A 57,671-nucleotide genomic window follows, 5' to 3' on the forward strand; every position below is an offset into this window, starting at 1 on the left:
TCAATGGATTTGCTCCAGGTGTAAGCCGCCTGAATTTGGATTCCCTTTTCCTCAAAGCGCTTTTCAACCAGCACCTGGAGGGAGTGATAGTTGGAGTTCCCGACGGTCTGCCGTTCAAAGAGGCTGGCAAAAACCGGGACACCATCCGGGGGACACCCCTCGCCCGTGAGCGGATTGCAAAATGGTGACGAAAACGGCCGTAACCCAACCAACGTAATGGCCGGATTATTTGGTCCGGTCACGGTTCGCTGTGGGCCGTAGGGGAGATGCAGGGTCACGCCGGGTGGAATCGCCCCCGCCGGCACGACATAGGCATTGTCAGCGCCAAACGGACCGCAAGTTCCGGGCCCGAGAATGCGGTTCAAATCCAGGCAGGTCTGTGGGTTTCCAAAGTTGATGTCGCGGGTCAGCAGCAGCCGGTGCCCCTGGGTTCCAACGTAACCGACTTGCAGCAGCAAGTCCTTTTGCAGCTTGCGCTGGAGCGTAAGGTTGTACTGCACGGAATACTGCGGGCGAAGCTGCGCCGGAATCTGCCCGTAGAGCAAAATCGGACGAAAAACCGAGTAGTCCACCGGCGTCCCGCGCTGGGGATTGAGGATGCCATCCGAGGGATTGGGCACCACTGTTCCATCCTGGCGCAAAAACGGCGTGCTAAAAAATGTATTGGTGATATTCGAGCTAATGCCAAACGGAGGCTGTGGCACGAGTTGGGCCAGAATCAACCCCTCAATCGGGCCGTTGTAAAACATCCCCCATCCAGTTCGGAGGCTGGTATTGCCCGGCCCACCGGTGAGTTTGGACAGCCACCCCTGCTGCCACCCCGGACTCCACGCCAGGCCGATGCGTGGAGCAAATGCCTTGTAATACGTCGGAAACAGCCCATCCGGCACGCCTTCGTCACCGGGAATCCCCAAGCCCAGTGGGAAGACGGCGCGGCCCGGCCCCGTTGGGCCACAGTCCTGCGAGCCAAAGACGCCCACCAGCGGGTTATCGGCGGCCAACCGACAGGGAAACTGCGTACTGGCCAGTCCGGCGCGGAAAGACTGCACCCGCCGGAAGCGGTCGGTCGGTGGCGTGTTGAGTTCCCACCGCAGGCCGTAGTTGAGCGTGACGCTAGGCGTCACCTTCCAACTATCCTGGGCAAAGAGATAAAGCGCCTGGCTGTAGAAGTGCGAAGTTTGCGCGCCAGTTTGGTAGTACGAATCCACCAGGCCGAGCAGGTAGTTTGGGAGCAGGTTGGTGTAGCCGACACTATTCGGCCCACCGCCAAAGAAGCTGAACTGCCCGTTGAGCGCGCCAAAGTTGGTCATCAGGTACCGCTGCTGGCGCAGGTCCACGCCAAACTTGGCTGTGTGGTTGCCAAATATGCGCGTCAGGTTGTTGGTCAACTGATAGGTGTTGACGACTTGTGGAATTTCTCCCTGGTAGTTATTGCCAATCGAGAAACCACCTTCCAACCCAATCCAGGGTACCCCTTCGTGCGGCGCACCTACGCCAACAATGATGCCAAGCCTTGGGTTACTTGGATCAGAAAAGCAGAGTTCCGGCGGCAGGTCCCGACAGGAAGCGTTCACGACGGTGGAGCGCTCCGGGCTGTTGAAGCGAAACAGGTTCTGCCGGAAGTACACCGCCCGCAACTCATTGATGGTAGTTGTGCTGGTCCAGGTATGCGACAGGTTAATCTGGGCAATCCGCACATTGTTGAGATTGCCAAAGCCGGGCACGTTCGCGCCTGAATCGGCCACCCGCGCAAACGGTTCACGGGTAAAACTATCGGAATAGAACACAAAGGCGCTCAACTGCTGGCGGTCGGTTAGGCGATGATCAAGCCGCAGGGTGACTTGATCGCCACGTTGCCGCGCCAAAGGGTTGGCCTGAAAAAAGCTGTCGCCGAGGTTGGGCAGCGGAACAAACTGCCGCATCAAATCGGCAGCCGTGCGGTCAAAGCAGGGCACCGGGATACGGTTGCCAGGGAAGATGTCGGCATAGGCCGTACCGGCGGCAATCGGCGCGCCGCCAGCGGCAGCCACCGCAGCCGCGCAGCCCGGCCGCGCATTGAGGACAGTCGCAACGGTAGCATCGGCAATAGAGCCGCCAAACAGCGGCCCGGCGCTAAAGTCGCCAAGTCGCTCGGCAGCAGTTGGCACCGGCACGACATCCGAGGGAATACCTTGCCGGATGCGACGGCCCTCATAGGACGTGAAGAAATAGGTTCGCCCCCGCCAGATGGGACCGCCCAGCGTGCCTCCAAAGATGTGCTGATTGTAGTCCGGTTTCTGCAAGTTGAAGAAATTGCGGGCATTGAGGGCGCGATGGCGGAAAAACTCAAAGAGGTTGCCACGAAACTGGTCGGTTCCAGACTTTGTCACCACATTGACGACCGAGCCGGAGTTGCGCCCGTATTCGGCGTCAAACGTATTGGTCAGAACCCGAAATTCCTCGATGGCGTCGGGAGAGGGCTGGACGGCCGGCAAATTGACGTAGAGGTCATTGGCTTCGCCGCCGTTGACATTGAAGTTGTTGGAGCGCCCACGCCCCCCGTTGACCGATACGACACCCACCTGATCGCTACCTGTGAAGAGGTCAGAACCAAGCTGTGATTGGACCCCCGGCTGAAGCTGTAGAAATTGGTAAGTGTCGCGGGTATTCAACGGCAGGTTGACCACGGCGCGGCTGTTGACGGAGGCCCCAATCTGCGTACTGTCAGTTTCGACCATGGGCGTTCCACTCGCTTCGACTTTGACGACCTCAGTCGTCTCACCGACTTCCAACCGTACGGTGATCGCATTGACGCGCCCTAGGCTCACTTCCAAATTGGCTTGTTCGTGCCGCTTGAAACCATAGGCCTCAACCGTCAATCGGTATGTGCCAATCGGCAATGCCGGAAACTCAAACGTACCATCTTCGTCACTTGCGCCAACTCGGGTATTCTGGGTTCCCTCCAAGGTGAGCGTTACCTGTGCGCCCGCCAAAACGGCTCCATTCGGATCGGTCACAACACCGCGCAGGGTGCCGGTTGTTTGCCCTAAACTTTCAGCCGATAGATACAGAACACAGTTCATGATAAGGCTCAGATAAATCATGAGTCGCTTCATGATTTTTTCCTCCTCAAAGCTAAAATTCGCCGCCTTTACCATCTGGGTTATCGTCGGTCGCAAGCTCGGCCATTTGTTTTTTTGAGACAGGTCAAGCCACAGTGCCAGACGGCAAAACCGTCACTGACAGCCTCGAAATTCCCTTTGTTTGAAGGCTCAACCAAGCTTAGGTGGTTGAAAGCGCCACTACGTCAAGGTTCAGAACAATGCCTGATAGGCAGACGGGTGAGTCTCTGACGTAGCGTTGGTGTTCCCCTTTCACTTACGCCTAGGAACTTTGAAAGAAAAGCAGTTATAAAAGCTTAGTTAGGAGTGTGTCTATTATACGTTGGTATAAGTTTATTTTGATACCAACTCAGGCGTGGGGCGCGTCAGATTGTAGCCACGGCGGGGAGGTCGTGGCTCAGGGCTAGCGGTACGGCGTGCCTTCTTCGGGCAGTCGTGTCTGGGCACCGGAGGGATCACCACCAATGCCCAAACGCTCTGCCAATCGCACTAATTCCGGGAGCGAATCAACTTGCATTTTGCGCATAACCTGCCCGCGGTGAACCTTGACCGTAATTTCACTTGTTCCAAGCTCGGCGGCGATTTGCTTATTGAGCCGCCCGGCGACCACCAGCGCCATGACTTCCCGCTCACGCGCAGTCAGCGACGCATAGCGGGCCTGCCAGGCTGCCAACTCGGCGCGTTGGCGGTGGGCTTCCCGGTCACGCGCGAGCGCTTGCTCGATAGCGGCAAGCAGGTCTTCATCCCGAAACGGTTTCGTCAAAAATTCGATGGCTCCAGCCTTCATCGCCCGAACGGACATCTGAATATCACCGTGGCCGGTGATGAAAATAATCGGAAGGCTGATCCTGGCAGCCGTCAGTTGGGTTTGAAGGTCGAGGCCGCTCGTCCCCGGCAAACGCACGTCCAGTACCAGACAACCGGGACTGTCCCTCCGCCACTTCGCTAGAAAAGCGGCGGCCGAAGGAAACAGCTCAACAGCCAGCCCGGCCGAACGCAGCAGGTTTCCCAGCGATTGGCGGACGGATTCATCGTCATCCACGACGTACACAACGGCATCTGGAGCAGGCATCTCAGGCACGCGCCGCAAGGGTAAACTGAAAGGTCACGCCAGGGCCGTCGTTTGGAATGACCCACAGGCGTCCGCCGTGATCTTCAACAATCGAGCGACAAATCGCGAGGCCAAGCCCCAGCCCGTGGGGCTTGGTCGTGTAAAACGCCTCAAAGATGGCCATCCGGGTTGACGCCGTCGAGACCAACGCCCGTGTCAGACACTGCGACCACCACTTGGTCAGCTTCATCCGGCCGCGCGCGAATTCGAATCTCGCGCGGGCCATTGGCAGTCGGGGGGAGCGCTTCCAGGGCATTCATCACCAAATTGAGCACGACTTGTTGACACTGGACGCGGTCTCCCAGCACCGGTGGCATCGCCTCGGCAACCTCCATCTGGAGCGTCGCCCCCTTTGCGGCGACTTCCGGGCGCAACAAGAGGACGACTTCCTGCATGGCCGGTCGCAGGTCAAACCAGCACTTTTCGGCTGGGGTCTTACGCGCCAGTGCGCGAATTCGGGCGATGATGTCGGCCGCTTGATTCCCGTCGCGGATGACCGCTGCTACCGTCGTCCGCGCTTCGGCCAGATTCGGCGGTTCAGCCGCCAGCCAACGCAGGCAGGCGCTGCCGTTGTTGACAATAGCGGCCAGCGGCTGGTTGATCTCATGGGCAATGGAAGCCGTCAACTCACCCAGCGTCGTCAGCCGGGCAACATGCGCCAACGCCGACCGCAACCGTTCCGACGCCTCCTCGGCTTGGCGCCAATCTTCGATGTCGGTTCCCAGACCGTACCAAGTGACGACCCGCCCTTCCGCATCACAGCGCGGGACGACCTGCAACCATAAGCGGCGATAGACACCCGAGGCATGCCGGACGCGCACCTCGACATCGAGCGGTTCCTGGCTTTGACGCGCCTGATGCCAGGCCCTGGTGAAGTGTTCGGCGTCCGCCGGATGCACGGGCAGGAGGGTTTCCCAGTCCTGCCCACGGTTGAGCGGCTCACCAATGAACTCGGCCCACCGCTGATTGAGCAACTCCACCGAACCATTCGGCGACCCGCTCCAGACCAAGCCGGGGATGGTATCCATCACCAGCCGCAGCTCATCGCGCAACATCTGGATTTCCAGAAACGATTGACGATTGCGGTTGATCAGTCGGTTGATCGTGTAGGCCGTCGTCAGAAAAGCAACCGGCGCGACGAAATCCAACGGCTGGTTCATCGCCGGACGAAAAAGCGGCGCTGTAAAAAACGAATCCAGGCAGAGGTAGGACAGCAAAGCCACGTAGATGGATGGAGCCAGTCCGGCGTTGAGCGCCACCAGGACAATCCCGATGAGATACAGCAGCGCGACCGTCGTCGAGTGGATCTGCCAGTAGAAACCCGCCGCCGTTAGCAAGCCAACCCCCAGGCTCCCAATGACGTAGGGCGCAGCCAGGCGACCACAATCAACGACTTTTGGGCGAATGCTCCGTAAAAACCTCATCGTCACCCTACCTCGTAAACGCTTCGCTGAGGGCCAAAACTTGGTGAGGCTCGAAAGCCGACCACCATCTGACGATGCTGTGCCTGCCCCTCCTTACCAGCCGGCTCGCCAAGCCACTTGATAAGCGTTGTTAGCTTCCCAGGCGATTGACCGACGTGGTTTTCCTTGTTGGGATATTATCTTGACTACTGTGCGGGGGCAGTGGAAAACAGCCCCGAAGTTGCGCCGTCCTCCACCACGCCGACTACGGCCTAGGGGCCGGTCAAAACCCAAGGCTCATTGATGCTCGGATTGGTCGAGCATTCCCCATTGACGCGCTGCCGAACATCACTCGGCGTCAATAAAGACATCCATTTGCTGCCCGACATACACCGGAAAGGCCGGCGGCTTGAACCGGTAGATGACTTGCAGGACGCGCACATCCACACGCTCGGCATTGTCGCCGGTCAGGCTGCGCTTGGGCAGAATGTACGGATCAATCCGCACGAACTCTAAATCCACGGTCTTGGTGGCATCACCCTTGAGGCTCGCTGTTGCCCTGAGGTTTGGCTTGATGCGGGGCGCGTTGATTTCATCAACATCCACACGCAGTTGCAAATACTCCGTGTCACCGAGCAGGATCGGCGGCGTCGTCGGGGTCATTGGCAGGGTCTCGCCTACGCGCACGTTGACCTGAAGAACTTTGCCGGCCTGCGGCGCCGTCACGGTCAGGCGTGACAGGTTCACGGCCAACTCGGCCCGCTGGGCGCGCAACACGCCAACCTGCGCTTCGGCCTCCTGCAAGCGGGCTTCGGCGCTCCGCACCTGGGCTTCTGCCTGCGTGACTTGAGCTTGCGCCTGGGTCACTTGGGCTTGGGCTTGGGCGACTCGCGCCTGCGCAGCATCCCGCGCCGCGCGGCTGGAAATCAATACCCGCTCGGCAACGTCACCGGCGGCATATAACTTTTCATTGCGGGCGACGATTTGCTCGGCGTCGGCCAGTTGGGCTTCCAGCGCCATCACATTGGCACGGGCGCTTTTGAGATTCGCCTGCGCCGACCGAATCGCTTCCTGACCATTGGCAATATCGGCTTTTGCCGTGGACACCGCCGCCTCAGCCCGAACGATGTTGGCCTCGGCGCTGACCAGTCGTGCTCGCTGCTCCCGGTCGTCAATCTGGTACAGCCGGTCGCCAGCCCGGACAACATCGTTTTCCCGGACGAAAACAGCCGTCACGAGTCCGGGCAACGGCGGCGCGACGTTGATATTGCGCGTCGCGGCCTCGATGAGACCCGCACCGGCAATGCGGCGGTCAAACTGGCTCTCGGCCGGCGGCGATACAGGTGGGGCAGCCATCGGCTGCCGCGCCGTCACAATCACCCACCAGATGGCAAAACCCAAGCCCACAAGCGGCAAGACAATAGACAGCGTTTTCTTAATCACGCGAAACCTCACTTGACGTGGTCAGGGTTGTCATGGATGTCCACGATGCGCCCATCCAGCATTTCGGCGATCCGGTCGCCATAGGAAAAGATTCGATTGTCGTGGGTGACGACGACAATGGCGCGCTCGGCGCTCAGGGCTACCTTGCGAAACATCTCCATGACCATGTGTCCGGTCGCGCCATCGAGCGCCGCCGTTGGCTCATCGCACACCACCAGGCGCGGCTCGGCAACCAGCGCCCGCGCAATGGCGACCCGCTGCTGCTGTCCACCTGAAAGCTGTGTTGGGAAATGGTCCAACCGGTCGCCCAAGCCAACCAGTTCCAGGTAGTGCTTCGCTCGCTCGATAGCCTCGGCGTAGGGCCGGCGCTGAATGACCAGTGGCACCGCGACGTTTTCGGTCGCCGTCAGCGTCGGAATCAAATTGAACTGCTGAAAGATGAAGCCAATGGTCTGCTGCCGAAAGATGGTTTTCCTAGACTGAGAAAGCTGGTCAACGCGCGTGCCAAAGACATCCACGACCCCGTTATCCACGTCGAGAATGCCGGCCAGAACCGATAGCAGCGTCGTTTTCCCGCAACCTGACGGGCCGACCAACAACAGCAGCTCACCCCGGCGAATTTCAAGGTTGATATCCTTGAGCACCGGCAAGTAGGTGTTCCCCACCCCAAAGCTCTTGTTGACATGTTGAAGTGATGCGGCCGAGGCGACCGCAGCAACCGATGGGGCAACGCCAGCCGAAGCCTGTACCATGATGACTCACCCCCGAAACACGACTGCGGGTTCCAAGCGCAACACCCGCTGGATGCTGAGGAGGCTCGATAGAACGCAAATCAGCATGGTGGAGACAAAGGCAATGATGAGCAGTTGATAGGGCGTGTAAAAAGCCAGCTTGCCCTTGCCTTGCCCGCCCCAGTACCCGACCAGACAGCCGCCGCCCACGCCAATGCCGTAGCCGATCAACCCCACAATCACACTCTGGAGCACAATCATGCCCACCAGCGTCCAACTCCCCGCCCCCATCGCTTTGAGCGCGCCAAAGTACTTTTCATTCTGAAGCGCGAAGGCATAGAAGGTCTGCCCGATGACGGCCATCCCAACCAAAAAGACCAGCACCAGTGAGATGCCAATGTTGACCGGAATCCCGGTGTTGCGCATGTAGTAGTTCATGGTCAGCCACCGCATGCCGTCTTCGTCATAGGCGGCGAGTCCGGTTGTTTGACGAATGCCCTCCAGAACTTGCTCGACTGGGTAGCCATCCTTGGGCGCGGCGAGGATGTAGTTCATCAGCTTGCGCTCGCGGGGGACGTACTGCACCGCTCGCTCGAACGTCGTGTAGAGATACGGGTTGGACAGAAAGTCGCGCGGCACGTCGGCGATCCCCACCACCCGCGCCCGGCGGTCGTTGATCTCGAAGGTGTCGCCGATCTTCGGACTGCCGAGGCGCTCCATTTCCGCCCGCCCGACAATCACCGCATCCGGCGCGTTGAGGTCTTCGATCCGGCCTTCGAGCAAACGTGGCGGCCGCCCAACCAGTGTCGCGCTGTCAATGCCCACCAACCGGACAGCCTGGAACTTGCCATTTGGCAGCCGCACCTGCGCCTGCCGAATGAACAGGGGCACGGCCCATTTGACCCCTTCGACGCTGCGCACGCGCAGCAAGTCCGTGTCGAGCAACCCCTTGAACTCGTCCACCACCTGCAAGTTGCGGTCAACCACCCAAATGGGCGCGCCAATGGCTTCGACCGGCTTGGCCGTGCGCCCGATCAAACCACAGAAGACCGAGCCCTGCTGAATGAACAAAAACACGACCACCGAGACCCCGCCAACCAGCGTGAAATACTTGGCGCGGTCGCCCATCAACATCTTCAAACCAATGCGCCACATGGCTGACACCTGCTTCGTGAGAAAGCATACGAAATTCAAACGACTGTTTGAATCGGTCGTTACGATAGGCGCTTCCTTGAACGACCGTCAAGGCAGACTTGCCAAAGTCAGGCCACATTACGTACATGGCAGCCCGTACCTAGCTTCGGAAGCCAACCGGACATCCCGTGACGGCTCTAGCCCATCGGCAGGCTGGGGAAGGGGTAACTGTCCAACGACGATGCCAAAATGACGATTTGGAGATGCACACCATGACCGACATAGCCGCCCTACGCGCGCCGGACGAATGCTTTGCCAACCTCCCCGACTTCCCCTTCGCTCCGCATTACATCGAAGTGAATGGCTTGCGCATGCATTACGTGGATGAGGGTCCACGCGACGCGGCAGAAACCGTTTTGCTGCTTCACGGAGAGCCATCGTGGTGCTTTTTGTACCGCAAGATGATTCCGATTCTGGTTGCGGCCGGCCACCGCGTCATTGCGCCAGACCTCATCGGCTTTGGGCGCTCTGACAAACTGCCCCGCCGTGAGGACTACAGCTATCGCTTTCACGTCACCCAGATGACGCGGTTGGTCGAGCAGCTCGGTCTCCAGCGCATCACGCTCTTTGGGCAGGACTGGGGCGGACTGATCGGGCTGCGGGTCGCCGTGGCGCTTGAGCCACGCTTCGCGCGCATCGTGGTGGGCAATACGGGGTTGCCGACGGGCGACCACCCGCTGCCGGAAGCCTTCTTCCGGTGGCGGGCGTACTCGCAAACGACACCTGTCTTCCACGCCGGTGGCATCGTCAAAGGCGCCTGCGCAACCGACCTGTCACCAGAGGTCATTGCCGCCTACGATGCGCCTTTTCCCGACGAACGCTACCTGGCCGGCGCACGCGCCTTTCCCATGCTCGTCCCGACGACGCCCGACGATCCCGAAGCGCCGGCCAATCGGCAAGCCTGGCAAGCCCTTCAGCAGTGGAAGAAGCCGTTTCTCACTGCCTTCAGTGACAGCGACCCGGTCACGAAGGGCGGCGAACAGGTATTCCAAAAACTTATCCCCGGTGCGCATGGACAGCCCCATGTAACGATTTTGGGGGCCGGGCATTTTTTACAGGAAGACAAAGGCGAGGAACTGGCCCACGTCATCGCGGCCTGGATCGCCCAGACACCACACCCGTAGCCCCACCCATCAGCGCCCCAGTGGATTTGATTGCGGCCTGTGCCTAGCACGAAGTAGGTTGATGGCAGGCGCGGACGCTGCACGCGCCGCCTACCTCTTGCGCCCCCGTCGTGCCCATGCTCGGTACAAGTTTGCAAAGCCCCTGGTTGCTCTGGCTTGGATTGCCTGTGTTTGCCGTCGTCGTGTGGTGGGCGGCGACGGTGGCAATTATTTTCGCCTGTGGCCGTCCAAGCTGGCGACGCCGGGTGATGATGGCTTCTTCGCTGCTGGCGACCGGCGCGCTCGCGCTGATGCCCACGATTAGCCACTTGGTGACGCCCCTGGGAGCGGTGCTTGGTTTTTTGGCCGGCATCGTCGCCTGGGGATGGTTTGAGACGAGCTATTACACGGGCTATGTCGTCGGGCTGGATGTGCCACCCTGCCCCCCGCACTGTCGTGGTTGGCGACATTTTGTTCATGGCGTCAAGGCCAACCTGTTTCACGAACTTTCAATTTTCGTTGGGTTTGCGCTCGTCTGGCTGGCCACGCCAGGTGAAAACCAGGTGGCGCTGTGGACGTTCACCATCCACTGGTGGATGCACCAATCTGCCAAGCTCAACGTGTTTTTTGGCGTTCGCAACCTCAATGAGGAATACCTGCCGGAGCACCTGCGCCGGATGACCCAGTTTTTCGCCAAGCGTCCGATCAACTGGTTTTTTCCATTTTCGGTCACGATTTCTACGGCCTGCGCGCACTGGCTGTTTTACCGCGCCCTGTACGCCGCAGATGCCTTTACGGCCACGGCCAACGGCCTGGCCTGCGTCCTGATGGCGCTGGCCATTCTGGAACACTGGTGGCTCATCCTGCCCCAGCCGGTTGGCGTCTGGGCCTGGGGGTTGCTGTCGCGCAAACCGCCTGACATCAAGCCAACCGTAGATGTGATCGGCGGCTTTCTCGGCTCTGGGAAAACCACCTTGCTGCGCAATCTGCTCCCGCAACTCGGTGAAAAAACGGTGGTGCTCGTCAACGAGTTTGCCGACATCGGGCTGGACGGGCCGCGCCTGCGCGAAGGGATGCGCGAAGGGAGCAGTCAGGATGCGCCGATGGTTGAACTCTCTGGCGGCTGCCTGTGCTGCACCCTCTCCCGCAATGTCGCCGCGACACTCATGCGCATCATCCATGAGTACGGGCCGGAGCGCATCCTGATTGAGCCGTCCGGCGCGGCGGCGCTCGGCGACCTCCTGGGGACACTGCATCAACCCGGCTGCCGCGAACAGCTTGGGACTATTCGGGTCGTGGCCGTCGTGGACGGCAACCAGTGGCTCACGGCGGAACGCCCAGTGCAAGCCGCCATTGATGCCTATGTCGAAGCCGCAGCAACCGTGGTCGTCAACAAGTGCGATGGCTTGTCACAGGCACAACTTGCCCAGATTGACGACCGCATTGCCCGCCACAACGTCACGGCCAAGGTGATTCACACCAGCTTTGGGCGACTCGACCTCACCGACCTCAGCGACACCCGCGAAGATGCTTGCCTGGGCGAAACCCTGCCGCCCCGGCTGACCTTCGAGCAAGTTTCGGAAACCTCCACTGCCACCTTTGACGCGGCCGCGTTACAGCAAGTCTTTGACGACTTGGCTGCCGGGCGCTACGGCAACGTCGCGCGGGCCAAAGGGGTCTTCAAAACGGCAGGCGGCTGGCTGCGTCTGGAATACGCCGGCAACACGCTCAATCTCACCCCCTGCGCCCCAGCGCCAGAAAGCTCGGTGGTCGTCATCGGGCGCGCGCTCAACCATGAACTCATTGCCCGGATTCACGGCGCGGCCGTTGCATCGGCAACCGCCTCAGTGCCCGTTTCACCAGCCGAGATGGCTTACCTTCCCACAGTGATTTCGGCAGTCAACACGCCTTGAGTCGGCAAACCCAGCCGCCCATCCGGCCAGCCTGGCCCGGACTCCGTTGCCATCCCTGGCTTCAACCCATTTTCAGGCCGCGTTGATCGAAGGCTCATCCAAGGCTTGCGTGGCTTTTTGCGCACGTTCAAACTGGGCGCCAGTCCGGCTTGGTAGGCTTACGCAAATGACGGCAGATACGCCCAACCACCGGGTGGCAAGTCACTACACCGCCCACATCAAACTCGCCCTGCCCGTCATGTTTTCGCAGATGGGGCACCTGGTGGTGCAGATGACCGACAGCATCATGCTGGGACACTACGACACGACCGCGCTGGCGGCCTCGTCGTTTGGGCAGAGCGTCTTTGTCGTCGGGCTGGTCTTTTCAATCGGCTTTACGCTGGCGTTGACGCCGCTCGTGGGGGCCGCCCGCGGGGCAAACGACATTGCGGCCGCGGCCCGGTGGCTCAAAAACGGCGCGGCTATCAACTTGGCGGTTGGGCTGCTCGTGACCCTGCTTCTATTGGGAGCCTATCCATGGCTCGACCACATGGGCCAAACGCCACAGGTGACGGCGGACGCCAAGCCCTATTACCTGCTCCTGGTGGCGTCGCTCCTCCCGATTGTCGCCTTCCAAATCTTTCGGCAGTTCACCGAAGGACTGGGCAACACGCGGATTGCGGTCGCTATTACGGGACTGGAAGTACTACTCAATGTTGGGCTGAACTACGCGCTGATTTTTGGAAACTGGGGCTTTCCCCGTCTGGGCATCGTCGGGGCCGGACTGGCGACGCTGGCCGTACGTGTGGCCATGCCACTGGCGTTTGCGCTCTTCTTCGTCAAATTGAGCCTGTTTGCGCCTTACCGGGCCGCTTTACGGCAGGCCCGGTGGCAGATGGCTGCTGCACGGCAGTACCTGAACCTCGGCGTGCCGCTTGGCGGGCAGTTCGTCCTCGAAGTCGGCGCCTTCGCGGCCGGGGCGCTGATGATGGGATGGCTAGGCGAAGCCGCCCAAGCAGCGCACCAAATTGCCATAGGGATTGCATCATTCACCTTCATGGGAGCATCGGGCATTGCCGCCGCCACGACAATCCGGGTGAGCCACTACCTCGGCGCGGGTGAGCAGCGGGTCATGCGCGCGGCCGGCTTTGCCGGTGCCCATGTCGTGTTGGCCTACATGGGCATGACGGCTGTGATCATCCTGGCGCTCCGCAACCGGCTACCAGCGATATACACCCAGGACTCGGCCGTTATTAGCCTCTCGGCCAAGCTGCTGACCTTTGCGGCGGCCTTTCAGGTGGTTGACGGACTCCAGGTGGTGATGCTGGCTGCGTTGCGTGCCCTGACCGACGCCATCGTGCCTACTCTGTTGGCCTGTGTGGCTTACTTGCTCGTCACCATACCGGTCAGCTATGGGCTGGCCTTCCACCTTGGCTGGCGCGAAGCCGGTATCTGGATGGGGTATGTTATCGGACTCGCGCTGGCAGCCGGAATGTTTTTCGTTCGCTTCCACCTCCTGAGCCGCGTGCCGGGGCAGCCGCCAGCCTAGAGACGCCAGCTTCCTGTTGCGTAGAACATCACGGCTCGCAAGCTAGCCTGGGCCAGCCAGCCTCAGTTGGATTGACCGAAGCGCCGCTCGACGTAGCGGTTCAAAATTTCAATAAAGGCCGGGACAATCTGCTCGCCTTCGAGCGTCGTGGTCTTGACGCCATCCACAAACACGGGCGCTTTCGGGTCCTCACCCGTTCCCGGCAGTGAAATTCCAAGGTCGGCGTGCTTGGATTCACCCGGGCCGTTGACGATACAGCCCATGACGGCCACCTTGAGGGCTTCGACGCCTGGGTAGCGCGTTTTCCAGATGGGCATCTGTTCGCGCAGATAGGTTTGAATGTCCTGGGCCATTTCCTGAAAGAGCGTACTGGTCGTCCGCCCGCACCCCGGACAAGCCGTCACCAGTGGTGTAAAGCTGCGAATCCCCATGGTTTGCAGAATCGTCTGGGCAACCCGCACTTCTTCCGTTCGGTCGCCGCCTGGGGTGGGCGTCAGCGACACGCGAATCGTATCGCCGATGCCATCCTGGAGCAGCAAGCCAATACCAATGGCACTGGCGACGATGCCCTTCGCGCCCATCCCGGCCTCGGTCAGCCCGACATGCAAGGGGTAGTCGCACCGCGCGGCAATCGCCCGATAGACTTCGACGAGGTCTTGCACCTCTGAAATTTTCGTGCTGATGATGATGCGGTCATGCGGTAGGCCAATGGATTCCGCCAGCTCGGCCGATTCAAGCGCGCTGGCGCACATGGCTTCGAGCATGACCTCGCGGGCGGAAAGCGGAGCCTCGCGTCGGGCGTTTTCATCCATCATCCGGGCAAGCATGGACTGGTCCAGCGAACCCCAGTTCACCCCGATCCGAACTGGTTTTTCATACTGGATAGCCAGCTCGATGATGGCTTTGAAGTTCTCGTCATGCTTTTTGCCAAAGCCGACATTCCCAGGATTGATGCGGTACTTGGCCAGTAGCCGGGCCGTTTCTGGAAAATCACGCAACAGCGTGTGTCCGTTGTAGTGAAAGTCACCCACCAACGGTACCTCTACGCCACGCCGGCGCAAGCCCCGGACAATTTCCGGGACAGCCGCGGCCGCATCCCGGTCATTGACCGTGATGCGGACGATTTCTGAGCCGGCCGCATGGAGCGCCGCGACTTGCTCGACGGTGGCGGCAACATCGGCCGTGTCGGTGTTGGTCATGGACTGCACCACGACCGGTGCGCCACCGCCAATGATGACGCCACCGACATTGACCGGAACCGAAGTGCGACGGAGAGCGATAGCCATAAACCCAATCTTTCGCTTGAGTCAGCACGACTTGCCAACGAGACGAGCCGTGCCGGTGTTAGTTTCTCTTCCGCGCCGGTTTGGGACGCACGATTTCCTTGGCGGTTGTCCGAATATACTCGGCGCTGGCCTGCGCGGATTGCTTCATGTTCTGGTCGGTCGCCTTGGCCGCCACCATTTCAAACAAAGCAATCGCCTCACCGGCCTTGTTTGGATCGAGCAGCTCCGGGTCAGACGACAGCAGAGACATTGCCAGCCCGTTCATGGCTGAAAGATTGTTACCATCTTCCTGAAGCACGGCGCGGTAGAACTCATCAGCCTGCTTGAACTTGCCCGCAAACCGATAGGCATCTCCCGCTTTGACCTTGAATTCAAGGCGCTTCTTGGGGTCGGTCTGGGCATCGGCAAGTTCACTGTAAAACTTCCCGGCCTTTTCACCCGCTTCAGCATCAGCATACAACTCCGCCAGGAAACGGTAAGCCTCGGCGGCCTTGCTCCGGTACACCGGATCGCGCCGTTCGGCAGGCTGGGCATCATTGAGCGCGACGGCGCGCGCAGCCGCATCACCGGATTCCTGAAAAGCTTTTTTCGCCTCATCACGCTGCTTGGCATTGTAGCGTTTGACGGCGATTTCAAGCGTCGCCGAGGCTAAGTTGCCCAAAAAACCAGGCTGGTTGTCATCGAGTTCGAGTGCTTTCCGGTACTCGCTGGCGGCCGTTTCAAAGTCTTTTCGGTTAAAGGCCGCATTGCCGGCTTCCATGAGCCGCCGGAGTTCTTCGTTGATGTTGCGCGCCCGCTCATTTTCTTTCTCGATGCGTTCCCGTTCAGCCTTGAGCTTGGCCGCGGCTTCCTTTTCTTCAGCCGTCGGCTCTGGCGGGTCGGCCGGCGCGGCTGGGGCAGCCGGGGCTTCCGGGGTGCCCCCACCTTGGGCTTCGGCTAAAAGCTGCGCCACCGGCGGAAGACTCCCATCCCCCGGCGTGATCGTGATATCGATCTGTAACGGCTCGGTACTGGTGATGCGGACGGGAGGCTTGACTTGGTACTTATAGCCTGGCCCATGCGCCACGACGACGTAAGTGCCAAAGGCCTGGACCGTGTAGAAATATCCGCCCTTTTTATCGGTCTTGGTCTTGAGCTGGCCCTTGATGTCCTGACGTAGAATGAGAATCTCCACGCCGGGCCGCGGCTCTGGCTTGGCGTTCGCGTTTTCCTGGTAAAAGACCGTTCCACGAATCGCTCCATTTTGCGCCAGAGCCGGCGACCCGTTCAGCCCAAGGCAGAGCGCCACCCCAACCAACTGCGCGCTACGGTAAAAAAACTGCTTCGCATGATGCCGCATAAGAAAAATCTCCCCACCGCCCCAGCCAGTGACCGATGCGCCTATGCTGGACGGGTAAAGAGTGACCGAACCCACCGCCCAACCCATTGGGCGACAAGTTCGGGCCACCTGATTGTTTCATTTGCCATCATCATTTTACGAATGCCCCGCTGGACCGCGGGCGAGGCGTCCGCCATGATGTTCCACCCAGGTTTGAAACAGGTTCCCAAGCCTTCGAGCATGGAAACCACACGAAAGACATACACCATTTCCTTTGGCATGCGCAGCGGGACGTAGCCAAAGGCGTCGCGCATGTAGCGCCCGACGCCCTCGATGCGCTCCGCCGTCGGCATGTCGCGCAAGTAGAGTTCGCGAAACTTCTCGCCGACGCGCAGCGCCGTGGCGCGGTCAGCCGCCGGGTCCACCACGCCCATGCGGTACAGTTCATCCACGATGGCAGACACGTCGCCACGTAACCCATCGAGCGTCATCTTGAGCAGGCTCTCCCGAATGCGTGCTGAAAGCGTTCGTACGATGCCGAAGTCATACAAAATGATGCGTCCGCGCTCGTCCACGGCGACATTCCCTGGATGCGGGTCGGCGTGGTACACGCCGTGAACCAGGATCATTTCCAGATAGACCTCAACCAAACGCTCAACAATTTCGAGCGGCCTGAAGCCGGCGGCTCGGAGCGCGTCGCCGTCGCTGATCTTGATGCCCGGACGATACTCCAACACCAGCACGTTTGGCCGGCATAGCTCGCCAATCACTTTCGGAACCACCACGAGCGGATTATCGGCCAACAACGCCCCAAGCCGCTCGGCATTGGCGCGCTCAAAAACAAAGTCCATCTCTTCGCGCAATCCGGCATTGACCTCGGTCACGATTTGGGAAAACAGCCGGGTCAACACATGGACATCCGAATTTTCTCGCCGAAAGCGAACCAACTGTTCGTCCAGAAAGCGCAGCAGCGTGGTGACGATCCGAAAGTCCGTCGCCAGTTGGTGCTCGATGCCGGGACGAATGAGCTTGACCACGACGGGTTGGCCGTCGTAGGTCGCCCGGTGAACCTGCCCGATACTGGCCGTTGCAATTGGCGCCGGCTCAAACGCTTCAAAAACATCTTCCAGCGGGCAGCCGTAGGCCGCTTCGAGGGCAGCTCGCACAGCCTGAAACGTCAGTGGCGTCAGGTTGTCCTGGAGGGCGCGCAGTTCGTTCAAGTAAGGCTCTGGCAACAGGTCACCCCGGGTGCTCACAACCTGCCCAACCTTGATGAAGCCAACGCCAAGGCGTTCGATTTCAGAACGAATCCGCCGCGCCCGCTGCGCATGCATGGCTTCGGTCACTTCACGCGACCCGCCAAAAAAGAAAAACCGTTGCTCATCCCGCCAATATCCGAGAAGCAACGGGGTGGCGGCTCCAACGACCTCGGCCGCGCGGCGTGCCACTTGATAGCGACCGGCCACCGAATGACGCGCCACCGTGGAAGTGGCACGGTCAAGCAGCGGCGCGTTCAGTGAAGTGTTGGCAGTCGAGCTTGGAGGCGTCACGTCGAGCAAAGCAGCTTTAATCCAGTTAAGCGCGCGATAGGTTTGGGTTCTGCGCGCTACGGGTAGTCCGATAGTACGAAAGCATGCAGAGCGTGACAAGCAAGCCCCGAATATCCGCCACCACAGAAGCAAACCGACTTGCAACCGGGGAAACTTTTTTCCACGATGCAACGTCTTGCCATGCTTGAGCCGCGGTTGTGAGACGCCCACGAAACGATGCCTGACCAACACCCACCCACCCCACCGCCCACGCAAGCAGCCGAAGTCCCGTCCCGGCGAGCGTATATTCTGCGGGGCTTCATCTACGCCACGCCGCACACGCTTGGCTTTGAGGGTTCGCCATCCTTTTGGGTCCGGCATGGGTTCAAGCTGGGGCTGGGGCTGGCGCTCCTGCTGCATCTTCCATTCTGGGGCTACCAGATGTATCGGACGTTCATCGTTCCCTTTGAGGTCGATGTCGTCGAGAGCGCTTACGATGTTGATTGGGTGACGCTCACGGATCCGCGCTACAAGCCGTTGCCTAACCCCGAAGGCCTGATAACGCCAAATGCAACCGTGAATGAAGCGGCCCAAGCTGACGCCCGCCGCCGTGCCGAAGAAGCAGCTCGCCGCCGGCGCGAAGCAGAAGCCCGCCGGCGCGCCGAGGCCGAGCGTCGCCGCCGGGAACAAGAATCCGAACCAGAAAGGCGCGCGGCCGAAGAAGCACGCCGTGGGCGCGCCACGGAGTCGGCGCCAAACGAACCCGACCGCGAGCCGCCACCGAACCGTCCCCTGGGGTTTGGCAAGGTTGATGTTGGGCCGATCAAGGCAGTTGTCACGAAGCTCTACGCGCTGAGTGAATCCGGCGAACTAGACATTGAACAAGAAACCTTCGTCATTACGCTTGCCTTTCGGGTCGAGCCCAGCGGCCGACTGACTGGCATTCGGATTGTCAAGTCGTCCGGGATTGATGCTGTGGATGAAGCGGCACTCAACATTGCGCGTGCCGTCAGCGCGTCGCAGGCACTTGGTCCGCTGCACATTTTGACTTCAACGACCTTGACGCTCGATGTCGGCCCACAGTTCATGACGCTCCGAATTGGTGGTTTTGCGGCCTCGCCGCTGGAAGCCAGCGCCTTGCAGAATCTCATCAATGGGGGCTTGACGCTCGTTCCGCGCAAGCCCGACACGGCGGCATTCTTGAACAACACCAGCATCAAAGCCGATGGCAAGCGCTTGACGGCGACGGTTCAGATGACACGCAGCCAGTTGAACGCCCTACTGAAGCAGAACTTCAAGAAGGGTTAGCGCGTGCCGTGCCGAAGGCACTCTCTTGGTCGGGACCGTGGCCGTCCGAACGCTCCTTGGTCGTCCGAACGCTCCTTGATGAAGTATCGGCAGCGCTTCGGTTGGATGACGCGCCCACCGCTGGTGTTGGATGACGCGCCCACCGCTGGGGTATTTTACCAACAGATGAAAACTGCTAGCGTTGGCCGACTTCCCCGCCTCACCTATGCGTTCAGCGCGTAGGCAGCCAATTTCCCCGACAAGGTTGACCGACTGCCATGAGCCAACTCGACGCGCCGACAATGAAGTTTCGCATGAGCGACACGCTCTTTACGGCGATTCGTGCCGCGCTTGACACCGGCGGCGCGCGTCCGTTGCTGGTGCTGTACTTGCCCTATGGCATTGTCCGTGGAAGGATCTCGCGGACAGTCACCGACACCCTTTCGGCAGCGCGTGATGCGCGCCTGGAAAATGTGAGCCGGGTACGCATTGAAACGGATGTCATCGAGCTTGATGACTGCGAAATCGAGCACTTTCAGAACCACATGCCGACCGCCCACTTTCGCAAGCTTTATGTCCGCATGGACGACGTGCAGAGCTTTGCTTTCGACGTGAAACACAACGAAGTTTTTCCATTTGAACCAGAGCCGCTCACCCCATGACCTTTCGCATCAAATCCGTCCGTGAAGTTGCGCCGGCCCGGCGTTCGTTGCCGCATGTCGTGGAAACCATCGGTCGCCCTTCGACCGATGGGCTGCAAGTCTTTCTTTCGAGACAAGCCGAAGAAAAAATCCTGCTGGCCGCACCGCCTGAACCGTCCACGGAAGCGCTGCCGGACCTCGTGCGCGCCTTCCTTGGTGAAAATGAGTGCGGGGGGCTGCTGATTGGCAATGTTTACGTGGCGGACATCAATGGTCACGATGTCGTGTTCACGGCCATCGTGGATGCCATACCAGCCCAGGAGGCCAGTGCCGGTCCGACGTTTGTTGAAATGGGGGCGACCGACTTACTTGCCGTGACGACCTACCTGCGCCGACTGCGCGAAGGTCAAGCCAATGTCGTCGAAGCTGACTTGCGGATTGTCGGCTGGTATCACACGCATCCAGGCTTTGGGGTGTTTATGTCGGGCACGGACCAGTCCACCCAGCGGCAAGTCTTTGGCATGACGTGGCAGGTAGCCATCGTTTACGATCCACTCAATGGCGAGTACGGGCTATTCCACGGCAAGGATTCGCAGCACCTCGCCGGGTGGTACATCTTTGACGCGCAAGCAGAAGGGTTTCCCCTCCCGTCCACCGAAGCAGCGACCAAAACGCGCCCTAGCCATGACCCTTCACTCCGCCAGCGGTTGATGACCGAGCTGGACGCGGTAAAACAAGGCGTGCGCGCCGCATTGTCCCGCTATCGTGATCCGGGCAACCCGTGATGACCAACGCTTCGTCCTGACTTGTGCCAGAAAACCTGCGCCGCGGCAAAGCCCAGGCAGCCCTGGAATATGCTATGTAAGTGAGTCTTGAGCCATGTGGATAGACACCGACCGCGCATTTCAAGAGTTCTGTCACCACGCGCTCACCCAGACCACGGAACTGACCATTGACCTGGAGTTTCAGGGTGAAGGGCGCTATGCGCCACTGGTGTGCCTGGTTCAACTCGGACTGCGGCAACTGTTTGTCGCGGTTGATCCCTTCCGCGTCAACCTTACGCCCCTGGCCGCCTTGCTGACGGCTTCACACATTCGGAAAATCTTTCATGCCGGAAGCCAGGACATTGCGCTGCTCCGACGCGAGACGGGAGCCGTCCCGGTCAACGTTTTTGACACCCAGATCGCAGCCGCTTTTCTCGGCTATGGCGAGGCCACTGGCTACGCGGCGCTGGTTCAGCGGTTCACCAAAGCCGTCTTGAGCAAGAAGCAGCAGTTTACCGACTGGACGCGCCGTCCGCTTTTGCCGGAACAGGTTGAGTACGCCCTCAACGACGTGCGTTACCTCTTTCCGGTCTATGATGGCCTATGCCAACAACTGGAACAGCACGGGCGACTGGACTGGGTGCTCGAAGCCTGCGCGGACGCCACGGCGCAAGCAGTCCGCGGGCGTGAGGCCGGGCAGGAATACCTCAAAATTGGCAAGCTTGCTTCACTGAGTCAGCAGGAGTTGGCGGTGCTGCGCGAATTGTGCCAGTGGCGGGAGATGACGGCGCGGGCACGCAACCGCCCGGTGGGAACGATCCTGCACGATGATGTGTTGCGGCAAATTGCTTACACGCTACCGAAGTCAGAAGCGGCCCTGCGGCAGATGCGCGGGACAAACAACCTATCGCGTGAGTCCATCGTTGAGATTCTCGACACCATTCAGCAGGCGTTGGCATTGCCGGAGAGCGAGTGGCCAGAAGCGGTTGCGGCCCGCGAGTACGATCCGACCCTGGACGGGTTGGCGACCTTGCTGGGAGCCGTGCTGCGGCTGCGGGCCGGGGCGCTCGACCTGGCCCCCAGCCTCCTGGCAACACGCGACGAACTCCTCCGCTTTGCCGGCTGGGTTCTCCAGGGGAGTCCACCAGACGGAGCCGGTGGCTTTCCCCTGTTGCAGGGCTGGCGGCGGGCTGTCGCTGGGGAACTGCTACTTGATTTGGTTACGGGTAAGTCACTGCTTCAGATTGCGCCGACCGAACCAGGGGCCGTGCGGATTGTCGCGGCTGGCACGCTGCCCTCCCCCTAGGGCAGCGCAACCTTCGAACCTCCCCCAGCCCACACGAGTCAACCGACGTCACAGCAAGCCTATGGGCGCGGACTGTCTCCCTGGGCCGGGGACTGACGCTTGCGCTCGAGTTGCATGGGGTTGGGCGGTCCCTGGCGCTGCTCCTTGAAAACCTGGAAGCGCGACTTGACCGGCCGGCGTGGGAAAAAGTTGTTGGTCAAATCGGCGTCCGCCGTCTCCAGCCGCGGGTCAAGCGTAAGGCTGGCAATTTCTTTTGGCGTCACGATGAGCTTTGAGACTTCAGTGTTGTTGAGTCGCCAGATTTCGGCCGGGAAGCGCAGCTCCTCTTTTGTGCCATCGGTGTAGGTCACGTCCAGGATAATCGGCATGACGAGGCCGCCAATGTTCTTGAAGTCAACAAAGTAGAAGTTGAGTCCGGCGTTGAGGATTTCTTTCTCGCGGTCGGTCAAGGTTGCCAGAAACCGCTGATACAGCTCACGGTCGGCGTCGGTGACATCCAGTTCGTCATACTGGTTGTAGAAGTCCTTGAGTTCTGGATACTGGTCAACCCGCTTCGGAAGTGGCTTGTTCCGCTCCTGCGATTGCGTTACCGGGCGCGCCGCGCGCTCCTGACGGCGCAACGCTTTTTCGACATCCGGGTTCTGCGTGTCGAGGCGATACCACCGGACGTTTTCAATCGAGATGTCCACGTGATCGGTCGAGTAGAACCATCCGCGCCAGAACCAGTCCAAGTCCACGCCGGAGGCGTCTTCCATCGTGCGGAAAAAGTCGGCCGGTTCAGGGCGCTTGAACTTCCACCGGCGCGCGTATTCCTTGAAAGCATAGTCAAACAGCTCACGTCCCAGGATGGTTTCCCGGAGAATGTTGAGCGCCGTGGCCGGCTTGGCGTAGGCGTTGTTTCCAAACTGGAGCACCGAATCCGACTGCGTCATGATGGGCACTTGGTTTTCGCTTTTCATGTAGTCCACGATGTACTGTGGTTCGCCGCGAAATGACGGGTACTGATCTTCCCATTCCTGCTCGGCCAAATGCTGGAGGAAGGTATTGAGGCCCTCATCCATCCAGGTCCACTGGCGTTCATCAGAGTTGACGATCATCGGGAAATAGTTGTGGCCGACTTCGTGAATGATGACGCTGATGAGGCCATACTTGGTGCGCGCCGAATAGGTGCCGTCTTCGAGCGGACGCGGGCCGTTGAAGCAAATCATCGGATATTCCATGCCACCAACCGGACCGTTGACCGAAATGGCGACCGGGTATGGGTAGGTGAAGGTGTAGCGCGAATAGACGTTGAGCGTATGAATGATGGCGTGGGTCGAATACTTTTCCCACAGCGGATTGCCCTCGTTCGGGTAGTAGGACATGGCCAAAACCTGGTTGCCTTCGACGTTGTGCCCCATGGCATCCCAGATGAACTTCCGCGACGAGGCAAAGGCAAAGTCGCGCACATTTTCAGCCTGAAAGACCCAGGTCTTCTTGTCGGTCGCGCGGCCCTGCTCGGCGCGTTTGGCCTCGTCCGGTGTGACAATGAGCACCGGCTTGGCGGCCGTTCGGGCTTGCTCGAGGCGCGCAATCTGCTCGGCCGTCAACACTTGCTTCGGATTTTGCAGCACACCGGTTGCCGCGACGATGTGGTCGCTCGGCGCGGTGATGGACACCCGGTAGTTGCCAAATTCCAGGGTAAACTCACCCGCGCCTAAAAATTGCGTATGCTGCCAGCCCCGATAGTCCGTATAGGCGCACATGCGCGGAAACCACTGCGCCATTTCGTAAATGTAGTTTTTGTCTTTCGGGAAGTACTCATAACCCGAACGCCCGCCCAGTTTCACGGCGTCATTGATGTTGTAGTTCCAATCCACCGAAAAACTGACTTGCTGACCTGGCTTGAGCGGCGTCGGAAGGTCAACGCGCATCATCGTCTTGACGACGACATACTTGAGGGGCTGCCCCTTGGCGTCTTTCACGGCCGTAATGTTGTAGCCGCCATCGAACTCGGGTCGCCGCAGGAGACTATCCAGCACCGACAGCGGCACCCGGTCGAGGCCGCCGGAGGTCTGTGACCGAAAGGCGTCGCTATTCTTGGCAAAGATGTTTTGGTCAAGCTGGAGCCAGAGATAGCGTAGCTCATCCGGCGAAGCGTTGGTGTAGGTGATGGTTTCGCTGGCCTGGATGCGCTGCCGCTCGTCATCCAGCTCGACGTTGATGACATGATCGGCACGATTCTGCCAGTACCGATGGCCCGGCGCGCCGGACGCCGTGCGGTACTCATTCGGCGTCGGCAGCACTTCATCCAGTTGGCGGAACTTATCGCTTGGTTTGGACTTGGACTGCGCAACGGCACTTCCCACCGCCCCCCAACCGATCAATCCAGTGAACAACAAAACAGCAAACAGACCAGAGTGAATTCTTTTCATTTCGTTACGAAAAACCAGCGTGCTTCGGGAAGATGAGACCTACACTTCACCGCGTAGGCGGGCATAGACATAGTCTAGGTCGCGCAGTGAGGCAACGATATAAACTTCACGCGGTAGCGATTCATCGCTTGTGCCAAGCGCGACGGTGATGCCGTTGTCTGGGCATTTGGCAAAACAGGGACGGCTACTCATCGCCACACAGCCGCCCAGGCCTTCTTTTTCGAGCTGCTTTTGAAAGAGTGGGCGAATGCGCGCGCCGAGGGCCGCCACATCGCCGTCCGTGGCGCGGCGGGCGCAGCTACTGCAAAACTTTACCGTGTCAAACAAAAGCTCGCTCATGCCGGCAGCCCCCCAGGAGCCGGAGCGACACGGCGGATCGCCTCGATGTCGGCGACTTCCTTGGGGACGGCCGCCGTGAGGACTTCGTTACCGGTGCGGGTGACGAGGACATCATCCTCGATGCGGACGCCGATGCCGGCATAGCGTTTCGGCACCCCCTTGCCCCCCGGCGCGAAATAAAGACCTGGCTCGACCGTCACGACACAGCCCGGACGCAGCTTTTCATAGAGGAACGTTCCGTTTTCAGTTTCCTGGGTGAAGTAGGTACAGGCGTCGTGGACATCACTGCCCAGCCAGTGACCCGCCCGGTGCATGTAGTACTTCATATACGTTTTCTTTTCCTTGATTTCATCCAGCGAGCCGGTCAGCAGCTTGAGGTCACGCAACCCATCAATCAGGGTTTCGAGCGCGACTTGGTGGTAGTCGTCAAAGCGCGCGCCGGGTTGAACGGCGGCAATCGCGGCTTTTTGCGCGGCCAGCACCAGCTCATAAATTTCTCGCTGCGCTGGCGTGAAGCGGTGCCCGACGGGAAACGTCCGCGTGATGTCGCTGGCGTAGTAGCCATACTCGGCCCCGGCATCTATCAGCAAGAGGTCGCCGTCCCGCAAAAGGGCATTGTTGGCGCTGTAGTGCAGCACCGTGGCGTTGGCGCCGCCACCCACAATCGAAGTGTAGGAGCTACCCAGTGCGCCGCGCCTGCGAAAGATGTATTCCAGCTCGGCTTCGACCTGAAACTCATACTGCCCTGGGCGAGTGCTTTGCATTGCCCAGAGATGAGCTTCAGCCGCAATATCGGCCGCGCGGCGCATGCGAAGGAGTTCATCGGCGTCTTTGGCAAGGCGCATCTTGCCCAGGATCGGCAAGGTGTCGCGGATAATGCCAGGCGCTGGACCCTGCCGGTGACGCCGCCGCGCCGCCGCGCGAAAGGCCTGGATGACACGCTGATTGAGTTGCTCGTCGCGCCCAAACTTGAAGTGCAGCGTTTGGGTTTGTTCCAGGTAAGCGCCGATCTGCGCGTCGAAGCGCTCAATCGGGAACGCCTCATCCGCTCCATAACAGGTTCTGGCCCCCTCGACGCCGGCCCGCGCGCCATCCCACGTTTCGCGCTCAGGGTCGCGGGGACGAACGAACATGATAAACCTAGGCGTTTTACCGCCAACCAGCAGCACGATGGCATCCGGCTCCTCAAACCCGGTGAGGTAATACACGTCACTATCCGGGCGATAGCGGTAGTACAAATCATGCGTCCGGTGGGCTTCGGGCGGGTTGTAAAGCAACATCAGGTCATCGCCCAGCGCCTTGAACACACGCTGGCGACGCTTGGCATGACGTTCGGCGTTGAAAGCAGGCGGCGGGAAAACTTCGCCAAAATGATTGGGCATACAATCTTCAGGCGCGCGCGCGTCCGAGCAACTCGTCAAAAGCTGCCGTCAGGTCTGGGGCGCGCATCAGATGCGTTCCGACCAGAAAGCGCGTGCAATAGGGTAACAGTGCTTCAATGTCCGCGCGGCCGTGAATGCCGCTGGCGGCCACCGTTACGATACCGAGCGGCACGCGGGGCGCAAGTCGTTTTGTCGTATCAAGCGAAATTTCAAATGTTTCCAGGTTGCGGTTGTTGATCAGCATCACTGAAGGGTCAACGGCCAGGGCGCGCTCCAACTCAGCTTCGGTTTGAACTTCGACCACCGGCGTCATGTTCCAGCGTTCAATCTCGGCATGCAGCGATTGCAGGCGCTCATCGTCCAGAATTTTCACAATCAGCAGCACGGCTTCCGCCCCGGCGGCGCGGGCCGCATGCACCTGGCGGATGTCCAGAATGAAATCCTTGCACAGCGTCGGACGCGACGACCGACCAGCCACCTCGCGCAACAAGTCCAGGCTACCGCCGAAGTAGCGTGGTTCGGTCAAAACGGAAATCGCGGCCGCGCGCGCGTCGTAAACTGACAGAATAGCCGGCAGGTCGGGTTGCGCCTGCAACACGCCATCACTCGGTGAAATAGGCTTGATTTCGGCAATAATGGCCGGCGCATCAGTCTGTAGGGCCGGGAGCAATGTCCCCCGCGCCGGCGCAAGTGCCTGAAATGAGGGTTGGTCGTGAGTGAGAAACTGGCGGCGCGCGGCTACAATTTCACTCAGCGTCGGACGACGTGAGACAGGTTGCGTCATGGCTCTTTCGTTGAAGTTTGGCTTGTCGTTGCTGTCCGCGCCGCTGAAGGTAGGGTGCCAGCAGCGGTGTCAACGAGGGGTAAAGACTCGTCAGCTTGGCCAGCCAGCCGCGCCGCCGTGGCAGCGTCATCTCCAGCGGACGCCGCCGCCGCGCTTCTTCGATGGCAGCGGCGACCTCTTCTACGCGCAAGATGCGCCCACCGGAAAACGTCAGCGCCGCTTCCTGGCGATGCACTTGCAGGTCGAGCATCGGGGTTTGGACGGCATCCGGGCAAATGACCGTCACGGCGACGTTGTGCGGGGCAAGCTCTTGGGCGGCAGCGAGCGAAAAGCCACGCACGGCAAATTTTGACGCTGTATAAAGCGCCAGGCCGGGCACCGCCGCGATGCCGGCCAACGACGCCACGTTGATGATGTGACCGCCGGCCGGTTGGCGGCGCATCTGCCGCGCGGCAACCAAGGTTCCGAAGATGACCCCTTTGGCGTTGATGTCAAGGTGGGCATGAACGGCGGTCGTCGGTACGTCCAACAGGGCGTCCACTTGCAGGTAGCCAGCAATGTTACACAGCACATCCAACTGCCCCCAACGGTCAACCGTGTCGGCAATAACCCGCTCCCAGGCGCGCTCGTCGCGTACATCGAAGGCAACCGGCAGCGCGGCAGCGCCATCCTGCGCCGGGAGTTCCGCGCAAATGCGCTCCAGTTTCGGGGCCGACAAGTCGGCAAAGACGACACGATGCCCCGCCCGGTAGTAGTGCTCGGCGACGTAGCGTCCGATGCCGCTTGCGCTACCGGTCACCAACATCACAAAAGCCATAGGCAAGTTACGGTAACTCCGGTGAAAACTCGTAGCGGTAAATATCGTCTGGCAAGTCACCGGGACGAATGAGTGTCAACTCCTGAATGAGCCCGGTGTACAGGTCATAGACCCACCCATGCAGCCAGGGCCGGCCGTGCTTGAGCCAGGACTTCTGAATAATCGAGGTCTCTGCCATGTTGCGCACTTGCTCAATAGTATTGAGTTCAACCAGCCGTCGAAAACGCGCATCCGGATCGGTAAACGACTCCAGTTCACGCGAGTAGTTACGATAGACATCCTTGATGTGCCGTAGCCACTTGTTGATAAGTCCGTAGCTTTTACGTGACATGGCCGCTTTGACGCCACCGCAGTTGTAGTGACCACAAATGATCACGTGCCGGATTTCCAGCACGTCAACTGCGTACTCCACGACACTCATCAAGTTGATGTCGGTATGAATGACAAGATTGGCCACATTGCGGTGAACAAAAAGCTCCCCAGGCTCAGTACCAGTAATGTCTTCGGCCGGAACACGACTGTCAGAACAGCCAATCCACAGGTAGGCCGGCGATTGGGTGTCCTTTAGGCGCAGGAAATAATCTGGGCGAATTTCAAGCTTTTCCTGCGCCCACGCTTTGTTAGCAAGGAGCAGTTTTCGGTATTCCTGCATGCCATTAACGGATGACGCCGGCAAGCGTTCGGTCATAGTGACTCCATTGTTCATCAAAGGCGACTAGTGGGCTGGCTGGGGCTGGATCAAGCTAGGCGCTTTTTCATCAAAATTACTCGTGCTTACAGTGATATTACGATAGGCAGATGCGGCTCGAAATTCGTTGATGACATCAAAAATGTCCTGGTCCACATACAGGGCGCGCGTACCGTCAATAAAGAGGATTGCGCCGTCCGGGATACTTTGGAGTTTGCGCTTGAGTTCGGTCTTGTTGACGAAGGTGACGTCTTTGTTGAAGCGTAACAGATAGGCATCCCCATGGCTTACCAAAGTCACAGCCGAGCGGTAGTTCGCACGAATAACAAAGAACAACCCAAAAATAAGACCAATGCCAATGCCCACCAAGAGATCAGTCGCGACAATCGCGACAACCGTCACAATGAACGGAGCAAACTGCGCATAGCCCTGGGCATACATAGACTGAAACAAAGATGGCTGGGCTAACTTATAACCAACCAGTAGCAGAATCGCCGCCAGTGAGGCGATCGGAATTCGATTCAGCAGATCAGGCACTAAAACGACGGCAAACAACAACAGGACGCCATGAATAAACCCTGACAGGCGGGTTCGTCCACCGGCATAGACGTTGGCGGTGGTACGGACAATGACAGCCGTGATGGGCAACCCACCAATCAACCCACTTAGTATGTTGCCAATCCCCTGGGCAAAGAGTTCTTGGTTCGGCTTTGAAAGACGCTTGAACGGGTCCATCTTGTCGGCAGCTTCTACCGAGAGGAGTGTCTCAAGACTGGCAATGACCGCCAGGGTTGCGCCGAGCTTGAGAATTTCTGGACGACGTAACGCCTCAATATCCGGCAGCGTCAACTGTGAGAGGAACGACGTAAAGCCAGTTGCCACAGGCAATGTAACCAAGTGGGCTTCGTCCGCCCGCAGGTAAAATGCCGACCCACTCACCCGCAGCACTTCGTTGATGAGCACCCCCAGGATAACCACAACCAGCGGACCAGGGAGTAACGTCAACCAAGGCAACTGCTTGAGTTTAGGGTGATCCCAGGTCAACAGCACCAGCAGTGACACAATGGTAATCGCTACAGCGGCTGGCTGGGCACTAAGGATGCCTGTGATGATGGCCCCAACGGTCGAGCTTTCTTCAAACTTAAGGAAACTCAGCGTGTCGGTAAAGGTAAAATCCTGATCACGCCCCAGCGCATGCGGGATTTGCTTGAGAATAATAACGATTCCAATTCCCGCCAACATGCCCTTGATGACACAGTTAGGGATGTAATCAGCTAGTGCGCCGCCACGCATCAACCCGAACACGATCTGTAGCGCACCGGCAACTACCACGGCTGCCAAGAAAGCGCGGAAGTCACCGGCTGTGACAATTCCCTGGGCAACAATGACCGCTAGCCCAGCGGCTGGGCCGCTCACCGAGAGTTGCGACCCAGAAAGTGGTGCAATGACCAGTCCACCAATGATACCGGCAATAATGCCTGAAAACAGAGGCGCATTCGACGCCAGAGCAATACCAAGGCAGAGTGGTAAGGCAACGAGAAAGACGACAACGCCGGCTGGGAAATCATACCGCAAATTAGCGATAACCCCTGGCTCCAGACGGTGGGGGGTGGCTAGGTCAATGGGCATAGGCACACTTTACTGGGATGTCGAGGATGTGAACGAATCCGTGTGCGTGAACCAGACTGACGTGGGTGACCAAGCTCCACATTGATCACACTTGTTCCCTCAAGCGCATGATCTCAGCTTGCAGACGTGGAATCTGGGGCAGGCTGCGCGTTTCACTCTGGGCGGCGACAGCCCGCTGCACATGCCAGTAAGAAAGCCCTAGTTTCGAGACGTTTCTGAGAAACGCGCGCCGCGCCGCGAAATTGCCCTGGAGCGGCCAGAGCGTTCGACGAATGGCTGACGTGACAATGGCCAACTGTTCGGGTGTGATCAGTCCGCGCGCGACCTCAACGGAAAGCATTTCTCTGAGGATTTTTCCTTCACGCCGCGCAACGTAGAAGAGGAAGCCGATAAACAACAGAAAGAATGGTACTTCAAAGAGCGCATAGCCAATGAGGAAGCCTCCACCTAGGAGTACGGCCATGCCATTCCAAATCATGTGCAGGATCACTGCCAGGATATAGCCCCCCAGCGGGGCCAGCAGCCGAACCGCCAGGTTATGCGACTCGCGCGATAGTCCGCAGCCGATGCCCGTCATCGCCGTAAAGGTCACATGGGCAAAGGGCGACAGGATGCCGCGCAAGATAAAAACGACGAGCAGCCCTTCAAAACCACCCTGCAGCAGACTTCGCCCGTAATAGAGAATGTTTTCGACCGTGGCAAAGCCCAGCGCAATAAAGCCTCCATAGACAATGCCATCCACAATGTCATCAAACTCCCGGCGCAGAAACAGCAGGATCAAGAGCAGTCCAAGCCCTTTTGATCCTTCTTCGACAATCGGCGCCGAAATCACCGCCCCCACCACCGTGCCGGCGACTTCCCCACCGACGCTGGCGGCCACCGCGCCAAACAGGGAATTGAGGATATACGAGACAATGACCGCCACCACGCCGCCCCAGACGAAGGAGGCCGCCAGCGCCCACACCGGCTCCGGGTCATAGCGGTCAAGCCATAGCAACGGCAGCATGTAAAAGAAGGCCGGGACAAAGGCCACGATGGTCGCAATGAGCGCAACCACGATGCCCAGCTCAGAGAGCATGATCAGGGCCACCAGCAGCGTCAGCGCGAGGCAGACGAGGACGCCAACTGCCGTGCCGACATACACACCGACCGGCGAAACCGCCGACTCGGCCACCGGTGGCTTGCGCTCTGGGTCATACATGCCAATGCCGCCCAGGGTTTGGCGCAACATGGCCGTCCGCCCACCCGGCACCGATACCGGGCGACTCGGCGCGGCCGCCATAGTCGGCGCGGGCGACTCCAAGGCCACACGCAGTTGCACACCGGGCGCGCCCAGTTCAATCACATCTCCATGGTTGAGCCGAACGCGCTGAATGCGCTGGCCGTTGACATACGTGCCGTTGGTGCTCTGGTTATCCACGACATAGAAGCCATCCGGTTCAGCCTGCAAAAGGCAATGCCGCGACGACACCATGCCGTCTATGGACGGATCGAATCGCACGCCGGCGTCCACGCCCCGCCCCAGTAGAAGCACACCCTCGTGAAGACGATAGGACTGACCGTTGAGTGAACCGTTGAGCACCGAGATGCAAAGTCGCATAGGGAGCAAACCTCAGTCACCGCGCCGGTAGCGGAGAATCGTCTCAGACATCTCGCTACCCGGCCAAGCCGAAAGCCTCCAGAACTTCCTGGCTATGGGCTTCCACGTTAACCTTGTCGAAGATCTTGACAATGACGCCCTGCTCATCAATCAGAAAGGTTTTCCGCGCCAGTCCCATGAACTTCTTGCCCTGCCATTCTTGCTCGCCATAGACACCGTAGGCTTCGGAGACCGTGTGGCTCGTATCGGCCAGCAACGTGAACGGAAGCTGGTATTTTTCAGCAAAGGCACGGTGCGACGCTTCATCGTCGAGTGACACGCCAAGCACGACAATGCCCTTCTCTTGATAGGCTCCATGCGCATCCCGGAAGCTGCACGCTTCCTTGGTACAACCCGGCGTGTCGTCTTTGGGGTAGAAATACAGGACGACTTTCTGACCGCGGAACTGTTCAAGACTGACTTGATTGCCGCGCATGTCGGGTAGGGTGAAGGTCGGAGCAAGTGAGCCGACGTCAGGCATGGAGCACCTCATAGTGTATGTGGAGATACGAAACATTGGCAGACTAGTCGAATTCGCCCGCCCGAACAATGGGCTTTTCGGTATCTGGCTGTTCAGCCGAGGCACAACGCGATATAGTCAGCCGAGTTAGCGAGCGGCAACGACTTGCCCAGTGTCACCAAGACACGCTGGCTAACGCCTAATCGAACACTGGTTTGACGTTGAACTCCCGGCGTTGTAGCCGCGTGGTTTCAAACATATCAACCTAGGCTTTTCAGCCGTTTATCCGCATATAGCACATCTTCAGATCACCGCCATGCCCCAAGATTCATCCAGTCACAATGCCATGCTCGCGCCGACGGCGGCCGAGGTCGAACTCAGCACGCCAACTGTTCAGGACCGCATGCGGCGGCGTGGGAGTTATCAATACACGCTACCGCAGGAGGATAGTGGGCAACCGGTACGCCAAGCGCTACTGACCATCCTACGCTACAAGTTTACGGTTATTCTTTGTGTCGTTCTGACAATGACCGTGACCGGCTTGGCGCTTTCCCGTATGCAGCCGATTTACGAGGCGTCAAGCAACATCGAAATTGCCCCGGAAAAGGAGTTTTATTCTTCGAACGGGCGCAGTATTTCATTCGCACCCTATTCGGTTGACCCGGATTATCTCAATACCCAGATTCGTAAAATTTCGAGTCCGGCGCTGCTCGTTGAGGTGGTCAAGACCCTCAAGCTCGACCGTGATCCAAAGTTTCTGGCGACCGGACCCACGACGTTGAGCGCCGCCCTGACCGACCTCATTCGCTCGCCGCGGGGACGCCCAGAGGCTCCACAAGCTGCCAACCCAGGCGAGTTGCCTGAAGCCAATCCCGCCGCAGCCGCAAGCGAAGCTGATGAGTTGGAGCGCTATGCCCCCCAGATTGGACGGCTAACGGCCGGATTGCAAGCCTATGGCATCCCCCGCACACGACTGGTGCGGATCGTTTTCCAGCACCATGACCCTGAAACGACAAAGTTGGTTGTCAACACGGTTGCTGAAGTGTTTGCCCGACGGAATGTCTCCGACCGCCTGCAGCAGGGCAGCAGTCAGAAGGAGTTTTTATCCTCCACAGCGGCGCGGTTACAGCAAGAAATTCTTGAAGAAGAGCGCAAGCTGACGGAATACCTTCGCACGCGAAAAATCGTTTCACTCAAACCGGAAGACAACCCGGAAGTAGCGCGCCTGACCGGACTCAATCAAGCCCTACTCGAAGCTGAAAAAGAGCGGCTGCGCGCCGAGGAACGTTATCAAGCCAGCTTGAACGAACCGATTGACTCGCTCAATGAAATGCAATCCGACACCGAGCTTCAGAAGCTGCGCGGTAAGATTTCCGAACTCAAGCAGCGCCGGCTCGAGCTACTCGCAACGTACACCGAACTTCACCCGGATGTCGTTCAGGTTGAGCAGCTTTTGGCCCAAGCTGAACAGGAACTCAAGGAAGCCAAGCTCAACACCCTGGCCCGCATCAAGACGGACTATTTCAACGCCAAAAAACGTGAAGAAGAGCTTCGGGCGCGCGTCGAGAAGCAGCGGAATGAAGTGGTGACGCAAAACGGCGACGGCGTCATGCAGCGCATGATGCAGGACAACATAGACAACAAGAAAAAAATGCTTCAGACCCTCCAGTCCACCACGAAGGACACCGAGATTGGTCTGCGCATGGACCTCAACAACATCATGGTATCCGACCGAGCCAGCACGCCTGGCGCGCCGATTAGTCCGCGCGTCAGCTACACCCTGAGCGTGGCATTTTTTCTTTCGCTCTTTGGCGGGATTGGAATGGCCTTTACCCGCGAGTACCTCAACACGCGCATCAAGTCAGTCGAAGACGTGGATCGCCTGCTCAACTTGCCGACGCTGGGACTGATTCCGCAAGTTTCGGCCAAGGAGTTGGGCAAAGGGAGCGGCTACTACAACTATGGGGGGGAAACCAGGGCGTTGGCCAAGCTGGCGGATGGACGCCCCTTGCCAATGGACTTCAATATCGGACTCAGTGCCTTTGCCCTCTCGGCCTCGCCTGTCGGCGAGGCTTACCGCCAGCTCCGCACGTCCATCTTACTCTCATCTTCGGAAGACGTTCGCAACCGGATCATCCTCATCACCAGTAGCCAACCCGGCGAAGGCAAAACGACGACGTCCTTCAATACGGCGATTTCGCTGGCCCAGACTGGGGCATCGGTCTTGCTCGTGGACTGCGATCTGCGGCGTCCCCAACTTCAGAAACTCTTTGATAAGCAAGGTCAAGACAATGTCTTTCGGCCTGGCTTGTCGCGGTACCTGGCCGGACAGTGCAAGATTAGCGACATCTTCACATCGTCTCCGATTCCATACCTAACCTTGATTACGTGTGGGCAGATGCCACCCAATCCGGCCGAACTGCTTGGTTCGCAGCGCATGCGGTCGTTGCTGGCCTACGCGGTCGAGAAGTTTGACTACGTCATTCTCGATACGCCGCCCATGTTGTCGTTTGCCGACGCGACGATTCTCTCGGCCATGGCCGACAGCGTCATTTTGGTGGTCAACTGCCAGCGTTCAAAACGCGACATCGTGAAGCGCACGTGCCGGAAACTCGATGAAACCAACACGCGCGTGCTGGGCGTCGTCCTCAACGGCATGTCGCAAGAACAATCGAGCTACTATGGCTACGACTATTACGGCTACAGCTCGTACTACCGTTACAGTCAGTCAGTTGCCACGCCTGGCGATGGTAAAGCTGCCGGCACTAAGCTGCCGCCATCCGCATCGGACGTTTTCGAGCAGCTCAAGTCGGCCCTGGATGAGCAAGACAAACCAAACGAGGACCAACCGGCGGATACCGACGCGCCGGCGTCTAATGGTACGGCGCGACGCAGCCCAAGGTAGCACCGGTGCTTGTGGTGTGGCGCTTTTGGATAGGTTACGGGTTGCTCGCCGCGGCTTACTTGGTCACGCTGGGCTATCGGCCCTATCCCGGAAGCTTTCTCGTCAAAGCATTGCCGGTGCTGTTTGCCACCGGTTGGGTCTATGGCCGGGCTCGCGCGCGGACGTGCGCGCGGACGTGGCAGGTCAGTTGCGGGTTGGCCTGGTCTGCGGTTGGGGATGTGTTCCTGGCGCTTGATGACCGCTTTTTTTCTTCGGGCTGGGGGCCTTTTTCCTCGCTCACTTGTGCTACATTGCCGGATTTGCGCCGCTCGCGCGAATCCACCAGAGGGCTGCCCTGCGCGCCGGCAGTGTCCTGGGCTATGGGCTTGGGCTGGGATGGGTTTTAGGGCAAGCCACGGGATGGCAACTACCCATCCTGGCCTATGCTTTGGTGCTCACTGGCATGGGCGTGGCCGCCGCGCTTCGTCAGGGAAGTCATCTGGTCTTCCTGGGCGCGGTTGCCTTCATCATTTCGGATAGCCTGTTGGCCATCAACCGGTTTTTATTGCCTCTGCCCCTGGAACACATGTTGGTTATGGTGACGTATTACCTTGCCCAGGGACTGATCAGCAGTGGCATCCTGAGCGACCATGCGGAGCGCCCGACACCATGACCACGTCCGCCACATCAGACGCCGTCAAAATGATTGCTTCCAACCGGGAGGCGTACTTTGATTATTTCATCCTCGACACCTACGAGGCCGGTCTCGAACTCGTTGGGACGGAAGTCAAGGCCCTGCGTGAAGGGCGCATCAACCTCAAGGATGCCTACGTGAGCATCCGGGACGGCGAGGCCTGGCTGCTTGACGCCCACATCAGCCCATATTCACATGGCAACCGCTATAACCACGACCCACGCCGGACCCGTCGTCTGCTATTGCACAAGCGTGAAATCGCCAAGTTGGCGGCAGCCACCCAGGAACGCGGATTGACGGTTGTCCCCACCAAGCTGTATTTCAAGCGCGGACGCGCCAAGGTCGAAGTCGCCATTGCCAAAGGCAAGAAGACCTATGACAAGCGCGAAACCGAACGCCGCCGTGACCTTGAGCGCGAGGCCCGCGCCGCGCTCAAATCACGCGCCTAATCCCCCAAGACGCTCAACACCAGTATCTTATTGCAGTGGTACCAAATCCCATGACAACGCATCACGTTCTCGTTTGCGGCAACCTTGCCGAAGACGGACTCAGTCTTTTGCGCAACACGCCCAACATCCGCCTCGATGTCAAACCGGAACTCAAAGAAGACGAACTTGCCGCGCTGATTGCGCCCTACCACGCCTTGATTGTCCGCAGTGACACCCGCCCCACGGCAAAAGTGATTGCCGCGGCGGAAAACCTCAAAGTCATCGGCCGAGCTGGAACCGGCGTGGACAACATTGATGTCGAAGCGGCGACCAAGCGCGGCATCGTCGTGATGAATACACCGGGCGGCAATAGTGTCACGACGGCCGAACACACCTTTGCCCTGCTGATGTCCACGGCGCGGCACATCGCCCAGGGGACACTCACGCTCAAAGCCGGCCGCTGGGAGCGGAAAAAGCTCGTGGGCGTCGAGCTGTCGGGTAAAACGTTGGGCGTCGTCGGGATTGGCCGGATTGGCAGCCTGGTTGCCCAGCGGGCGGCCGCGTTTGGCATGCACACCATTGGCTACGACCCTTACCTGACCAAAGAAGCCGCGGCCAAGCTGGGCATCGAACTGGTTGCACTCGACACGCTGTTTTCCCGCGCAGATTTCATCACGCTCCATGTGCCACTTACCGATGAAACCCGCCACATCATCAACGCTGAAGCTTTCAAAAAAATGAAGCGTGGCGTCCGGCTCATCAACTGTGCGCGTGGTGGTCTCGTGGACGAACTGGCGCTGGCGGCCGCGCTCGCAGAGGGCACCGTTGCCGCCGCTGCCCTCGATGTCTTTGAAGAAGAACCGCCCCCCGCAGACCATCCCCTGCTCAACCTGGCCAACGTGACCTGTACGCCGCACTTGGGGGCGTCCACCACCGAAGCGCAGATCAGTGTCGCCGTCTCGATTGCCAAGCAAATTGTGGATTTTCTGGAAACCGGGGCCATCTTTGGCGCGGTCAATGCGCCGTCGGTCAGCGCCGAGATCATGACCGAACTGCGACCGTATGTGGACTTGGGCGTCAAGCTCGGCATGTTTCAGGGGCAGGCGTTTGGGAGCAATGTCCGGCGGCTGGTCATTGAATACAGCGGCAAGGTCGCCGACCTTGACGTTCGACCGATCACCCAGGCGGTCCTGGTCGGGTTGCTGTCTGGGACGAGTAATCGCGTCAACTTCGTCAATGCGGCGCTGATTGCCGAGGAACGCGGCATTGCTGTGTCTGAAACCAAAAACCGCGTCGCCAAGGATTTTGCCAGCTTGATTAGCTTATGGGCGGAAACTGAACAGGGTGAAAGCGATGTCGCCGGCGCGATTTTCCGTGAGTCTGATTTACGCATCGTCCGGGTCAACGGCTTCCCAATCGAAGCCATCCCCAAAGGTCATATGCTGTTGTGCGCCAACCGCGACCAGCCGGGCACACTGGGGCGCATTTGCTCGACCCTCGGCGATGGCGGCGTCAACATTGCGCGACTTTACCTTGGACGTAAAGAAATGGGCGGCACGGCGATCTCGCTCATCCAGGTGGATTCGCCGGTTCCCGACCCGGTGCTGACCAAGCTGGGTGAAATTCCGGCAGTCCTCAAGGCGCGGTGCATTCACCTTTAGGTTCTGTCCCCAGTTCAGCCCTAAAGGTCTTCCAGTCGGTTCAGGATTTGTTGGGCCCAAGCCAGCGTTGCTTCCCGTTCGGCGGCGCGCATGGTATCCCACGCAGCGTACATCATGCGCATCCGCTGGTTAGGAAACAGCTTTTCCCGATGGCGGTCGAGAAAATCCCAATAAAGGCTATTGAATGGACAAGCGCCATCGCCGTGCCGCCGCTTTGGGTCATAGGCGCAGCCGGTGCAGTAGTCACTCATCCGGTTGATGTAGGCAGCGCTGGCGGCGTAAGGCTTGGTCGCCAGAAAACCGCCATCGGCGTAAAGTGACATCCCCAGCACATTTGGTAGCGTGACCCACTCATAAGCATCCAGGTACGCCAACCAGAACCACGTATTGACCTCTTGTGGATTCACGCCGGCAATCAAAGCAAAGTTGCCTAACACCATCAGCCGCTGAATGTGGTGGGTGTGCCCGGTTTCGATGAGCTGCGTGACCGTTTCTCGCAGACACCGTAGATGCGTCTTGGCATCCCAGTAGTAGTGGGGCAGTGGGCGCGTGTCACCAAAGAAGTTGACCGTCGCAAAGTCCGGCATGCGCAGCCAATAGAGCTGATAGATGAACTCCCGCCAGCCAATGAACTGCCGCACCACACCTTCGACGGAAGTGAGCCGCGCTTTCCCAGCCCGGTAAGCTTTCTCGGCCTGGCGCGCCGCTTCGAGTGGGTCAAGCAACCCAACGTTGACATAGGGCGACGCCAGCGAGTGGTACAGTGCCGACTGTCCGGCGACCATAGCATCCTCATACGGGCCGAACAGGTCCAGGCGATGGTCGAGGAAGTCGCGGTAAAAGTGTTCGGCATCGGCGCGGGTCGTCGCCCAGTGGAACGGCTCGATGTGACCATACCCATCAGGGAAATCTCGGCGCACCCAATCCATCACCTCGCGCGTGATGGCGTCTGGTGCGTAGCGGGGCAAGGGTGGAAACGGATGGTGTGGTGGCGGGACCTGGCGGTTGTCTTTGTCGTAGTTCCAGGTGCCACCGGTTGGCTCACCATCCGGCTCGATCAGAAGTCCGGTTTGTCGCCGCATGCGCCGGTAAAAATGCTCCATCACGAGCGTTTTCTTACCACGTGCCCACGCGGCAAAGGCCTGCCGGTCGCTCACAAACAGTGTCGTTGGAAGCTGGTGGAGCGTGACTTGCCACGCCGCAGCAAGCTGTTGGAGAAGGTCGGCCACGCCATATTCGGTTGGCTCCATCAACCAGATACGGGTCGGCCGATACTGCTGCACATGGGCGGCAAAACCGGCTTCAAAGCTCGGCTGCTCCCGGCGGTAGTCCACCTGCCAGCCCAGCCCGCGGAGTTCCTCGGCATAGTGGCGCATTGCCGAAAACAGGAAGACCAACTTTTGCTTGTGATAGCGGACTCGCCGGGCATGCGCCGACGATTCGATCATCAGCACGACCGCATCGCGTGGTGTCAGGCGTTCAAAGGCCGGGTGGCGGAGGGTCAACTGGTCGCCCAAAATCCAAATGGTTTCCATCGTATCTTCTCGCGTATCTTCTCGTCCTAGCGCAGGCTTGACTTTTGGGAGGCTGGATTGGACGTTGGAAGGGAGGTGTGTATTTCAACCGTCTTTACTCTGGAGCGCAATCCCATGGCCCAGTCATACGCCACGGCGCAGGACCGAATTCGCCAGTACTTTGATACCGTCGGCTTTGAAAAGTGGCAGCGTTTCGCGCGCGGCGAAGCGCAAAACCGAATCCAGGCCAGCATCGTCGCCGGGCGGGAGCAAACCATGGCTACGATCTTGGACTGGGGCGGCGACTGGCGCGGGCAAAGCGTTCTGGATGCCGGGTGCGGCACCGGAGCATTTGCCCGGCGACTCGTGGACGCCGGAGCGCGCGTCACAGGGGTGGATATTTCGGCCCGTGAAGTCGCCGCCGCCAAGGAGCGCGTCCCGGAAGGCATCTTTCGGCAAGCTGACTTCTACGGTGTGTCTGAAACCTTTGACACCATTGTTTGCCTTGACAGCCTGATTTACTACGCCGAAGACGACCTTCTACAACTCTTGCAGCACCTTGGCCGGCACATGCGGACCACACTCTATTTCACCTTTACGCCAAGCACGGTTTTTTTTGAGGTCATGCACACCGTTGGAAAGCTTTTCCCCAAAGGGAATACGTCACCAGCGATTGCACAAATCAAGGCCAAACGACTCTACGAACGACTTGCCACGGAAACGACGCTTCGGCTCGTGCGCACGACTCACATCAGCTCAAGCTTCTACCAAACAACCCTGGTTGAACTTCGCCAAGCCTAACCTTGTCCACGGTTAAGCACTGAAAACAAAACGGCGCTCGCTTGCCTGGAGCGCCGCCGGTGATTTTGTTGTCGGTATGGCTTCTGGACGGACTAGGGCGCAGCCTGCACCATACTGCGCCGGGCTTCTTCGACAGCCGCTTTGGCATCTCTGACGATCTTGAGCGCATTTGGTTCGCTGGGCACGGTGGCGTCAAGCAGGATAAACCGGTTGCTGTACGTCCGCTTGCCATCATCGGTCACATAGCCGCGCAGTTCGCCGAGTGCCTTTGTCTCGTAGTTATTCACGACTAGAGCCGTGTTGCCTACGGTTTCAAGAGTGAGGAGTGACGGCTGTGTGTGACCAACTATCATGATGTCCACGCCCTCCAGCTCGGCGGCCAGCGCCCTGGCTTGGTCAAGTGGCAGGTAGGCCAGTACCACAACCACATCCGCTTGCTTTTGAAGCTGAGGCAACACCTCCTTCAGCGCGGTTGCCGGGTCGCGCCACACATACCCCGTGCCTTCGCTGGGAGCCGGTTCGCACACGCCGGTAATGCCAATCCGCAGCTTATGGTTTTTTGGGAGGCGCGGTGACTTGACTTCCTTGACGATAAAGCGCGGCAAGGCAACGTGGGTTTTCTCATTTGCCGCCGGCATGGCATTGGCGGAAACATACGTCCCAAGGATGGGAAAATCAGCGGCAGCGCGCTTTGCTTCGCCGGTCGAGAAGTACTTGTGCAGGACGCGCAAATCCTGATAGGTCAGGTTCACGGCGTCAAAGGGATAGGCGCTATAGCCACGCAACGCATAGTCATTTTGCACAACCACGTCTTTGAAAGGCGGATTGAGCAAAACACCCTGGTCATTGAAGATGGCCCCGACGCTGAGTTCAAGCAACGGGATTTGGTCGTAGGTTGCGCGAAATGCCTTGGCCATCGTGACGCGCCGGTGCAGCCCGCCACTGGGGTTGGCCGGACAACCGCAAGTGTCGAGATTGGCCCGCATCTCTCCCGAAAAATGAATGGCAAACGCGGCCTTGTCATCAGTTCCAAGCAAGTGAGCCGGAACCACTTGGGTCGGGACAGATGGAGACTGCGCCAGGACCGGCCGCCAAACGGAGCTGCCGCTCAACCCGACTGCCAGACAGATTGTCAAAGAGAGCGTAGCAAACAATAGCGCACGATTTCGCATACTAAACATCAACCTCGGAAGGCAATTTTGGATTGGAATAGCGCTTAGATGTCTGCCGTGTCAGTCGGGGCGCTACCTTCGGCAGACCTAACCAGCCAAACACATATCACCAACTGACCGGAGCGACTACTGACTGAAGTGACTGGCACGCTCGATTCAAGGGTGTCGGACTGAGCGCACGGCGTTGTTCATCAACTGGTCAAGGCCCTGCTCGACGACTCGTTGTAGCTCATCACCAGGGTGGGATTCAGGTGGCTGGCGACGCTTATTTCCTGGCGCTTTCATTTCGCGGAGGGGCAGTGGCAGCGTATCAATCCACTCCAGAATCGTCTGCGCCTCTTTGTCAATGTCACTCACCGACGGGTCGCCATCCCTCACTTGCTTCCCACGATGTCGGTTGAGAACCTCCCGCAGTGTGGCCAATCGCCGATACTTTTCCTGGCAGTTCTGACGCTCGTTGGCATAACCAGGACTCTGACTTGCGCGGCGCTCGACTTCTTTGACGCGCTGCTCAACGCTGTTGAGTTTTTTCTCAACATCCTCAAGGAGCGCCCCATCAGCCCGCCCAATCCCCCCAGAATCATAACCAGCTTCTGCTGGTGGCTTGGTCGGTTGTGGGGTAACTGGGCTGGGTTCTAGCGCTGGGCGACCACCTATCGTCGGCTCGATGCCAGCAGTCCGCTGCTTCTCAGCGCGCAATTGAAGTACCCACACCATCGAGGCCACACCTGCCAACACGATACCTGCAACGGCAATGAGCGCAAGCAAGACAAAAAGCCGGCCACCGGTCAACCAGCCTGAGCGCGCCCCAGACGACGTCTCCGCGACCGGCGACGGAGGTGACACCGGCACGGACAGTGGCTGTTTCGAAGATGTGGCTAAGGCGTCTGGGTTCGCCGGGCGGACCTCTAAACTCTTCGTCGTACCCAAGCCAGAAAGCGTTTGTACGCTTTGCAGTTCCGTAGTGGCTCGACCACCTGAAATGCGGAGTGTCTCCTCAGCGGTGGTCGCTGAGGTGAGCAGTTGTGTCGAGCGCATGGAATCCTCGGAACCGCTTCCGCTACCAACCAGCTTTGCGATGACGATGGTGATGTTGTCTTCGCCACCACGGTCGTTGGCGAGCTTGACCAGGGCTTCCGCTGCATCGTCAAGAGATTCAGCCGCCATGACATGGGCTAATAGCTCTTGCTCTTCGACCTTGTTTGATAGCCCATCACTACAGAGGAGAAAAATGTCGCCGACTTGAAGTGGCTCGGTGGTGATATCGGTATTGACGACTCGCTGTGTACCAAGCGCCTGCAGGATCACGTTGTTCGGGACGTTAGCGACTTGCATGCCAGCTTTTTTGGCGGCATTGGCCCAGGATTGATCTTCGGTTAGCTGGCGTATCGTCCCGTTACGAATCAGGTAGGCCCGTGAATCACCAACCTGTGAAACCGTGGCCTCTTGACCTGTGATGTGAAGTGCCGTCAGTGTCGCGCCAAGCCCTCGAATCGCACTGTCACTTTGCGAGCGATCCCAGATGGCCGCATTCGCGCTGTCGGCGGCAATCCGCATTGCGTCACGCGAGGGGATGCCCGCGCTCACTTGACGGAGCATCTCGCGGGCGATGATTTCCACCGCCATCTCGCTGGCTAATTCTCCAGCCGCGGCGCCCCCCATACCATCACTGACAATCAAGAGTGTCCCGAATGACCCAAGCTGATGGTGTGCCACATCCGGCGACAGGACATCCTCACGATGGCTGAGTCCCAAGCGTTGACGGGTCAGGTCAACGACCTGGAGGTTGTCTTCATTGCCAGTCCGTCGCATCCCGACATCGGTTCGCACTGATGCCGAGACCCACATTTCCGGCGTGTTGGATACCACAGCAGACACCGATGCCTCACAATATCAACGAGTATTGTTTGTAGCTCCCCGACCGAAGCCCACCAGGGCTCCTGGCTAACGCCGCTCGCAGCCTATACCTCAAAACGAAACAACTGCTTGCCAATCAACACAATATCGCCAGACTTAAGCGTGACTGGACCATCAATTTTTTTGAATGTGCCATTCCGCGAGTTGTCATCCTGAAGAATGAACTCATCCCCCTTGCGCACGATGCGGGCGTGGCGGCCCGACATGTAACCGTCGTGGGGAAACTTGATATCGCCCGCGTTCCGGCCAATTGTCAGCTCGTCTCCCTTGATTTCATAAACATCGCCTTCCCCGCCACCCTCTTGGATCAGGTGGAGCCGCGCCGTCCGCGTTGGCGGACGCTCGGAAGTGCGCACGATGGTTTTCATCAGTGGCGATGGGAGTGGGGACCCACAACCAGCGCAAAAACTGCTCGAAGCCGGATTCACTTTACCACAGTGATCGCATACAACGGTGTCAGCACTCTCTGCCAGCGGCGTACGCGCCACAACCGTCGGGGGGACGGGCGGCACTGCCGGCTGGGCGACAACGGTAGGGGGCACCGCCGGCTGGGCAAAGACTGTCGGCGGCACCGGCGGGGGTGTAACCGGCTGGGCCACGACGGTCGGTGGCACGACTGGCTGAGCCACGACGGTCGGTGGCACGACCGGCTGAGCCACAACCGTCGGCGGAATGGGCGGGACAGACGGGGGAGAAGACCCAACCGGCTGAACCACAACCGTTGGTGGAATAGGCGGCGGCGTAGATATGGCCGGCTGCGCCACCATCGTTGGGGGGATGTCGGCTGGATGAACCACTGCCGTCCGCCCACTTGCCGGCCGACCTGAAGCTTGTGGTTCAGACTTCAACGGAGAGCCACACTGTTGACAATACAGCCAATCGGCGGCATTCGGCGCGCCACACACAGAGCAAGCAATTTCGCCCAAAGTGTTCGATGTCATCTCGGTCTCGCTACGTTACAATCTTGCCGCAAACGATTCAGCGGAGAAACTCAAATGTCATTCGCCGTGTAAAGATACATCATCCAGGCCCTAAACCTTAGCCCATCGGGGCGCGTTCAATCAAAGACTTGACGGTGAAAAGGAATATATATAGGCCCGAATCGGCAAAACAAGCCGAAATCTACCGCGAACGCTTCGCCCGTGGCGCAGGACAACTTAGCGTAACACAAGCACCTTAGCCAAGCCGTCTCGTTGAGGTGCGCCCTGGCCAAACCATTCAGGCGGCGGCTTTCGAGTTTATGACCACACTGTTTGACGAGTTGAGATGGCGCGGCTTGATCCAGGATCACACGCCTGCGCTACCACAGCATCTAGCCGAGCATCCGACCCTGACAGTCTATGCGGGCTTTGACCCAACTGCGCCGAGTTTGCACGTCGGCAACCTCCTGCCCATCCTCACCCTGGTGCGCTTCCAGCGGGCTGGCTGCCGCCCACTGGCGCTTGCCGGCGGGGGAACTGGGCTCATTGGCGACCCAAGCGGCAAAGCGGCCGAACGCCCACTGCTCGACGCCGAAACCATTCTGACCAACGTTGCAGCGATTGAGCGCCTACTGTCCCGGTTCCTCGATTTTTCAGGAGCCAATGCCGCCCAAATCGTCAACAACCTTAGTTGGCTGGGTGACTTGTCGCTGCTGACCTTCCTGCGCGAGACGGGCAAGCACTTTTCTGTCAACACGATGCTCGGCAAGGAATCGGTTCGCCGTCGGTTGGAAACAGGCATTTCCTACACTGAGTTCAGCTACATGCTGCTGCAAGCCCGTGACTACCTCGAGCTTTATGATCGCCATCACTGCACGCTACAAATCGGCGGCAGCGACCAGTGGGGGAACATCACGGCCGGGATCGAACTCATTCGACGAACGCGCGGATGCGCAACCCATGGCTTGACATTGCCACTCATCACGAAAGCTGACGGCACGAAATTTGGCAAAACCGAACAGGGGGCAGTTTGGCTAACGGCCGACCGGACGTCGCCGTATGCGTTTTACCAGTTCTGGTTCAACACCGAAGACGCGAGCGTGCTGAGGTATCTCAAAGCGTTTACCTTTCTTTCGGCAGATGACATCACCGACCTCGAAGCCAGCCTGGCCAGCCACCCGGAAGACCGCGCAGCACAACGGGCACTGGCCAGCGCGGTTACGGAGGTCGTCCACGGCGCGGCGGGCCTGCGCACGGCGCTGACCGCCACCGACATCCTCTTTGGCGGCGCGGCTATCGTGGATATTGACGCCGAAACCTTGCTCGCCATCTTTCACGACGCACCTTCGGCGGAAGTGGCGACCACACTGTTCACCAACGATGGCGTCTCCCTGCCCGACCTGGCCGTGGCGGCGAACGTCGTCGGCTCAAAAGGTGAGGCGCGGCGCTTGATCGAAGGTGGCGGACTCTATTTCAACAATCGGCGCGTCGAATCGGTTCACGCGCGCGTGACGCGCGAGCAGCTCATTGGCGGAAGGTATGGCGTCTTGCGCAAGGGCGCGCGTACCTATCATCTCATTCGATTGTCCGATAGCACTTAATCATTGTTTCAGCCGCTGCCATGACACCCCTTGAACAGATGATCCGCGAGCGGATTCGCCAGCAGGGGCCGCTGACGTTTCGAGACTTCATGGCGACCGCGCTCTACGACCCGGAGCACGGCTACTACACCACGCCTGGCAACCGGATTGGCCGCGCCGGTGACTTCTACACGGCGAGCAGTGTCTCCAACCATTTCGGAAGACTGCTTGCCCGACAAGTTCGGGCCGCTTGGCAGTCCCTTGACCAGCCGGTTGATTTTACCGTCGTCGAGTGCGGCGCAGGAACGGGGCACCTCGCCGCAGACCTACTCACCGAGCTACAAACTAGCGAGCCAAGCTGCTTTCGTCAGCTTCGCTATGTCATTTGTGAGTCGAGCGCAGCCATGCGCGCCGAACAAGCGGCGCGGCTCGCCGGCATTTCCGCCCAAGTCGCATGGAGTGAGTTGGAGGCACTGGCAGACAGGCCCATAACCGGCCTACTGCTGTCAAATGAGCTGGTGGATGCCCTGCCGGTGCATCGCTTGACCTATCGAGATGGTCAATGCCTGGAAGCGTTTGTCACGGTTAGCAATAAACGCCTCCAGCTCATCTGGGAAACGCCAACCCAACCCGAGGCGTTTGCCGACTATATGACCAAGGGAGCGTTGGCGCTCACACAAGATACGCAGTACGAAGTCGCCCTGGATGCCGTCGCTTGGCTTGAGAAAGCCGCCGCTGCTCTGGCGCGGGGCTACCTTGTGACCATTGACTATGGCGGCACGGGTGAATACCTCAGCGGACGCCCATCCGGTAGCCTTCGTTGTTTCAGCCATCACCAACTTTCGGATGATGTCTTTGCCAACATCGGACGGCAAGACATCACTGCCGACGTAAACTTCTCGGCGCTCATCAACTATGGGATGGCGTTCGGGCTGCAAACCGTTCAGCTCACGCGCCAGACTGACTATCTCATCAAGCTTGGTCTGCTGGACATGCTCCAGGAAACGACGTTGATGGATGACACCCCTGAAAGCCTCAAGAGCCGCTTGGCGCTCAAGCACTTCCTTGTTCCAGGTGGCTTTGGCGACCGTTTCAAGGTGCTGGTTCAAGTCAAAGGCGAGAACCTGCCGGCACCGTTGCCCCGCTGAGGCTTTACCCTACAGGCGAATGGCAAGCTCATCCATTAGCGGGTGGACGACGAGGGTGCGCGCCTCGTCGTCCAAGGTATGCACCAAGCAGTTGGCTGTCGCCAGTGCCCGATAGAGCGCCTGGTCGGCAGGTGCTTCGTCCTTGTTTTTGAGTAACCGGATGGCTTCATCAAATGGAACAGGCATTCGGCGGAGGGCTTCGCGCAGCAGCGAAACCAGCGCTGACTCGCCCGTGGGAGCAAGCAGGGCCTCAAAGTTGATTCGCAAGTAAGACGGCAAGCCATAAGCAATTTGAAGCACTAGGTTGACGGCCGCGGCTTGCCCATTGGTGCGCTCAACAATCAACCCGCCTTCATCCGCACTGACCTCGTAGCGCGCTATCTGGGCAAAGTAGCCGACGACATCGTCGGGGTCGAAACGCAGGTCCGCCTCGGTGATATCCAGCCGCGCGACCCGTCCCCGCGCGGCGCGCTTGAAAAGCGGCGGACGCTGGGTGGACACCACGAGCTGCATCGGCGGCGGCAAGTCGGCGGCGACTTGTTCAATCAAATGGTTGACTGGTGGTGCATCAGCAACACGCTCGAAGTTATCCAAAACCAGTGTTTCAATTCCTAGCTCGCGCATGCCGCTGACAATCAGTTGCACGGCTGGCCGGATGTCACCCGGATTGAGCACTTGGTAGTCAGGCACGATTGGCAAACGGTAAAGTGCGGCGCAAACATTCGCCGTAAAGGTATTCAGGGCGGCATCTGCGCTATCGAGCGTAAGCCAGCCCACCTGTGCGCTGGGACGATACTTCACGGCGCTCAACAGCGTGGTTTTGCCATACCCAGCCGGTGCCTCAATCACAACCAGCGGGACATGAAAGTTACTCGCAAGCAGATTGCCGAGATAGGCCCGGTGATAGGCCCGTGGGTGCGGACGCACCGGGGAACACTTGGATTGAAGCAGTGCTTCGACCATCAGTGGATAGCTTTCCCTTGGAGTTACACTTCGTCCTCACCACTGCCACCGGGGCCGGGCTATCACCAAGCGCTTGATGAGCAAACTTGTAAATGACCAGGTTTATTTGATGACAAGGACTGGGCAGTGGGCGCGATGCACCACCCGGTCGCACACACTCCCCAGCAAAAACGATGCAAGCGGACCACGTCCGCGACTTCCGATGACAATCACATCAAAGCTCTCAGTCTCCGCCACGGAAACGATGACGGCCGGCGGCGCGCCAATCTCGTAGCGCGAGGAAAAAACGGCGCCGGTGGCTTTGATCACCTCGGCCGTCCGCTCAAGCACGGCGTGGGCGGATTCCCGTTGGAAACGCTCAACCTTTTCTGGATCAATTCCTAGCTCATACCCTGGCAGACTGATATACGCCATTTCGTTGAATGGCTCCATCACAAATAGAAGCGTGATGACACCGTTGACTTTGGCAGCCAAGTCCCCGGCCGCGCGCGCGGCTTTCAGTGCCGTTTCGGAACCATCCGTTGCCAGCAATATCTTCTCGAACATGAGTGTCTCCTTACCATACCCGCCATACCAGTTTGACAGCCTCCGCTGGCTCAGGACTGAGGCTGACCGCGCACTGCATCAGCACGCAACCTATTAGCGCTTACCAAACACCTTGTTCCATAGTCCGCCCAACCAGCCCTTGCCAGCCGATGGCGGGCCAGTCTCATCCCCACTTGACGCCGCAGACTGCCCCGCAAAAGCCGCTGAGAGCATCTCTTGTGTTTTCTGCTTGTGCGCGGCTTGCATGGCAAGGAAGAACTCACTGGCTGTGCCATATCGCTGTTCAGGATTTGACGCCAAGGCTTTGGCAAACACGGCATCCAGGGCCGACGGAAGCGCTGGTGCGTAAGTTGCAACAGATGGCGGCGGCTTCATTTTCAGCTCCAGCATCTTGCGCAGGTCGTCATGCTGGGCGGGCGGCTGCCCCGTAAGCATCTCGTAGGCCATGACTGCCAAACTGTAGAGGTCGGCTTGCGGCGACAGGGTCAGCCCCATGAGGTGCTCGGGTGCCATGTAAAGCGGCGTGCCAAACACCTGTCCCACCGCTGTCAACTGAGAAACCTGCTCATCTGGCTGTAGGAGCTTGACAATGCCAAAATCAAGCAGCTTGACAATTTGGCGTCCGTCAAGTTCACCGACGAGCACATTGGCCGGCTTGAGGTCACGGTGGAGGAGATTCCGTCCGTGGGCAAGCCCAAGCGCATCGCACAGCGGCTCCAAAATACGCAAACACTCCTCAAGCGAGAGCTTTTCTACGCGGGACAGCCGGGCCGCCAGAGTTTCACCAGCCACGTACTCCATGACCATGAACAGCAACCCGTCCGGTGTCTTGCCAAAATCCTGGACACGCACAATGTTTGGGTGCGTTAGCTGTCCGCCAACCCGCGCCTCCCGCTGAAAACGCTTGACGAGGGACTGATCCGAGGTCAGCGCTGGTGACAGCACTTTGACCGCCACCGAACTACCCAGCGTGAGATGTGTTGCGAGGAAGACCGCGCCCATGCCTCCGCTGCCGATTATCTTCTCGATTCGGTAGTTGTTATTCAGGGTCTGCCCAATCAGTGACTTGTAAAACTCAACCGTGCCAGATGTGGCCATCACTCCCCTCCCACCTTGGGGTCGGACGCCACCCGAAAACCCAGCCGATTATTGGTAAAGTCTGGCTTTTGTGGGAAGCGGAAGGTCACGCCCTCGTTTGGATTTTCTCGGTCGTCCCGTCCCCGGAAGATGCGTAGCTCAGGATTGGCAGTGAAGCCTTTGCCGCCTGGATAGACGGTCAGACTGTCGGCCGTCCACTCCAAGAACCCAGCATCCAGCAAATCAACCACGCCCTTCCGGTCGCGCTGACGCGCCAGGTATTCCCACTCAAATTCCTTGATGAGGCGGTAGCGAAGTCCTGTTTCTTTTGAAAGCCACTGACAATAGGCATCCGCATCATCCCAGCTCACCCCGGTCACCGGCTTGTCCAGATCACTGGCTGGCGGCGATGAACCACCCCAAGCCGCCGGAGCGCGGTGCTTGGTTCGTTTGACGAACTCGGCATACTGCCCATTGGTCACAAGCGTTTGAGAAACCCGAAAAGGAAGGACGGTCGTTTTGAACTCTGGGACGGATAGCTTGTCCCCACGATTGGTTCCCAGAATGGTTTCACCACCTGGAAGCAAGACCAGCTTGGGTGTGAGCGCGGCGGAAAGGGCAGTGGCGGATGTCCGGGAGGCCCCACCACCAAGCGCCGTGCTGATTTGTGGATAGAAAAACCATCCCCCAGCCGCGACCGCGATTAACCCAACGGCAATCGGTAAAACACCGCCGATGCCCGACGATGGGGTAATCGGTCCAGACTGAAGCGTTGGCAGCACCGGACTCGTCATTCCAGTGACCGGTGAAAACCCAGGCGTGGTGGATACCCCACTGGGCGGGGTGGTGCGGTCGCGCAACGCGGCTTCCAGGGTTAGGTTTCGTTCAAAGGCTTCAAGCTCACGCTTCAGATCGAGGGCTGAGGATTGGCGCTGCTCCGGCAGTTTTGACAAGCCGCGGCCAATAATTTCATCGAGGGCAACAGGTATGTCCGAACGAATTTTGGAAATGGGCTTCGGTTCAGCCAAAATCACCGGAACACTGGGCAATGCTCCAGCGAGCATCTCATAAAGCATGAGGTTGATGGCAAAGATGTCCGTGCGCGGATCAATCGGCTGACCCAGGATTTGCTCTGGGGCCATGTATTTGGGCGTTCCCGGCGAACCAATGCCCGGACTTTCACGGGTTAGGGTTTCAGATTTTCCACCGGCTTCTGGCGCGAGCTTCGCAATGCCAAAGTCCAGTACCCGCGCCATGATTGAACCATCGGGGAGGGTCTGGAGCATGACGTTTTCCGGCTTCAAGTCACGGTGAACAATGCCCTGGGTATGGGCGGTGTGCAGGCCGGCGCAGATTTGGCGCGTCACCTCCAGCGCAAAGTCCAGTGGAACCTGCCCGCTCTCTCGGCAGCGGTCACGAAGGGTTTCCCCCTCGATGAACTCCATGACGATGTAGGGGAGTTGTTCCTCGCCAATCGCGCCAAAGTCAGTCACCATGACGATGTTTGGATGACTGATGCGGGCCAGCACCTCGGCTTCACGCCTAAAACGCGCCAACCGGTTCTGCCGCTCGTCGGCGTCGCGGGCAACATCAAACAACATCACCTTGAGCGCAAAAGTTTTTTTCAATTGGATGTGGGTGACACGAAAAACCTTCCCCATCCCGCCCTGCCCCAGGAGTGCATCGAGACGGTACTTCCCATCAATCACAGCGCCGAGTTCGAGCAGGTTCGCAGTTTCGACATTCATACCAGAACAACGCGCCTGGAGCAGCCGAGCCGAGTCAGGGATGTCGCTTGTCGCCCTCAAGCTTGACAGACTATATTGCACTCCAAGGCTGAAAAACAACGTCTCAACTACACTTCGCGGCCACCCCCCAACTCAAAGGTGGATTTATGTCCCGCTCCCAACGTGCCCTACCACTGGTGACTTCCCTGTGCGGGATCATCCTTGCCGCGGGCAACCAGATGGTCAGCGCTTGGGCGGCCGGGGCGGGAGTGGACCACCATGCGGCTCAAAAGCCGTCTTCACTGCGTATCGATCCAACGGCCGAGCGCCCACGTCCTACTTCCCTGCGGATTGATCCAACGATTGGCGCGCGCGCATCAGCGCTGCGGATTGTGCCGACCGAAGTCAGTCAGAGACGCGGCATCCAGCAAGTTGGCGAGGCAACGGCCCGCACGGAACGGCAGTTTGTTGCGGCCCCGCCAAAGCGCCAACCCACACTGACCGAACGGGCAGATGCCCTTGCGGCGAAGGGCAAGTACCAAGAAGCCGCACTACTTTATCAGCGAGCTGTGCAAACCAACCCCAAGGCAACCGATGCCCTCACTGGGTGGGGACATGCCCTGTTAGAGCTTGGTGACGAAACCGCCGCCCGTGACAAACTTCTGGCCGCCCTTGAACTCAACCCCAGGGATGCAGCTACCCAAGTCAACTTGGGTGTGGCGTATTACCGCGCGGGAGACATCGCGCGCGCGGTTCAGGCTTACCAATCGGCGCTGGACCTGTCGCCCAAACTGGTCAGCGCTCACTTCAACCTGGCCATGGCGCAGGCGCACCAAGGTCAACTGGAAGCCGCCGCGGCAAGCTATCGAACGGCGACCACGCTCCAGCCTCAGTTCCGTGAAGCGCACAACAACCTTGGATTGATTTACGAGACGCTGGGCGACATTCCAGCCGCCGAACAGGCATTCCGAGCTGCGCTTGGCAAAGACAAGGACGGCTACGCGCTGGCGCACTACAACCTGGGGCGTCTGTATGAAAAGCAAGCGGATTATGACCGGGCCATTCAAGAGCTTCAAATTGCCGTTCGGCAACAACCCGTGTTCCCAGAGGCTTACCTCAACTTAGGCAATGTCCGGTTGGTGCGAAGCCAACTGAAGGAAACCAAGGAGCTTGACGCAGCGATCAGCGCATTCCGGCAGGCCATTGCGCAACGTCAGGGACTTTATCCGCTCGCTTATGAAAATCTGGCTATCGCGCTTACATTCAAAGGTGACAAAAACGCCGCCCTGGCCGCCTATCGGATGGCCTTTGAGCAGGGCGAAGCCAGTTCAGCGGACACGTTCGAGAACCTGCTGACGACGCTCAGTGATGAAACGCAGTTCCTCATTGGCAACGAGCTGTCCCGAAGCGACAATCCCGGCAACTTGCGCTCCGCGGCCGTGCCGGCAACCAAATCGAGCAGCGACCGCCTGGTTGAACTGCTCGAACAATATGCCGAGTTGCCGGACAGCCTCAAAGATCACCCCGACGTTCGCTACTGCGCCGGACGCGCCTACATCACGATCGGGCAAGCCGAAGCCGCGCGCGCAGAACTCCGGCGCAGCCTGGAACTATCCAGTGGGCAGGATGAAACAGCCAAGGTCTGGCTCCGCGCACTGGAAGATGAGATGCGAACCCAACCCTGACCGATGGCAAACCTCGTCCGGCGCATTTGACTCCCAGGCAGGTTGACGCTAAAAGCGCTTCACGCAGGGATACTTTGAGCAGCGACAACGCCCTAAGTTCAAGTAACCCATCCTCCAACACCGCCGTTGCGACAACGGATGAACCTTTTCAACGCGATTACTTCAAATACGCATGTCAGTCACCATGGAAACTGAGAAAGTCAGCCAGAGCCGTTCGGCTACACTTTTTGAACAAGCACGCGCCTTCATTCCCGGCGGTGTCAACAGTCCGGTTCGTGCCTTTCGGGGGGTCGGCGGCACACCGCTCTTTATCCGTTCAGCGCAGGGGCCGTACATGACCGACGTGGATGGAAAACGCTACGTGGACTACATCGGCTCCTGGGGGCCAATGATCCTGGGGCACGCCCACCCAGAGGTGCTGGCGGCAATTCGCTCCGTCATCGAGCGTGGCACGTCCTTCGGTGCGCCGACCGAGCTTGAAGTTGAAATCGCTGAACTAATCGTCTCCATCGTCCCGTCGGTCGAAAAAGTCCGCATGGTGAGCAGTGGAACGGAAGCCACCATGGCCGCCATCCGCGTGGCACGTGGCTTTACCGGACGGCGCAAGATCATCAAGTTCATTGGTTGTTACCACGGCCACGGCGATGCTTTTCTGGTCAAAGCTGGTTCGGGCGTGGCGACGCTCGGTTTGCCGGATAGTCCGGGCGTGCCACCGGAAATTTCCCAGCAGACGATTACGGTTCCTTACAATGATCTGGCGGCGGTCGAAGCTGCCTTTGCGACGTATCCAGACGACATTGCGGCCATCATCGTCGAGCCGGTGGTGGGCAACATGGGCTGCGTCATCCCCAAGCCCGGTTATTTGCAGGGATTGCGCGACCTCACCCACAAGCATGGCGCGGTGCTCATCTTCGATGAGGTCATGACCGGCTTTCGCCTGGCGCGTGGTGGGGCCCAGGAGCTTTATGGCGTAACACCAGACATGACGTGCTTGGGCAAAGTCATGGGCGGTGGACTGCCCGCGGCCGCCTATGGCGGACGCTCTGACATCATGGATTATGTCGCCCCGGCCGGCCCGGTCTATCAAGCCGGCACGCTGTCTGGAAATCCCGTGGCCATGACCGCCGGACTCGTTACACTGCGCTTGCTACAGCAACCGGGCGTCTATGAAACACTCAACCGCCAGGCCCAAAAGGTGGCCGAGGGGTTGCTCAAGCTCATTCACAAAGCTGGTTTTCCGGCCACGCTCAACCGCGTCGGCTCGATGTTTACGATTTTCTTCACGAACGATGAAGTTACGGATTGGGATTCGGCTTCCAGGAGCGATACGGAACGCTTCGGCCGATTTTTCCATGCCATGCTTTACGAGGGGGTTTACCTGCCGCCATCCCAGTACGAGGCTGCCTTCATGGGGCTGGCCCACACGGATGAGGTGGTCGAAGTCACGCTCGCTGCCGCCGAGCGCGCGCTGAGTAAAATCGTCTGAAACCGTCTTGCGTGGCGCGGCGATTCCCCGTCACGCAAAGCACCCGGTTGACTGCCCCGGCGAATCGCCAATGTCGCGCTTTTCAGAGTACCTTCGCGCCCATGCGCCCTACATTGGACTGGGCGGACTGCTGTTACTGATGATTGTGGGTAGCTTGCTGGCGCCACAGCCAACGGTTCGCCCATCAGTCGGCGCAAACCGGCCGCTGTCGGTGGAAGGGGATGTGATTCGGCTGCGTTTCGATTACATCAAGAATGCCAACTATGACTTCGATCCACGCGCTGCCGAGCCGGCTCCGCCGCCGCCAGCGCTCCAGATGATAGATGGCAAGTTGGTTGAAATTGCTGGCTTCGCGCTCCCACTCTACAGCCCAACCGGACAGACTGAGTTCTTGTTGACCCAAGCTGCCAATGGTTGCTGCTTTGGCTCGCCGCCCATGCTCCAGCATATGATTTTGGTTCGGGCTGGAAACCTCAAGGTCAGTGGTTACGGCGAGCCGGTCATCGTGCGAGGCGTGTTCTCCGTCGGCCCAGAGCGAGAGGATGGCTACGTCACAAGCTTGTTGCGACTACAAGCCACGTCCATTCACGCTCTGGCCGATGACCGGGACATCGAATAGCCTACCCCTCGAATCAAGCTGAAGCCGACAGCGCAAAGTGGCACTCGGCGCAATAGCCATACACTTCAAAGGCATGTTTGACGACGGCAAACTGCTTGCGCAGTGCCTGTGTCATGAGCTTTGTCTCGATTGGGCACCAGTCGAGGCGGATGCTTTTGTGACAGTGCAGGCAAATGGCGTAATGCCGGTGATCATTGCCCTGAAACTCAAACCGCGCGACATCTCGGTTTTGAAGATTCGACTGGTGAACGAGTCCGACATCGGTCAAAAGCGTCAGGTTGCGATAGACCGTATCCAGACTCACATGTGGATGCGCTTTGGTGATTTCGCGGTGAACTTCCTGCGCAGTTAGCGGCTGCGCGGCATCCATGAGGATGCGCAGTACGGTTGAACGCTGCGGCGTCATTTTTTGACCGCGCTTCTTCAGTACGCTCAAGGCTTCATCAAACGTCATCGTTTCTCCCCCGTCCGAGGCAGCGGCGTTATCGCCGAATGGCACGGCTCAAATCGGAAAAATCTCAGTTGAGAAGCCTAAACGGTCGGCGGCAAGTAATCAAGGCACAGTGGGTTTCCTGTCTCTTTGTCGCTTTGTCGCTTTGTCGCTTTGTCAGAGTTCATCCGTGGCAACGGGCAAAGTCGCGCATGAAGTCAACGAGCGCGGCGACACTGGCCATTGGCAGCGCGTTGTAGAGCGAAGCCCGAACCCCACCGACTGACCGATGCCCAGGCAGCCCCTCAAATCCGTTGGCCGAGGCCTCCTTGAGAAACACAGCCTCTAGCCCCGGACTCGGAAGTCGAAAACACACATTCATCAGTGACCGTGAGTTGCGCTCGGCCGTGCCACGGTAAAACCCACCGCTGTCAATCGCGGCGTAAAGCTTGCCGGCTTTTTCCGCGTTGGCCGCGGCCACGGCCGCCAGGCCGCCCTGTGCTTCAAGATATTCCAGCACGAGACCGACAACGTAGATTGCAAATACCGGGGGCGTATTATACAGCGACCGGTGGGTGACATGTGTCCGGTAGTCCAACATCGTCGGCAGCCCATCCGCAATCCGCGACAGCCAATCGTCTCGAATGATGACAATCGTGACCCCAGCGGGACCGGCGTTTTTCTGTGCGCCGGCATAAATGAGCGCATACCGGCTGACATCCAGTGGACGACTCAAAAAATCTGAGGACGCATCACACACCAGCGGAACGTTGCCGGTTTCTGGTTCAGTTTGCCACTGCGTGCCAAAAATCGTGTTATTCGACGTGAAGTGAACGTAGGCCGCCTGCGGATCAAGCTGTAGTTCGTGCGGCTGCGGGATACGGCCGTAATTTTCTTCCCTGGTCGTCGCGGCAATCTTGACCGTTCCAACCTTTCGCGCCTCATCGGCCGCCTTTTCCGACCAACTGCCCGTCAGGATGTAGTCGGCAACACCCGATTTGGGCAAAAAGTTGAGTGGCAGCATGCTGAACTGCAAACTTGCGCCACCCTGCAAAAAGAGGATGTGGTGAGTATCGGGAACGCCCAGCAAACGGCGCAGTCGGTGTTCCGCTTCCGTCAGGATGGATTCAAAGGTTTTTGAGCGGTGGCTGATTTCCAGAACCGACATTCCGGCCTCGGGCAAGCACAGCATCTCCTCACGAATCCGTTCGAGTACCGGCACAGGTAGCACAGCCGGACCAGCATTGAAGTTATGAAGACGTTTCATCGTTTGTTGAAAACTCCCCGCGTTACGCGCATTTGCTTACGGATGACAGCCCGGCCAAGAACGACACGTCACCGGAACAACAGACTGATTTGAGCGGCCGTGGCCGTCAGCCCCAGCGCCGTTCCCGCGACGACTTGCCCCACCGTATGCTTTTGCATCACCACCCGTGACGCGCACACCAGTGGAATCAAGCCAAAGCACGGTAGCACGGTTGCTCCCAAGTGGTAGTAGAGCGCCACGAGCGGACCGCTGATCCCGGTCGCATGGACGCTAATTTTCCAGTACCGGGTAATCCCCAAAATCATGACCGTGTTGACCGCATAGCAGAACATCAAGCCCTGGGCTAGCCGGGGGGCATGAAACAGCTTGAGGAAAACAAAGCCGATAGCGTAGCACACAATGCCGAGCATAAACGGGCGCGTCCGTTGCTCTCGCTGGTCAATGTTGACGTTGGTGATCAGCCCCCGCCGCTTCATCACCAGCAGGGCGACCAGCGGCAGCGCCGCTGCAAAGATCACGGCCACAATCGCAACCAGCGTCTTGCTCGCTCCCTGAGTATTGGCATCGGTGACAATGATAATGAGAAACGCCGCCACGGCATTGACGAGTGGGTTGAAGACATCCGACAGAATCCGCGACACCAAGAGCTTCATGGAAATTAGATAACCACTCGCGTGTGAACGGGATGTGAAGCGTTTCAGCGCAGATATTTTGCTAGCCAAGCATGAACCTCTTGAAACAAATACTTGTTATCCTCACCGCGCAGAATCCAGTGGTTGGCCTCAGGGAACACGACAAGCCGGCTCGGCACTCGGCGGCGCTGGAGGATCGTCCAGTTTTCGAGCGTTTGGTTGAGTGGCACGCGGAAGTCATTCTCGCCAATCGTAAGCAGAATCGGCGTCTGAAAATTGGCCGCGTAGCGGATGGGATTTTGCTTGCGCCAGGTTTCATTCTGCTCCCACACGGGACCACCGTTGGCCAGCTCCCGAAAGTAACTCGTGTCGCTGGTTCCGTACTGCGACTCTGAATTGATCAAACCGGCGTGGCAAATGAGGCACTTGTAGCGCGTCGTCGTGGCTTGCAGCCAGTTGGCCAAATGTCCGCCGTAGCTGGCCCCACCGGCGGCCACCCGCTCGCCGTCCACATAGGCAAAGGTTTTGGCAATCTCATCCACCGCTTCGGTGATCTCGCTTCCGCATGTGCCAAATGGGTCACCTTGAATATCTTGGGCAAACTTCTCACCAAAACCAGTTGAGCCGGTGTAGTTCGTCAGCACGATCACATAGCCCGGCTGGGCCAATAGGTGGTAGTTCCAGCGCAGGAAAAACTGATCGCGGAACAT

General features: G+C 59.0%; 47 protein-coding genes and 1 pseudogene (2 of these 48 running past the window's edge). 17 read left to right on the forward strand and 31 right to left on the reverse strand.

Going from position 1 to position 57,671, the window contains the following annotated elements; translation table 11 throughout:
• The 7 genes from J8C06_RS05725 to J8C06_RS05755 form a co-directional block, all read right to left on the reverse strand.
• Positions 1 to 3,095, reverse strand: the 5' portion of a protein-coding gene (locus J8C06_RS05725) for a TonB-dependent receptor (protein ID WP_211427772.1). Its footprint begins 607 nt before the window's first position; the window shows 3,095 of its 3,702 coding nt (coding positions 1-3,095); the start codon lies at positions 3,093 to 3,095; its stop codon lies off the left edge, out of view.
• Positions 3,096 to 3,504: 409 nt separating this feature from the next.
• Entirely contained in the window at positions 3,505 to 4,173 is a 669-nt protein-coding gene (locus tag J8C06_RS05730) for a response regulator transcription factor (RefSeq protein ID WP_211427773.1), read from the reverse strand.
• A gap of 1 nt (position 4,174) precedes the next feature.
• Positions 4,175 to 4,336, reverse strand: coding sequence for an ATP-binding protein (locus J8C06_RS05735; RefSeq protein ID WP_211427774.1), 162 nt, complete (start codon positions 4,334 to 4,336; stop codon positions 4,175 to 4,177).
• A complete protein-coding gene (locus tag J8C06_RS05740) occupies positions 4,323 to 5,636 on the reverse strand; it encodes a DUF4118 domain-containing protein (RefSeq protein WP_211427775.1) in 1,314 nt (437 codons plus the stop codon). The genes J8C06_RS05735 and J8C06_RS05740 overlap by 14 nt, the downstream gene beginning before the upstream one ends.
• 327 nt (positions 5,637 to 5,963) lie before the next feature.
• Complete coding sequence (locus J8C06_RS05745) at positions 5,964 to 7,058, reverse strand: HlyD family secretion protein (RefSeq protein ID WP_211427776.1); 1,095 nt, start codon at positions 7,056 to 7,058, stop codon at positions 5,964 to 5,966.
• An 8-nt stretch (positions 7,059 to 7,066) separates the two neighbouring features.
• Positions 7,067 to 7,810 carry an ABC transporter ATP-binding protein gene (locus J8C06_RS05750; protein ID WP_246601990.1) on the reverse strand — a complete coding sequence of 248 codons (744 nt, stop codon included), beginning with the start codon at positions 7,808 to 7,810 and terminating at the stop codon, positions 7,067 to 7,069.
• Positions 7,811 to 7,816: 6 nt separating this feature from the next.
• On the reverse strand, positions 7,817 to 8,944 hold the full coding sequence (locus J8C06_RS05755; protein ID WP_211427777.1) for an ABC transporter permease: 1,128 nt from the start codon (positions 8,942 to 8,944) through the stop codon (positions 7,817 to 7,819).
• A 251-nt stretch (positions 8,945 to 9,195) separates the two neighbouring features.
• Between J8C06_RS05755 and J8C06_RS05760 the strand changes: the two genes are divergently transcribed.
• From J8C06_RS05760 to J8C06_RS05770, 3 genes are all read left to right on the forward strand, one after another.
• Positions 9,196 to 10,107 (forward strand): haloalkane dehalogenase, encoded by a 912-nt coding sequence (locus J8C06_RS05760; RefSeq protein WP_407064897.1) that lies wholly within the window; start codon positions 9,196 to 9,198, stop codon positions 10,105 to 10,107.
• A gap of 116 nt (positions 10,108 to 10,223) precedes the next feature.
• Positions 10,224 to 11,999: a putative photosynthetic complex assembly protein PuhE gene (gene puhE, locus J8C06_RS05765; RefSeq protein ID WP_211427778.1), complete on the forward strand. Its 1,776-nt coding sequence runs from the start codon at positions 10,224 to 10,226 to the stop codon at positions 11,997 to 11,999.
• A gap of 166 nt (positions 12,000 to 12,165) precedes the next feature.
• The gene (locus tag J8C06_RS05770) at positions 12,166 to 13,527 is read left to right on the forward strand and encodes an MATE family efflux transporter (RefSeq protein WP_211427779.1); all 1,362 of its coding nucleotides are present in this window, start codon (positions 12,166 to 12,168) and stop codon (positions 13,525 to 13,527) included.
• 62 nt (positions 13,528 to 13,589) lie between these two features.
• On the opposite strand, the gene ispG is transcribed toward J8C06_RS05770, so the two are convergent.
• The 3 genes from ispG to J8C06_RS05785 are packed head-to-tail and all read right to left on the reverse strand — an operon-like array spanning position 13,590 to position 17,681.
• Complete coding sequence (gene ispG, locus J8C06_RS05775; RefSeq protein WP_211427780.1) at positions 13,590 to 14,813, reverse strand: flavodoxin-dependent (E)-4-hydroxy-3-methylbut-2-enyl-diphosphate synthase; 1,224 nt, start codon at positions 14,811 to 14,813, stop codon at positions 13,590 to 13,592.
• Positions 14,814 to 14,871: 58 nt separating this feature from the next.
• The gene (locus J8C06_RS05780) at positions 14,872 to 16,152 is read right to left on the reverse strand and encodes a carboxypeptidase-like regulatory domain-containing protein (protein ID WP_211427781.1); all 1,281 of its coding nucleotides are present in this window, start codon (positions 16,150 to 16,152) and stop codon (positions 14,872 to 14,874) included.
• Positions 16,153 to 16,193: 41 nt separating this feature from the next.
• Positions 16,194 to 17,681 (reverse strand): ABC1 kinase family protein, encoded by a 1,488-nt coding sequence (locus tag J8C06_RS05785; RefSeq protein ID WP_211427782.1) that lies wholly within the window; start codon positions 17,679 to 17,681, stop codon positions 16,194 to 16,196.
• A 216-nt stretch (positions 17,682 to 17,897) separates the two neighbouring features.
• Between J8C06_RS05785 and J8C06_RS05790 the strand changes: the two genes are divergently transcribed.
• The 4 genes from J8C06_RS05790 (at position 17,898) to J8C06_RS05805 (ending at position 21,658) form a co-directional block, all read left to right on the forward strand.
• Positions 17,898 to 18,968, forward strand: a complete 1,071-nt coding sequence (locus J8C06_RS05790) for an energy transducer TonB family protein (protein WP_211427783.1) — start codon at positions 17,898 to 17,900, stop codon at positions 18,966 to 18,968.
• A gap of 257 nt (positions 18,969 to 19,225) precedes the next feature.
• A complete protein-coding gene (locus J8C06_RS05795; RefSeq protein WP_211427784.1) occupies positions 19,226 to 19,609 on the forward strand; it encodes a hypothetical protein in 384 nt (127 codons plus the stop codon).
• Positions 19,606 to 20,373 (forward strand): Mov34/MPN/PAD-1 family protein, encoded by a 768-nt coding sequence (locus J8C06_RS05800; protein ID WP_211427785.1) that lies wholly within the window; start codon positions 19,606 to 19,608, stop codon positions 20,371 to 20,373. The genes J8C06_RS05795 and J8C06_RS05800 overlap by 4 nt, the downstream gene beginning before the upstream one ends.
• 94 nt (positions 20,374 to 20,467) lie before the next feature.
• On the forward strand, positions 20,468 to 21,658 hold the full coding sequence (locus J8C06_RS05805; RefSeq protein ID WP_211427786.1) for a ribonuclease D: 1,191 nt from the start codon (positions 20,468 to 20,470) through the stop codon (positions 21,656 to 21,658).
• 59 nt (positions 21,659 to 21,717) lie between these two features.
• Here J8C06_RS05805 and J8C06_RS05810 read toward each other — a convergent pair whose 3' ends face one another.
• From J8C06_RS05810 to bcp, 9 genes are all read right to left on the reverse strand, one after another.
• A complete protein-coding gene (locus tag J8C06_RS05810) occupies positions 21,718 to 24,072 on the reverse strand; it encodes a M1 family metallopeptidase (RefSeq protein ID WP_211427787.1) in 2,355 nt (784 codons plus the stop codon).
• 39 nt (positions 24,073 to 24,111) lie between these two features.
• A complete protein-coding gene (locus tag J8C06_RS05815) occupies positions 24,112 to 24,411 on the reverse strand; it encodes a hypothetical protein (RefSeq protein WP_211427788.1) in 300 nt (99 codons plus the stop codon).
• The gene (locus tag J8C06_RS05820) at positions 24,408 to 25,793 is read right to left on the reverse strand and encodes an aminopeptidase P N-terminal domain-containing protein (protein WP_211427789.1); all 1,386 of its coding nucleotides are present in this window, start codon (positions 25,791 to 25,793) and stop codon (positions 24,408 to 24,410) included. The genes J8C06_RS05815 and J8C06_RS05820 overlap by 4 nt, the downstream gene beginning before the upstream one ends.
• 7 nt (positions 25,794 to 25,800) lie before the next feature.
• Positions 25,801 to 26,577: an indole-3-glycerol phosphate synthase TrpC gene (locus tag J8C06_RS05825; RefSeq protein WP_211427790.1), complete on the reverse strand. Its 777-nt coding sequence runs from the start codon at positions 26,575 to 26,577 to the stop codon at positions 25,801 to 25,803.
• Positions 26,540 to 27,394 (reverse strand): SDR family oxidoreductase, encoded by an 855-nt coding sequence (locus tag J8C06_RS05830; protein WP_211427791.1) that lies wholly within the window; start codon positions 27,392 to 27,394, stop codon positions 26,540 to 26,542. Before J8C06_RS05830 ends, J8C06_RS05825 begins: the two co-directional genes overlap by 38 nt.
• Before the next feature lie 7 nt (positions 27,395 to 27,401).
• Entirely contained in the window at positions 27,402 to 28,082 is a 681-nt protein-coding gene (locus J8C06_RS05835; protein ID WP_246601991.1) for a carbonic anhydrase, read from the reverse strand.
• Between the two features lie 27 nt (positions 28,083 to 28,109).
• Entirely contained in the window at positions 28,110 to 29,711 is a 1,602-nt protein-coding gene (locus J8C06_RS05840) for a SulP family inorganic anion transporter (RefSeq protein ID WP_211427792.1), read from the reverse strand.
• A gap of 85 nt (positions 29,712 to 29,796) precedes the next feature.
• The gene (locus tag J8C06_RS05845) at positions 29,797 to 31,311 is read right to left on the reverse strand and encodes a PrsW family glutamic-type intramembrane protease (protein WP_211427793.1); all 1,515 of its coding nucleotides are present in this window, start codon (positions 31,309 to 31,311) and stop codon (positions 29,797 to 29,799) included.
• A gap of 55 nt (positions 31,312 to 31,366) precedes the next feature.
• Positions 31,367 to 31,831, reverse strand: a complete 465-nt coding sequence (gene bcp / locus J8C06_RS05850) for a thioredoxin-dependent thiol peroxidase (protein ID WP_211427794.1) — start codon at positions 31,829 to 31,831, stop codon at positions 31,367 to 31,369.
• A 295-nt stretch (positions 31,832 to 32,126) separates the two neighbouring features.
• On the opposite strand from bcp, the gene J8C06_RS05855 reads away from it, so the two are divergent.
• The 4 genes and pseudogenes from J8C06_RS05855 to serA all read left to right on the forward strand — a co-directional run bounded on the left by J8C06_RS05855 (position 32,127) and on the right by serA (position 37,477).
• Entirely contained in the window at positions 32,127 to 34,715 is a 2,589-nt protein-coding gene (locus J8C06_RS05855) for a GumC family protein (RefSeq protein WP_211427795.1), read from the forward strand.
• Between the two features lie 116 nt (positions 34,716 to 34,831).
• Positions 34,832 to 35,367, forward strand: a pseudogene (locus J8C06_RS05865) (lysoplasmalogenase).
• Positions 35,364 to 35,837, forward strand: a complete 474-nt coding sequence (gene smpB / locus J8C06_RS05870) for an SsrA-binding protein SmpB (RefSeq protein ID WP_211427798.1) — start codon at positions 35,364 to 35,366, stop codon at positions 35,835 to 35,837. Before J8C06_RS05865 ends, smpB begins: the two are co-directional and overlap by 4 nt.
• Positions 35,838 to 35,887: 50 nt before the next feature.
• The gene (serA, locus tag J8C06_RS05875) at positions 35,888 to 37,477 is read left to right on the forward strand and encodes a phosphoglycerate dehydrogenase (protein ID WP_211427799.1); all 1,590 of its coding nucleotides are present in this window, start codon (positions 35,888 to 35,890) and stop codon (positions 37,475 to 37,477) included.
• A gap of 20 nt (positions 37,478 to 37,497) precedes the next feature.
• On the opposite strand, the gene J8C06_RS05880 is transcribed toward serA, so the two are convergent.
• Positions 37,498 to 39,012: a cryptochrome/photolyase family protein gene (locus J8C06_RS05880; RefSeq protein ID WP_211427800.1), complete on the reverse strand. Its 1,515-nt coding sequence runs from the start codon at positions 39,010 to 39,012 to the stop codon at positions 37,498 to 37,500.
• Between the two features lie 114 nt (positions 39,013 to 39,126).
• Here J8C06_RS05880 and bchM point away from each other — a divergent pair, with 114 nt between their 5' ends.
• On the forward strand, positions 39,127 to 39,792 hold the full coding sequence (gene bchM, locus J8C06_RS05885) for a magnesium protoporphyrin IX methyltransferase (RefSeq protein ID WP_211427801.1): 666 nt from the start codon (positions 39,127 to 39,129) through the stop codon (positions 39,790 to 39,792).
• A gap of 92 nt (positions 39,793 to 39,884) precedes the next feature.
• Here bchM and J8C06_RS05890 read toward each other — a convergent pair whose 3' ends face one another.
• The 3 genes from J8C06_RS05890 to J8C06_RS05900 form a co-directional block, all read right to left on the reverse strand.
• The gene (locus J8C06_RS05890; RefSeq protein WP_211427802.1) at positions 39,885 to 40,964 is read right to left on the reverse strand and encodes a bifunctional UDP-sugar hydrolase/5'-nucleotidase; all 1,080 of its coding nucleotides are present in this window, start codon (positions 40,962 to 40,964) and stop codon (positions 39,885 to 39,887) included.
• A gap of 156 nt (positions 40,965 to 41,120) precedes the next feature.
• Positions 41,121 to 42,842, reverse strand: a complete 1,722-nt coding sequence (locus J8C06_RS05895) for a PP2C family protein-serine/threonine phosphatase (protein ID WP_211427803.1) — start codon at positions 42,840 to 42,842, stop codon at positions 41,121 to 41,123.
• A gap of 83 nt (positions 42,843 to 42,925) precedes the next feature.
• Complete coding sequence (locus J8C06_RS05900) at positions 42,926 to 43,822, reverse strand: FHA domain-containing protein (RefSeq protein WP_211427804.1); 897 nt, start codon at positions 43,820 to 43,822, stop codon at positions 42,926 to 42,928.
• Between the two features lie 299 nt (positions 43,823 to 44,121).
• Here J8C06_RS05900 and tyrS point away from each other — a divergent pair, with 299 nt between their 5' ends.
• Positions 44,122 to 45,402, forward strand: coding sequence for a tyrosine--tRNA ligase (gene tyrS / locus J8C06_RS05905; RefSeq protein WP_211427805.1), 1,281 nt, complete (start codon positions 44,122 to 44,124; stop codon positions 45,400 to 45,402).
• A gap of 20 nt (positions 45,403 to 45,422) precedes the next feature.
• Entirely contained in the window at positions 45,423 to 46,529 is a 1,107-nt protein-coding gene (locus tag J8C06_RS05910) for a class I SAM-dependent methyltransferase (RefSeq protein WP_211427806.1), read from the forward strand.
• A 9-nt stretch (positions 46,530 to 46,538) separates the two neighbouring features.
• Here J8C06_RS05910 and J8C06_RS05915 read toward each other — a convergent pair whose 3' ends face one another.
• From J8C06_RS05915 to J8C06_RS05930, 4 genes are all read right to left on the reverse strand, one after another.
• A complete protein-coding gene (locus J8C06_RS05915; protein WP_211427807.1) occupies positions 46,539 to 47,492 on the reverse strand; it encodes a MalT transcriptional regulator family protein in 954 nt (317 codons plus the stop codon).
• A 102-nt stretch (positions 47,493 to 47,594) separates the two neighbouring features.
• Positions 47,595 to 48,038, reverse strand: a complete 444-nt coding sequence (locus J8C06_RS05920; RefSeq protein WP_211427808.1) for a universal stress protein — start codon at positions 48,036 to 48,038, stop codon at positions 47,595 to 47,597.
• A gap of 93 nt (positions 48,039 to 48,131) precedes the next feature.
• Positions 48,132 to 49,136, reverse strand: a complete 1,005-nt coding sequence (locus tag J8C06_RS05925) for a serine/threonine protein kinase (RefSeq protein WP_246602101.1) — start codon at positions 49,134 to 49,136, stop codon at positions 48,132 to 48,134.
• Complete coding sequence (locus tag J8C06_RS05930; RefSeq protein WP_211427810.1) at positions 49,136 to 50,863, reverse strand: bifunctional serine/threonine-protein kinase/formylglycine-generating enzyme family protein; 1,728 nt, start codon at positions 50,861 to 50,863, stop codon at positions 49,136 to 49,138. The genes J8C06_RS05925 and J8C06_RS05930 overlap by 1 nt, the downstream gene beginning before the upstream one ends.
• 146 nt (positions 50,864 to 51,009) lie before the next feature.
• Between J8C06_RS05930 and J8C06_RS05935 the strand changes: the two genes are divergently transcribed.
• The 3 genes from J8C06_RS05935 (at position 51,010) to J8C06_RS05945 (ending at position 54,632) form a co-directional block, all read left to right on the forward strand.
• The gene (locus J8C06_RS05935) at positions 51,010 to 52,527 is read left to right on the forward strand and encodes a tetratricopeptide repeat protein (RefSeq protein WP_211427811.1); all 1,518 of its coding nucleotides are present in this window, start codon (positions 51,010 to 51,012) and stop codon (positions 52,525 to 52,527) included.
• Positions 52,528 to 52,699: 172 nt separating this feature from the next.
• Positions 52,700 to 54,013 carry a glutamate-1-semialdehyde 2,1-aminomutase gene (gene hemL, locus J8C06_RS05940; protein ID WP_211427812.1) on the forward strand — a complete coding sequence of 438 codons (1,314 nt, stop codon included), beginning with the start codon at positions 52,700 to 52,702 and terminating at the stop codon, positions 54,011 to 54,013.
• Positions 54,014 to 54,083: 70 nt separating this feature from the next.
• A complete protein-coding gene (locus J8C06_RS05945; protein WP_211427813.1) occupies positions 54,084 to 54,632 on the forward strand; it encodes a DUF3299 domain-containing protein in 549 nt (182 codons plus the stop codon).
• Positions 54,633 to 54,645: 13 nt separating this feature from the next.
• Here J8C06_RS05945 and J8C06_RS05950 read toward each other — a convergent pair whose 3' ends face one another.
• The 4 genes from J8C06_RS05950 to J8C06_RS05965 form a co-directional block, all read right to left on the reverse strand.
• Entirely contained in the window at positions 54,646 to 55,086 is a 441-nt protein-coding gene (locus J8C06_RS05950) for a Fur family transcriptional regulator (protein WP_211427814.1), read from the reverse strand.
• 160 nt (positions 55,087 to 55,246) lie between these two features.
• Positions 55,247 to 56,329: a 3-phosphoserine/phosphohydroxythreonine transaminase gene (gene serC / locus J8C06_RS05955; protein ID WP_211427815.1), complete on the reverse strand. Its 1,083-nt coding sequence runs from the start codon at positions 56,327 to 56,329 to the stop codon at positions 55,247 to 55,249.
• Between the two features lie 68 nt (positions 56,330 to 56,397).
• Positions 56,398 to 56,982, reverse strand: coding sequence for a phosphatase PAP2 family protein (locus J8C06_RS05960; protein ID WP_211427816.1), 585 nt, complete (start codon positions 56,980 to 56,982; stop codon positions 56,398 to 56,400).
• A 44-nt stretch (positions 56,983 to 57,026) separates the two neighbouring features.
• Positions 57,027 to 57,671 carry the 3' end of a S9 family peptidase gene (locus J8C06_RS05965; RefSeq protein ID WP_211427817.1) on the reverse strand. The gene runs 1,506 nt beyond the window's last position, so only the last 645 of its 2,151 coding nucleotides appear in the window; the start codon falls outside the window, past its right edge; the stop codon is at positions 57,027 to 57,029.

The organism is Chloracidobacterium validum (assembly GCF_018304825.1).
In the GTDB taxonomy this organism is placed as follows: Bacteria; Acidobacteriota; Blastocatellia; order Chloracidobacteriales; family Chloracidobacteriaceae; genus Chloracidobacterium; species Chloracidobacterium validum.

What these genes read in the sequence shown, in the direction of transcription:
- J8C06_RS05880 (WP_211427800.1), bottom strand. Translation starts at nt 39,012, where the DNA reads ATGGAAACCATTTGGATTTTGGGCGACCAGTTGACCCTCCGCCACCCG.
- J8C06_RS05840 (WP_211427792.1), bottom strand. Translation starts at nt 29,711, where the DNA reads ATGCCCATTGACCTAGCCACCCCCCACCGTCTGGAGCCAGGGGTTATC.
- J8C06_RS05795 (WP_211427784.1), top strand. Translation starts at nt 19,226, where the DNA reads ATGAGCCAACTCGACGCGCCGACAATGAAGTTTCGCATGAGCGACACG.
- J8C06_RS05740 (WP_211427775.1), bottom strand. Translation starts at nt 5,636, where the DNA reads ATGAGGTTTTTACGGAGCATTCGCCCAAAAGTCGTTGATTGTGGTCGC.
- J8C06_RS05750 (WP_246601990.1), bottom strand. Translation starts at nt 7,810, where the DNA reads ATGGTACAGGCTTCGGCTGGCGTTGCCCCATCGGTTGCTGCGGTCGCC.
- J8C06_RS05915 (WP_211427807.1), bottom strand. Translation starts at nt 47,492, where the DNA reads ATGGTCGAAGCACTGCTTCAATCCAAGTGTTCCCCGGTGCGTCCGCAC.
- J8C06_RS05730 (WP_211427773.1), bottom strand. Translation starts at nt 4,173, where the DNA reads ATGCCTGCTCCAGATGCCGTTGTGTACGTCGTGGATGACGATGAATCC.
- J8C06_RS05890 (WP_211427802.1), bottom strand. Translation starts at nt 40,964, where the DNA reads ATGCGAAATCGTGCGCTATTGTTTGCTACGCTCTCTTTGACAATCTGT.
- puhE (WP_211427778.1), top strand. Translation starts at nt 10,224, where the DNA reads ATGCTCGGTACAAGTTTGCAAAGCCCCTGGTTGCTCTGGCTTGGATTG.
- J8C06_RS05925 (WP_246602101.1), bottom strand. Translation starts at nt 49,136, where the DNA reads ATGGCCACATCTGGCACGGTTGAGTTTTACAAGTCACTGATTGGGCAG.
- bcp (WP_211427794.1), bottom strand. Translation starts at nt 31,831, where the DNA reads ATGCCTGACGTCGGCTCACTTGCTCCGACCTTCACCCTACCCGACATG.
- J8C06_RS05910 (WP_211427806.1), top strand. Translation starts at nt 45,423, where the DNA reads ATGACACCCCTTGAACAGATGATCCGCGAGCGGATTCGCCAGCAGGGG.
- smpB (WP_211427798.1), top strand. Translation starts at nt 35,364, where the DNA reads ATGACCACGTCCGCCACATCAGACGCCGTCAAAATGATTGCTTCCAAC.
- J8C06_RS05845 (WP_211427793.1), bottom strand. Translation starts at nt 31,311, where the DNA reads ATGCGACTTTGCATCTCGGTGCTCAACGGTTCACTCAACGGTCAGTCC.
- J8C06_RS05755 (WP_211427777.1), bottom strand. Translation starts at nt 8,944, where the DNA reads ATGTGGCGCATTGGTTTGAAGATGTTGATGGGCGACCGCGCCAAGTAT.
- J8C06_RS05930 (WP_211427810.1), bottom strand. Translation starts at nt 50,863, where the DNA reads ATGAATGTCGAAACTGCGAACCTGCTCGAACTCGGCGCTGTGATTGAT.
- J8C06_RS05920 (WP_211427808.1), bottom strand. Translation starts at nt 48,038, where the DNA reads ATGTTCGAGAAGATATTGCTGGCAACGGATGGTTCCGAAACGGCACTG.
- J8C06_RS05780 (WP_211427781.1), bottom strand. Translation starts at nt 16,152, where the DNA reads ATGCGGCATCATGCGAAGCAGTTTTTTTACCGTAGCGCGCAGTTGGTT.
- J8C06_RS05945 (WP_211427813.1), top strand. Translation starts at nt 54,084, where the DNA reads ATGTCGCGCTTTTCAGAGTACCTTCGCGCCCATGCGCCCTACATTGGA.
- J8C06_RS05805 (WP_211427786.1), top strand. Translation starts at nt 20,468, where the DNA reads ATGTGGATAGACACCGACCGCGCATTTCAAGAGTTCTGTCACCACGCG.
- J8C06_RS05855 (WP_211427795.1), top strand. Translation starts at nt 32,127, where the DNA reads ATGCCCCAAGATTCATCCAGTCACAATGCCATGCTCGCGCCGACGGCG.
- J8C06_RS05790 (WP_211427783.1), top strand. Translation starts at nt 17,898, where the DNA reads ATGCCTGACCAACACCCACCCACCCCACCGCCCACGCAAGCAGCCGAA.
- J8C06_RS05815 (WP_211427788.1), bottom strand. Translation starts at nt 24,411, where the DNA reads ATGAGCGAGCTTTTGTTTGACACGGTAAAGTTTTGCAGTAGCTGCGCC.
- J8C06_RS05735 (WP_211427774.1), bottom strand. Translation starts at nt 4,336, where the DNA reads ATGGCCATCTTTGAGGCGTTTTACACGACCAAGCCCCACGGGCTGGGG.
- bchM (WP_211427801.1), top strand. Translation starts at nt 39,127, where the DNA reads ATGGCCCAGTCATACGCCACGGCGCAGGACCGAATTCGCCAGTACTTT.
- J8C06_RS05960 (WP_211427816.1), bottom strand. Translation starts at nt 56,982, where the DNA reads ATGAAGCTCTTGGTGTCGCGGATTCTGTCGGATGTCTTCAACCCACTC.
- J8C06_RS05800 (WP_211427785.1), top strand. Translation starts at nt 19,606, where the DNA reads ATGACCTTTCGCATCAAATCCGTCCGTGAAGTTGCGCCGGCCCGGCGT.
- J8C06_RS05900 (WP_211427804.1), bottom strand. Translation starts at nt 43,822, where the DNA reads ATGACATCGAACACTTTGGGCGAAATTGCTTGCTCTGTGTGTGGCGCG.
- J8C06_RS05950 (WP_211427814.1), bottom strand. Translation starts at nt 55,086, where the DNA reads ATGACGTTTGATGAAGCCTTGAGCGTACTGAAGAAGCGCGGTCAAAAA.
- J8C06_RS05825 (WP_211427790.1), bottom strand. Translation starts at nt 26,577, where the DNA reads ATGACGCAACCTGTCTCACGTCGTCCGACGCTGAGTGAAATTGTAGCC.
- ispG (WP_211427780.1), bottom strand. Translation starts at nt 14,813, where the DNA reads ATGGCTATCGCTCTCCGTCGCACTTCGGTTCCGGTCAATGTCGGTGGC.
- J8C06_RS05830 (WP_211427791.1), bottom strand. Translation starts at nt 27,394, where the DNA reads ATGGCTTTTGTGATGTTGGTGACCGGTAGCGCAAGCGGCATCGGACGC.
- J8C06_RS05820 (WP_211427789.1), bottom strand. Translation starts at nt 25,793, where the DNA reads ATGCCCAATCATTTTGGCGAAGTTTTCCCGCCGCCTGCTTTCAACGCC.
- hemL (WP_211427812.1), top strand. Translation starts at nt 52,700, where the DNA reads ATGTCAGTCACCATGGAAACTGAGAAAGTCAGCCAGAGCCGTTCGGCT.
- J8C06_RS05770 (WP_211427779.1), top strand. Translation starts at nt 12,166, where the DNA reads ATGACGGCAGATACGCCCAACCACCGGGTGGCAAGTCACTACACCGCC.
- J8C06_RS05810 (WP_211427787.1), bottom strand. Translation starts at nt 24,072, where the DNA reads ATGAAAAGAATTCACTCTGGTCTGTTTGCTGTTTTGTTGTTCACTGGA.
- J8C06_RS05760 (WP_407064897.1), top strand. Translation starts at nt 9,196, where the DNA reads ATGACCGACATAGCCGCCCTACGCGCGCCGGACGAATGCTTTGCCAAC.
- serA (WP_211427799.1), top strand. Translation starts at nt 35,888, where the DNA reads ATGACAACGCATCACGTTCTCGTTTGCGGCAACCTTGCCGAAGACGGA.
- tyrS (WP_211427805.1), top strand. Translation starts at nt 44,122, where the DNA reads ATGACCACACTGTTTGACGAGTTGAGATGGCGCGGCTTGATCCAGGAT.
- J8C06_RS05935 (WP_211427811.1), top strand. Translation starts at nt 51,010, where the DNA reads ATGTCCCGCTCCCAACGTGCCCTACCACTGGTGACTTCCCTGTGCGGG.
- J8C06_RS05835 (WP_246601991.1), bottom strand. Translation starts at nt 28,082, where the DNA reads ATGACCGAACGCTTGCCGGCGTCATCCGTTAATGGCATGCAGGAATAC.
- serC (WP_211427815.1), bottom strand. Translation starts at nt 56,329, where the DNA reads ATGAAACGTCTTCATAACTTCAATGCTGGTCCGGCTGTGCTACCTGTG.